This is a genomic window from Citrobacter sp. 506, assembly GCF_050434985.1.
In the GTDB taxonomy this organism is placed as follows: Bacteria; Pseudomonadota; Gammaproteobacteria; order Enterobacterales; family Enterobacteriaceae; genus Citrobacter; species Citrobacter braakii.
Map to the genome: position 1 here is coordinate 1 of NZ_JBNDJN010000007.1, position 56,673 is coordinate 56,673.

Consider the following 56,673-nt stretch of genomic DNA (forward strand, 5'->3'; position numbering starts at 1 on the left):
ATGGTAGTGTGGGGTCTCCCCATGCGAGAGTAGGGAACTGCCAGGCATCAAATAAGTGAAGAAGCCCATCCTGCCGGATGGGCTTTTTTGCGTCTGCAGGGAGTGAAAACTGCCGGAGGTGACCTCCCGCCTTATCCGGCCTACAAAGGCGTATCACGACACAGCAGCTATCTTCTTATCCATTGCGTAACAAAATCGGCAACTTGCTGTATATCGTTGATATCTAACAATGGAACATCCACCGCAAGCGGAATATCACTGGCAACCGCGATAACATAGTTGTCTAACGCCAGGTCCTCTGGACTGTGCCCGCAACCGTCGCGAAAAAGAACGATCTTAGCAACAGGTTCATGCTTAAAGCCCTCAACCAACACCATATCCAGTGTGGAAGCATCCATCCTGCTTACCAGGTACGCTAAATCCAGTTCGGGCTCTTCCGGGGTCTCTACCATTAATGCCCAGCGCTGCTGGCTGGCGACCAGGGTTTGCGCTGCACCGGCTTTGCGTAGCTCATAGCTATCTTTGCCGGGCTTATCAACATCCATATTGTGATGAGTATGCTTAATCAATCCGGGACGAATGCCTCTGGCACGTAGCTCCGGGATCAATTTTTTAAGCAGCGTAGTTTTTCCCGTTCCGCTCCATGCTGCTATAGCGAGTAATGGGATCATGATTTATCCTGCCATTTTGCAAGTTCTTCAGGGGTGTTCACGTTCACGAACGCATCTTTATGATCGCTGAAATCGACAGCATGACCGCCAGCCTGGCGCATAAAGACCATGACGCGTCTTTCACCGGACTGAAGATAATCCTGTAGCAAGGGTTGCATGGTGCGGTGCATTAGCGCAATGGTCGGATGATCTCTTTCGCCATCATGCACCCAGACAACCGGTGCAGCTTTGCGCTGCTCCTTCAAACGTTTGACCAGATCGTGAGGAATATAGGGCATATCGCACGGGCAGAACAGAAACCACTCCCCCGATTGCTGCAGGAATACCGATAGCATCCCGGCCAGTGGGCCAGGGAAATCGGCCAATGAATCAGGGATAACTTTCAGGCCGCTTTGTTGGTAAATATCCCGGTGGCGATTGGCATTAACCACCACGGTTTCGACCTGTAAAGCGAGGGTATCGGCCACATGCCGCCAAAGAGGTTTACCGTCCAGCTCAAGCAGACCTTTATCGGTTCCGCCCATCCGTCTGGCCTTACCGCCTGCCAGCACAACCCCTGTTATTGCACTATCCAGAATCACTGATATCGCCTCTTTTAATGTGGGATTGACCCTGCTAACGTATCTGTATTGAGCCTAAGGAGCACAACCATGAAATGTAAACGTCTGAATGAAGTTATTGAACTCCTCCAGCCGGCCTGGCAGAAGGAACCCGATCTTAACCTGATGCAATTTTTACAGAAACTGGCGCAAGAGTCAGGTTTTGACGGCGAACTGGCGGATTTAACTGATGACATTCTGATCTATCACCTGAAAATGCGTGACTCGGCGAAAGACGCCGTCATCCCAGGTATTCAGAAAGATTATGAAGAAGATTTTAAAACCGCACTACTCCGCGCACGTGGCGTAATTAAAGAGTAAAAGCTTGTAATCGCCACCACCGAAAGCGCTGCGAAATGATATCCTGAATCATTCGTAGTATTTTCCGGATGATGGGATGAACGACAACGCTTTTAATTTCCAGACGCTACACCCGGATACCATCATGGATGCACTGTTTGAGCAGGGGATCCGGGTGGACTCCGGGCTTACCCCGCTTAACAGCTATGAAAACCGTGTCTATCAATTCCAGGACGAAGACCGTCGACGCTTTGTCGTTAAGTTTTATCGCCCTGAACGTTGGTCTGTCGATCAGATCCAGGAAGAGCACCAGTTTGCTCTGGAACTGGTAAGCGATGAAGTCCCGGTAGCTGCACCGCTGGTACTAAGCGGCCAAACGCTGTTAAGCCATCAGGGTTTCCATTATGCGATCTTCCCCAGCGTCGGCGGGCGGCAGTTTGAGGCCGACAATATCGATCAGATGGAGGCGGTGGGGCGCTATCTGGGACGTATGCATCAGACCGGATGCAAGCGTACTTTTGCCTTTCGCCCGACGATTGGCCTTGAAGAATACCTGACTGAGCCGCGTAAGCTTTTTGAACACGCACAGTTGATCCCATCAGGGCAAAAAGCGGCTTTCCTGAAGGCAACGGATGCGCTTATCGCGGTCGTTACCGAACGCTGGCATGCACGTTTTACCACGTTACGTCTGCACGGTGATTGTCATGCCGGTAATATTCTGTGGCGCGATGGTCCGATGTTTGTCGATTTAGATGATGCCCGCAATGGCCCGGCTGTTCAGGATTTATGGATGCTCCTCAATGGCGATAAAGCTGAACAACGCATGCAGCTTGAAACCATTATCGAGGCTTATGAAGAGTTTAGTGAGTTCGACACCTCTGAAATCGGACTGATAGAACCTTTACGCGCTATGCGTTTAGTTTATTATCTTGCCTGGCTAATTCGACGTTGGGCTGACCCTGCGTTTCCAAAAAACTTCCCGTGGTTAACCGGGGAAGATTACTGGCATCGTCAGACCGCGACCTTTATTGAGCAGGCAAAAATTCTGCAAGAGCCCCCCTTACAATTAACGCCAATGTATTAATCGGAGAAATTTGAACATGAAAAAATTATGGCTGGCGCTGGCTGGTATGGTTTTAGCTTTTAGCGCATCTGCAGCGCAGTTCCAGGATGGCAAACAATACATCACTCTGGAAAAGCCTGTTGCGGGTGAACCGCAAGTGTTGGAGTTCTTCTCCTTCTACTGCCCGCACTGCTATCAGTTTGAAGAAGTTCTTCACGTCTCTGATAACGTGAAGAAAAAACTGCCTGAAGGCACCAAGATGACCAAGTACCACGTCGAGTTTCTGGGGCCGTTGGGCAAAGATCTGACGCAAGCTTGGGCCGTTGCTATGGCGCTGGGCGTTGAAGATCAAGTAACCGTTCCGTTGTTTGAAGGTGTTCAGAAAACCCAGACCGTTCATTCTGTAGCTGATATCCGTAAAGTGTTTGTCGACGCGGGTATTAAAGGTGAAGACTATGATGCGGCATGGAACAGCTTCGTGGTGAAATCACTCGTGGCGCAGCAGGAAAAAGCGGCGGCTGATTTACAGCTGCAGGGCGTTCCGGCAATGTTCGTGAATGGCAAATATCAGGTAAATCCGCAGGGCATGGATACCAGCAGCATGGATATCTTTGTACAACAGTATGCGGATACCGTGAAGTATCTGGTTGGTCAGAAGTAAAAGCAAAAGCCGGTCACTTGTGCCGACCGGCTTTTTCATTTGAGGCTTTAATCGCGTCGAGCTGCGCGTCTTTCTCACTCCACAGCGTATTAAGCCATAGCTGAAACCGACGCTTGAATCCCTTATCGTTCACGTAATCACCGTGCAACTCTTCATGAATTGGCTCCAGATTTACCCGCACGACAATACGCGTTAACTTACCGCTCAGCATATCGTAGAACGGTCGGTTGCTGTTTTCCGGATAGCACAACGTGACGTTCAACATTTTATCGAACTGCGACCCCAGTACGTTCAATGCCATCGCAATACCGGCCGCCTTTGGAGGGAGCAAGTTTTGATAAGGAGAGCGGGTTTGCTCACATTTCTCTTTGGTAAAGCGTGAACCTTCGACAAAATTCACAATAGTTGTCGGGTGTACGCTAAACTTCTCGCAGGAACGACGCGTTGTTTCGACATCTTTACCGCGCCGTTCTGGATGACGGAGTAGGTAGCCACGCGAATAGCGTTTCATAAACGGCATATCCAGCGCCCAGCAGGCCAAGCCAATAAAGGGCACCCAGGCCAGTTGTTGCTTGAGAAAATATTTATTCATTGGGATGTGCTTACGGAACAGAACGCAAAGCACAACGATGTCAGCCCAGCTGTAATGGTTACAAATGAGCAGATACCAGTTTTTCTTGCTAAGACCTTCCAGCCCCTCGACATCCCACTTCAGTCGCGGATTGAGGTGTAGCAGTAGCGCCAGACCTTCACACCAGCAGTACATCATGAAATTACAGAAGACAGAAACCTTTCGCCAGACAACGGGAACGGGCAAAAGGAGTTTTACAACCCCGGCAAGGATGATCGGCACAGAACAAAAAATCGTGACCAATATGGTCAATACGATACTCAGCAACAGCGTTATCGCAGCGAGTATTCTCGTCATAATTAAATTATTCAAAAGGTTAGCCATAGATAGTGCGCTAAAGAGGCGCAAGGGGCTGATTTTATCAGAAAACGAACCAAATGATGGATCTTCCCTGAATAGAAAAAAAGGGAATATCTATCCACATCAGGATATAAGCCGTATAAATGGAATAAAATGCTACGAATTTATTTAAGCTTCTGAAATATATGTACAAAATAAATGATGTGTTAATTTTATTGCTATATTTAAAGAGCTGAAAATTATTTATTCACAAAGTTATCCACAGTCTTCTTTGCGAGCAAAGCAGAAGATCTACAAAAGTTTTTCGACAAATGCGGCGAAAAACTCATGTTTTCATCCTGTCTGTGGCATCCTTTACCCATAATCTGATAAACAGGCACGGACATTATGGTTCAGATCCCAGAAAACCCACTTATCCTTGTAGATGGCTCCTCTTACCTGTATCGCGCATACCATGCGTTCCCGCCGCTGACTAACAGTGCAGGAGAACCTACTGGCGCGATGTATGGTGTCCTCAACATGCTGCGTAGCTTGATTCTGCAATATCAGCCGACCCATGCTGCGGTGGTATTCGACGCTAAGGGTAAAACCTTCCGTGATGAGTTATTCGAACACTACAAGTCACACCGCCCACCCATGCCGGACGATCTGCGTGCGCAGATTGAGCCTCTGCATGCGATGGTAAAAGCGATGGGGTTGCCACTGCTGGCCGTTTCGGGCGTGGAAGCAGACGATGTCATCGGTACGCTGGCGCGGGAAGCAGAGAAGGTGGGTCGTCCGGTGCTGATTAGTACCGGTGATAAAGATATGGCTCAGTTGGTGACGCCGAATATCACCCTGATCAACACCATGACCAATACGATCCTCGGCCCGGATGAAGTGGTGAATAAATATGGTGTTCCACCAGAACTGATCATCGATTTCCTGGCGCTGATGGGGGATTCCTCAGATAACATCCCTGGCGTTCCTGGCGTAGGTGAAAAAACCGCGCAGGCTCTGCTGCAGGGGTTGGGGGGGCTGGATACCCTCTATGCTGAATCAGACAAAATCGCGGGACTGACTTTCCGTGGTGCGAAAACTATGGCGGGCAAACTTGAGCAGAATAAAGAGGTAGCGTACCTCTCTTATCAATTGGCTACCATCAAAACGGATGTTGAACTGGAGTTGACCTGCGAGCAGTTGGAAGTACGTCAGCCGGCAGCGGATGAACTACTTGGCCTGTTTAAACAGTACGAATTCAAGCGTTGGGTTACTGACGTTGAAGCGGGTAAATGGCTACAGGCGAAAGGAACGAAGCCGGCGGCAAAACCACAGGAAACTATCGCCGTCGATGAAACGCCTGAGGGGCCGGCCACGGTTCTCTCGTATGATAACTATGTGACAATTCTGGATGAAGCGACGCTGGAAGAGTGGATTGCGAAGCTGAAAAAAGCGCCTGTCTTTGCCTTCGATACAGAAACTGACAGCCTGGACAACATCTCTGCGAATCTGGTTGGCCTGTCTTTTGCCATTGAACCGGGTGTGGCTGCATATGTTCCTGTTGCCCACGATTACCTGGACGCCCCCGATCAGATCGCTCGCGACCGCGCGCTGGCATTGCTGAAGCCGCTGCTGGAAGATGAGAACGCGCATAAAGTCGGGCAAAACCTGAAGTATGATCGCGGTATCCTGGCGAACTATGGCATTGAACTGCGTGGTATCACCTTTGACACCATGCTCGAATCCTACATTCTTAACAGCGTCGCTGGCCGACACGATATGGACAGCCTCTCGGACCGCTGGCTGAAACATAAAACCATCACCTTTGAAGAGATCGCCGGAAAGGGCAAAAATCAGCTGACCTTTAACCAGATAGCGCTGGAAGAAGCCGGACGTTATGCTGCGGAAGACGCCGACGTTACGCTACAGCTCCATCTCAAAATGTGGCCAGAATTGCAGCAGCATAAAGGACCGCTGAACGTCTTTGAAAATATCGATATGCCGCTGGTTCCTGTTTTGTCTCGCGTTGAGCGCAATGGTGTGAAAATCGATCCGGCTGTTCTGCACAAACATTCAGAAGAGTTGACGCTGCGTTTGAACGAGCTGGAGCAAAAAGCGCACGAGATCGCCGGAGAAGCGTTTAACCTCTCTTCCACCAAGCAACTGCAAACTATCCTGTTTGAAAAGCAGGGTATTAAGCCGCTGAAGAAAACCCCTGGCGGCGCGCCATCAACGTCGGAAGAGGTACTGGAAGAGCTCGCGCTCGATTACCCATTGCCGAAAGTGATCCTGGAATATCGCGGCTTAGCAAAACTGAAGTCGACCTATACGGATAAGCTTCCGTTGATGATTAACAAGAAAACCGGGCGCGTGCACACCTCCTATCACCAGGCGGTGACCGCTACCGGGCGCTTATCATCCACGGATCCAAACCTGCAGAACATCCCGGTACGTAATGACGAAGGTCGTCGTATTCGTCAGGCGTTTATTGCGCCAGAAGACTACGTGATTGTCTCCGCCGACTACTCACAGATTGAACTGCGTATAATGGCGCATCTCTCGCGTGATAAAGGTCTGCTTACAGCGTTTGCCGAAGGGAAAGATATTCACCGCGCAACGGCTGCGGAAGTCTTCGGCTTACCGCTGGATTCCGTGACTGGTGAACAACGCCGCAGCGCGAAAGCCATCAACTTCGGTTTGATCTACGGGATGAGTGCCTTTGGTTTGGCGCGCCAGTTGAATATTCCGCGTAAAGAAGCACAGAAGTACATGGACCTCTACTTCGAACGCTACCCTGGCGTGCTGGAATATATGGAACGCACCCGTGCACAGGCAAAAGAGCAAGGTTATGTCGAAACGCTGGAAGGGCGTCGTCTCTATTTACCGGATATTAAATCCAGTAATGGCGCTCGTCGCGCTGGTGCAGAGCGCGCGGCAATTAACGCCCCGATGCAGGGTACTGCCGCAGACATTATCAAACGAGCCATGATTGCGGTGGACGGATGGCTGCAAACCGAGCAACCACGTGTGCGCATGATCATGCAGGTACACGATGAACTGGTGTTTGAAGTGCATAAAGATGACCTCGAAAGCGTCTCTAAAAAGATCCATCAACTGATGGAAAACGAGACCCAGATTGATGTGCCGTTGCTGGTGGAAGTCGGTAGTGGCGAAAACTGGGATCAGGCGCACTAAGGGTTTACTGAATAACGCCCCTTTTTCGTAACTAAGCAACATAAGATAGAACTTTTTGTGATGTCCATTAGAATTCCCTATGTAAGGAATGAAAAAAAATTACAAAAAGTGCTTTCTGAGCTGCTCAAAAAAGAGTAAAGTTATTCACGTAGGGTACAGAGGTAAGATGTTCTATCTTTCAGACCTTTTACTTCACGTAATCGGATTTGGCTGAATATTTTAGCCGCCCCAGTCAGTAATGACTGGGGCGTTTTTTATTGTGCGAAAGAAAAGTTTCGTACAGGCTGTAGGCCGGATAAGACGCGCAACGGCGCTATCCGGCATATCGGTGGGTTACTCCCCGTCCTGCATCTCTTCAATCGGCGCCAGTTCACTAAACCAGCTATCCAGCTTCTGCCGAAGTTTGTCCACGCCCAGTTTTTTCAGTGATGAAAATGCTTCTACCTGTACATCACCGTTAAATGCCAGTACGGCTTCACGTACCATATTCAACTGGGCTTTGCGCGCACCGCTGGCCAGCTTGTCTGCTTTAGTCAGCAGTACCAGAACCTGAACGTTGCTCTCAACCGCCCACAAGATCATCTGCTGGTCGAGGTCTTTTAGCGGGTGACGAATATCCATCAATACCACCAGACCTTGCAGGCTCTGACGTTTTTCCAGATATTCAGCCAGCGCGCGCTGCCATTTGCGCTTCATCTCTTCCGGAACTTCGGCATAACCGTATCCTGGCAAATCGACAAGGCGTTTGCCGTCAACGACTTCAAACAAGTTGATGAGCTGAGTACGACCCGGCGTTTTAGATGTACGCGCCAGACTCTTTTGATTCGTCAGGGTATTTAGCGCACTGGATTTGCCTGCGTTGGAACGGCCAGCAAAAGCCACTTCGATACCGGTATCGGAAGGTAAGTGGCGAATATCAGGCGCACTCATCACAAAGTGCGTCTGTTGATAATTCAAGTTAGTCAAAGCAGTCCTCTCCATCAATCAGGGCTTTGCAGCGATTATACCTGAACCCCAGCAAAAGGCTGGTTTTTCGACGCGTAGGCTATGTAAGTAAAAACCTCGCACTTTGTGAGACATTGCCGATAGTTTCTATACGAGATGACAGAGTAAAAAATGACGTAACCAAAATAAATCATATAGTTAAGATAAGGCACTATTCTTAAAGTCCGAAATTGTTACCCAGGTTACTTGTACGTTTAAACCAAAGCGGTAAAGTAGCGCCCATAGCGAGGAAGCTGACAGGATAGTTGACTCAGGATGAGGGTCAGGAGCGCCAGGAGGCGAAGACACAGGATTGTCAGGGAGACAAACGTCTGGAGACGTTAGTAAAAGGAAATGGAAACAACACGGAATGTTTCAGGCTAAGGGAAAAACAGGGTGTGTTGATAGCCAACAAGGATTGTAGAGCCCGTAAGGGTTGAGAGTCAGGAAAAAAGGCGACAGATTACTCTGTCGCCTTTTTTCTTTATTTCTGCTAGATTCCGGCGCAATTATATACTGAATAAAACAGCCAAAGACGAATCATGATGAAACCAACTTCTACACCACGCGGTAAAGGTCCTGCAAAAGCGCGTCGTAAAACACGCGAAGAAATTAATCAGGAAGCTCGCGACCGTAAGCGCCAGAAAAAACACCGTGGTCATGCGGCGGGTAGCCGTGCGTCCGGTAGCGAAGGTGCATCTGGTGGCGGAAACCAAAATAAGCAAAAAGATCCTCGTATTGGCAGCAAAAACCCCATTCCATTGGGCGTGACCGAAAAAGTCACCAAACAGCACAAACCGAAGAGTGAGAAACCTATGCTTTCACCACAGGCTGAGTTGGATTTACTGGAAACGGATGAGCGCCTGGATGCGCTGCTGGAGCGTCTTGAAGCAGGAGAAACCCTGAGCGCGGAAGATCAGACCTGGGTTGATGCCAAGCTGGACCGCATCGATGAGCTGATGCAAAAGCTGGGTCTTTCTTACGATGACGAGGAAGAAGAGGAAGAGGAAGAAAAGCAGGAAGACATGATGCGTCTGCTGAAAGGCGGCAACTAACGGTTTTACACCGTGGGTCTTCCCGTCCTGCTTATAACCCTTCCGGTTATATGTTATCTGGTGTGGTTATTCGTTAAACTACAGCGGTTGTCGCGGCGACAGAAGTGGCTGCGCAACCGGCTTATCACCCGCACTGGGGTTAAGCCGGTACGCCGTACCCGCCAGAGACGCCATCGGAAGGAGTGAGCATGTCAGAGCAGTTAATAGACTGGGACCTGGCCCTGATCCAGAAATATAACTATTCCGGGCCACGATATACCTCGTACCCGACCGCGCTGGAGTTTTCTGAAGACTACGGCACAGAAGCATTTCTAAAGGCCGTGGCGCGTTATCCTGAGCGTCCGCTCTCGCTGTACGTTCACATCCCGTTCTGCCACAAACTGTGCTACTTCTGTGGCTGCAACAAGATTGTGACTCGCCAGCAGCATAAAGCAGATCAATATCTCGATGCCCTGGAACAAGAAATTATCCATCGCGCACCGCTGTTCGCCGGACGCCATGTCAGCCAGCTGCACTGGGGCGGCGGCACGCCAACGTATCTGAATAAAGCGCAAATCAGCCGTTTGATGTCACTGCTGCGTGGTAATTTCAACTTTAACGACGACGCCGAAATCTCGATCGAAGTGGATCCGCGTGAAATCGAGCTGGATGTCCTTGATCATTTACGCGCTGAAGGTTTTAACCGTTTGAGCATGGGAGTGCAGGACTTCAACAAAGAAGTTCAGCGCCTGGTGAACCGTGAGCAGGATGAAGAGTTTATCTTTGCGTTGCTGAATCATGCGCGGGAGATTGGCTTTACCTCAACGAATATCGATCTGATTTATGGCCTGCCAAAACAGACGCCAGAGAGCTTCGCCTTTACCCTGAAACGCGTGGCTGAGCTGAATCCAGACCGTCTGAGCGTCTTTAACTACGCGCACCTGCCGACGCTGTTTGCTGCCCAGCGCAAGATTAAAGATGCTGACCTGCCCAGCGCGCAGCAGAAGCTGGATATCCTGCAGGAGACCATCTCTTCACTGACCGAAACTGGCTATCAGTTCATTGGCATGGATCACTTTGCCCGCCCGGATGACGAACTGGCCATTGCTCAACGCGAGGGCGTTTTGCATCGCAATTTCCAGGGCTATACCACCCAGGGGGATACCGAGCTGCTGGGGATGGGCGTATCGGCCATCAGTATGATTGGCGACAACTACGCGCAGAATCAGAAAGAGCTGAAGCACTATTACCAGCAGGTAGACGAGCAGGGGAATGCGCTATGGCGCGGAATTGCCCTGACCCGCGACGACTGTATTCGTCGGGATGTTATTAAGCTCCTGATCTGCAATTTCCGCCTCGACTATACCGCCGTGGAACAACAATGGGATCTGAACTTCGCTGACTATTTTGCCGAAGACCTGAAACTGCTGGCGCCGCTGGCGAAAGATGGGCTGGTGGATGTGGATGAGAAGGGGATTCAGGTTACGTCGAAGGGGCGTCTGCTGATTCGTAATATTTGCATGTGCTTCGATGCATATCTGCGCCAGAAAGCGCGTTTGCAGCAGTTCTCGCGCGTTATTTAGCCGGGTTGCCCGGTGGCGCTTCGCTTACCGGGCCTACGAAATCTCAATACGTAGGTCGGGTAAGCGAAGCGTCACCCGACAAACCCGCTAGCTGAACAGCCCAACCAGCGCCGCACACAGCACGGCGGCAACCGCAGTTTGTGGCGTATGGCTTTCGACCGCACCGCTCGACAGCAGATTTATCATTGATTCCAGCATGATGACTTCCCCCCGTTTGCCGGGCACGATCATACTTAACTCATCGGAACAGTAAAGCGCAAAATAGCAGCAATTTGCGCTCAATTATCAATCTTTACACAGTGACCGATCGTCACTCCATTCCGAGTTCTTTTAACTTTCGCGTCAAGGTATTACGGCCCCAACCGAGCAGCCGTGCCGCTTCCTGTTTATGCCCCTGGGTATGACGTAGCGCGGTGGTCAGCAGCGTGCGCTCCATCTCCGGTTGAGCCTCTGAAAGCAGGTTTTGATGACCGGAACGTAATGCCCGATCCGCCCACTGTGCCAACAGGGTTGCCCAACTGTCTGGCTGCATATGGGACGGTGCGTCAGGCACGGTGGTTTCAAACAGTTCGGTCGGTAAGTCCTGAATGAGTACTTCCTGTCCGGCGGCCATTACGGTTAACCAGCGACAGGTATTCTCAAGCTGACGCACGTTTCCCGGCCATGACAGACGGGTGAGCGCCGCCTCGGTTTCAGTGTGTAATTGTTTGGCTTCTACTCCCAGTTCGCGGGCGGCCTCCTGCAGGAAATGACGCGCCAGGCGTGGGATATCTTCCCGACGTTCGCGCAGTGGCGGCAGATGCACCCGGATGACGTTCAGGCGATGGAATAAGTCCTCACGGAATTTGCCTTCCTGCACCCGCAGTTCCAGGTTCTGGTGCGTGGCGGCGATAATACGTACGTCCACCTTCACAGGCGCATAACCGCCAACGCGGTAAAACTGTCCATCGGCTAATACGCGCAATAAACGTGTCTGCACGTCCAGCGGCATATCGCCAATTTCATCGAGGAACAGCGTGCCGCCGTCTGCCTGTTCAAAGCGCCCCTGACGAATCGTATTCGCCCCGGTAAACGCCCCTTTTTCATGGCCAAACAGCTCAGACTCGATCAAATCTTTCGGAATAGCAGCCATGTTCAGCGCGATAAACGGTGCTTTGACGCGCGGGCTATGACGGTGCAACGCATGGGCGACCAGCTCTTTACCGGTCCCGGACTCTCCGTTAATCAATACGCTGATTGAAGAACGGGACAGGCGACCAATAATGCGAAAGACGTCTTGCATTGCCGGTGCTTCGCCGATGATGTCGGTTGTTGGGCCGTTGATCTGAACATTACGCGGTTGCTGCTGTTCCTGATAATGGCTGATGGCGCGTTCGACCAGCGCCACGGCTTCATCAATATCAAAAGGTTTGGGCAGATAATCAAACGCCCCTTGCTGGTAGGCGCTGACGGCAGCATCCAGATCGGAGTGTGCGGTCATTATGATGACCGGAAGCATCGGATGCCGCTGTTTGATCTGTTTTAACAGCGTCAGGCCGTCCATGCCCGGCATGCGGATATCCGACAGCAGTACGTCCGGCGTTTTGCTGGCCAGCGCGTCCAGTACCTCTTTACCACTCTCAAATGTAGTGCAGCTTAGTCCTGCCCCTGCGAGCGCACGTTCAAGCACCCAACGGATGGAACTATCGTCATCAACTACCCAGACTATTCCTCGTTGCATAAACGTCACCTTTATTTCCTGATAGGCAGGTAAACCGAGAACTCGGTATGACCCGGCCAACTGGTAAATTCAATTTTGCCGGAATGTTGATCAATCAAATTACGGGCGATGGATAATCCAAGGCCGGTACCGCCTTCGCGACCGCTGACCATTGGGTAGAACAGCGTGTCCTGCAAATGCGAGGGAATTCCCGGGCCGTTATCCTCAACATCAATCCGCGCCGCCAGACGATAACGCATACCGTGCAGCGTGAGCTGAAACGCGGTGCGGGTACGCAGAATAATCTCGCCGCCTTCCGGTCCCAGCGCCTGCAAAGCATTGCGCACGATGTTCAGCAAAACCTGCTCGATCTGGTCCGGGTCGTGCAGTAATTCAGGCAGACTCGGGTCGTAATCACGAATCAGCGTGACGTTTTCCGGCAGCTCCATCGAGACCAGCGCTACCACGCGCTCCGCCACTTTGTGAATACTTTCCGTGACGTGCATTCCCGGCTGTTGTGGTCCCAGCAGACGGTCGACCAGATTACGCAGACGGTCGGCCTGCTCAATAATGACTTTGGTATATTCGGTCAGCGCCGGGTCCGGAAGCGCTTTACTGAGCAGTTGCGCCGCGCCGCGTAATCCACCCAGCGGGTTTTTAATTTCGTGCGCCAGGCCGCGCACCAGATCGCGGGCAGCGATCTGCTGGGCGTGCTGGAGCTGTTCCTGGCTCAGACGGCGCTGGTTATCCATTGGCGCCATCTCCAGCAGGATGAGGCCATCAGGCAGCCTCTGAGCGGTCACAGAGAGGATGTGTGAGTGGCTATCTATCACCAGCGTCACTTCGTTATCCGTAAAGCCCTGGCCTGCTTCCAGGCTCTCTCGCATCAGCCCGATGTTTAAGGAGAAATAACTCAACAGATCGGGAAGTGGGGTACCAAACAGTTTGCGGGAGCTTTGGGCGAGCAGCTGTTGTGCCGCCGGGTTGGCGTAATGTACCGCCAGCTCATCGTCGACGAGTAAGATGCTGTTGATTAAAGAATTGAGGATCTGCCCAGCATCGGGCAGCGTGCCGGTTGCCATTCAGCAGTCTCCTGAAAAGTGTTGCACCAATTTAGTGCATTATAGCTTTTTACATCAAAAAAGCGCGAGGAAGCAGGTTGTTAGTGGAGAAAAAAGCCCATCCTGGGATGGGCTAAAAGTTCCACGGCAACTTAAAGACTCTATATTTTTCTTGCTACAGCCGCGTGGGTCGCAACAAGAAATCTACGGAGTATTGGTACTAATTAAACGCTGTAGTACAGCTCAAACTCTACCGGGTGCGGAGTCATACGCACGCGGTCATCTTCTTCGCGACGCAGCGTAATGTACGCATCGATCGCTTCATTGGTGAACACGCCGCCTGCAGTCAGGAACTCACGGTCCAGATCCAGTTCTTTCAGTGCTTCTTCCAGAGAACCTGCAACCTGTGGGATCTCTTTCGCTTCTTCCGGCGGCAGGTCGTACAGGTTTTTATCCATGGCTTCGCCTGGGTGGATCTTGTTCTTAATACCGTCAAGACCCGCCATCAGCAGTGCTGCGAAGCACAGGTACGGGTTAGCAGCCGGGTCCGGGAAACGCACTTCGATACGACGCGCTTTCGGAGAAGCCACTACCGGAATACGGATAGAAGCAGAACGGTTACGGGCAGAGTAAGCCAGCATTACCGGCGCTTCGTAGCCTGGGACCAGACGCTTGTAAGAGTTGGTGGTTGGGTTAGCCAGGGCGTTGATCGCTTTAGCGTGTTTGATTACGCCGCCGATGTAGAACAGCGCCTGCTCAGACAGACCCGCATATTTGTCGCCAGAGAACAGGTTTACGCCGTTCTTGGACAGAGACATGTGGCAGTGCATACCGGAACCGTTATCGCCAAACATAGGTTTTGGCATAAAGGTCGCGGTTTTACCGAAACGGTGAGCGACGTTGTGAACCACATATTTGTAGATCTGAATTTCGTCCGCTTTTTTGGTCATGGTGTTAAAGCGGGTCGCGATTTCGTTCTGACCTGCGGTCGCCACTTCGTGGTGATGCGCTTCAACAACCAGGCCCATTTCTTCCATGATCAGACACATGGTAGAACGGATGTCCTGAGAAGAATCTACCGGAGGAACCGGGAAGTAACCGCCTTTCACGCCAGGACGGTGACCTTTGTTACCACCTTCGTATTTGGTGGAGGAGTTCCATGCGCCTTCGATGTCATCGATAGCCACGTGGGAACCGGAAATGGACGCGCCGAAACGGATGTCGTCAAACAGGAAGAACTCTGGCTCAGGCCCGAACAGAACGGTGTCTGCGATGCCGGTAGAACGCAGATACTCTTCAGCGCGTTTAGCGATGGATCGCGGGTCGCGGTCGTAGCCCTGCAGCGTACCTGGTTCCAGGATATCGCAACGGATGATTAGGGTGGACTCTTCATAGAACGGGTCGATGAGTGCAGTAGACGCATCTGGCATCAGAACCATGTCTGATTCGTTAATGCCTTTCCAGCCACCGATTGAGGAGCCGTCAAACATTTTGCCTTCTTCAAAGAATTCGGCATTTACCTGATGAGCAGGAATAGTGACGTGCTGTTCTTTACCTTTGGTATCAGTGAAGCGTAAATCAACAAACTTCACTTCGTGTTCGTTCAGCATCGTCAAAACGTGTTCAGCGGACATACTTACTCTCCCGGATTGGTCATGGTCGTCGTGGTAACGAAGTCTTCAATTCTGCAAAAAATTGGCCGTGTCGCCGTAAAAAATATAAAGCGAAATCTGTGCCAACTTTTAAATTGCCCCTAAAAGGCGTTATCATGCGCACTATCGTGCAAAGGGGCTGCACCATGAAGGTTGTATTGCACCATTATAGTGCTTTAATGTGAACATTAAGCACCATATTGGTGCAAAGCATGTCAGATTACCCCTTTTAACGCTCCGTGAATGTGATCACAAAGAAACTCTGCAATACTTGTTTGCGGAGGATGTTTGTGATCCTGTTTTGTACTGCGATTAATCCGTGTACAATAACGCGCTATTTCTAAAATGCCTGAGGCAAAGTTGTGATCGAAAATTTGCGTAACATCGCCATCATCGCGCACGTAGACCATGGTAAAACGACCCTGGTAGACAAGCTGCTCCAACAATCCGGTACGTTCGATGCACGTGCTGAAACCCAAGAGCGCGTGATGGACTCCAACGATTTGGAGAAAGAGCGTGGGATTACCATCCTCGCTAAAAACACCGCTATCAAATGGAATGACTACCGTATCAACATCGTTGATACCCCAGGGCACGCCGACTTCGGTGGTGAAGTTGAACGTGTAATGTCCATGGTCGACTCCGTGCTGCTGGTGGTGGATGCAATGGATGGTCCGATGCCGCAGACGCGCTTCGTGACCAAAAAAGCCTTTGCCCATGGCCTGAAGCCAATTGTTGTTATCAACAAAGTTGACCGCCCTGGCGCGCGTCCTGACTGGGTTGTTGATCAGGTATTTGACCTGTTCGTTAACCTCGACGCTACCGACGAGCAGCTGGACTTCCCGATCGTTTACGCTTCCGCGCTGAACGGTATCGCAGGTCTGGATCACGAAGATATGGCTGAAGACATGACTCCGCTGTATCAGACCATCGTTGATCGTGTTCCGGCTCCAAGCGTAGACCTTGATGGCCCGCTGCAGATGCAAATCTCTCAGCTGGACTACAACAACTACGTTGGCGTAATCGGCATCGGCCGTATCAAACGCGGTAAAGTTAAACCGAACCAGCAGATCACTATCATTGATAGCGAAGGCAAAACCCGTAACGGTAAAGTCGGTAAAGTTCTGACCCATCTGGGTCTGGAACGTATCGAGAGTGATATTGCCGAAGCGGGCGATATCATCGCGATCACCGGTCTGGGCGAACTGAACATCTCCGACACCATCTGCGACCCGCAGAACGTCGAAGCGCTGCCGGCTCTGTCCGTTGATGAACCGACCGTAACCATGTTCTTCTGCGTAAACACCTCCCCGTTCTGTGGTAAAGAAGGTAAATATGTTACCTCTCGTCAGATCCTTGACCGCCTGAACAAAGAGCTGGTGCACAACGTTGCGCTGCGCGTCGAAGAAACCGAAGATGCGGATGCGTTCCGTGTATCCGGTCGTGGTGAGCTTCACCTGTCTGTTCTGATCGAGAACATGCGTCGTGAAGGTTTCGAAATGGCGGTTTCCCGTCCGAAAGTAATCTTCCGCGAAATCGACGGCCGTAAACAAGAGCCGTTCGAAAACGTAACGCTGGACGTAGAAGAGCAGCATCAGGGTTCTGTCATGCAGGCTCTGGGTGAGCGTAAAGGCGACCTGAAAAACATGAATCCAGATGGCAAAGGCCGCGTACGTCTTGACTACGTGATCCCAAGCCGTGGTCTGATCGGCTTCCGTTCAGAATTCATGACCATGACTTCCGGTACCGGTCTGCTGTACTCCACCTTCAGCCACTACGACGATGTTCGTGCGGGTGATGTGGGTCAGCGTCAGAACGGCGTACTGATCTCCAACGGCCAGGGTAAAGCAGTTGCGTTCGCACTGTTCAGCCTGCAGGACCGCGGTAAGCTGTTCCTGGGTCACGGTGCTGAAGTTTACGAAGGCCAGATCATCGGTATTCACAGCCGCTCTAACGACCTGACTGTAAACTGCCTGACCGGTAAGAAACTGACCAACATGCGTGCGTCCGGTACTGACGAAGCAACGGTTCTGGTTCCGCCGGTTAAGATGACTCTGGAGCAGGCTCTGGAATTCATCGATGACGACGAACTGGTAGAAGTTACCCCAACCTCTATCCGTATCCGTAAGCGTCACCTGACTGAAAACGATCGTCGCCGTGCAATGCGTGGCGCGAAAGAAGAGTAATTAACGCTCTTTCTCAGTTAAGCATAAAAAAGCCGCTGATTTCAGCGGCTTTTTTTATCTAAAAGATCAGGTTGTTTCCTGCTCTGCAATGACTAGCTCAATATTTTCTAAATCAAGCAATTGCTTGAATGAATTTGGTGGTTGGGAATCGGTAAAAAATGCCCGAATTTTACGCATATTACCGATGGATACAGCGGCTGAGGCGGTAAACTTAGTATGATCAGCAACTAACAGCGTATTACGTGCATGCTTAATCATCGTTTTGGCGACAAGCGCTTCGTTAACGTCAAATTCCAATAGTGTGCCGTCTTCCTCAATGGCACCAATACTGGTAATCAAATAGTCGGCTCTAAATCCTTCAATAAAGTTCACTGCTCCTGGACCAACAATACCACCATTATGAGCACGTAACGTTCCACCGGGTACCATGACCTCAAGATCTTGATTCTTATATAAGATCTGCGCAACGCGAAGACTGTTAGTAATTATGCGTAGGTCCCGGCGGTTCAGCAAAGCTCGTGCGACGGCTTCTACCGTAGTACCAATGGTAATAAAAACCGTGCAGCGTTCAGGAAGATAATCAGCAACAGCCTCCGCTATCGCTTCTTTTTCCTGAATGAGGGACAACTCTCGCTGTTCGAAGGCGGTATTCATGATGCTGGATACACGTCCGGCTCCACCATGGTGTCGGGTGATCAGACCCTGTTCACTCAACTTACGAATATCTCGGCGCACGGTTTGTGTGGAAACATCCAGCAATTGTGCGAGCTCTTCAATATTCATATAGCCGCGTTCTGAAATGTAATGAACAAGTTGATCGTGACGCGGATTACCGGTGACTTCAATGATGCTCATGAATACTCCTGGACCTCTTCCCCGTAATTGTCGGCTATTTTACGCATAAAGTGACAAAAATGATTCGGTTTGCGCACGATTAGGAATTCCGGCTCGTCCGCCTGCCTGAGTGCATTTCATCGCCGCCACAGCACTTGCGAAACGGATAGCTTGATCAGTAGACATTTTCTCTGCGAGAGCTGCCGCCATAGCACCGTGGAAAACATCGCCTGCCCCAGTTGTATCCACAACATTGACAGAAAATGCAGTTTGTTGGCACGTTTGCCCATTTTCAATCCATAGTGATCCTTCACTACCAAGCGTAACGTACACTTTACCATTGGTATGCTTAGAGGCCAGTTTAAGTGCCAGTTGTGCATCATTCTGCCCTGTCATTCTCTTCAGACCTGGGGTTGAAAAAACTGCATGGTCGGCAAGTGCTACCAATGGGGTTATGTCTTGTGGAGTCATATCGGCATCCAGCAGTGTTGGGACACCTGCGGCACGTGCCAGCTCGAAGGATTTCAACGTCCCTTCATGCCAACGTACATCGGCCAGAACGATGTCATATCGAGAAAAATCAATCGACTCCAACCACTGAGCATCTGTACCAAGATCTGGGCTTGGATAGTTCACGATGATGCGTTCTCCGTGCTGATCGACCAATATTGCGGACTGAGATGAACGGGAATTCGGGTATTGCCGACAAAACTCGGTATTAACCCCCCAGACCTGAAGTTCGTTAAGCAAAGTATTCCCGCAACTGTCATCGCCTACGCGACCTATAAAATCAACGTCAATACCGAGCCGGGCAATGGCGACAGCCGCTGTTGCGGCTGGGCCGCCACCTGTTTCAAGGTATTGATTAGATTGATATTTACCCCCGCCATTGGGCAGGTCGTTTAAAGAATAAATACGGTCCTGAACGGTGATTCCAATACAAGCAATTCTGGTCATATTTGTTTATTCCTGTGTGATCTTGTCTTCTTTTGTTCATTTTAATGACATAAATGATCAAATTAGTGACATGTGTCTTGTTTTTAGTCATAAATTACAAATATGCTCAAAAACAGACGAAAACGAATTTTTAATTGTAATTATTTTGTCAACCTGAGACAGGAGAGCATTCATGACAACCGTTGCATTTTTGGGCTTGGGCCAGATGGGCAGCCCAATGGCTAATAATCTATTGCAAAAGGGACATGCTTTGCGTGTGTTCGACGTAAACCAACAGGCAGTCAATGAATTAGTACAAAAAGGTGCGACTGCTGCTCAAACCCCTGCTGAAGCCGCTAAAGATGCTGAATTCATTATCACTATGCTGCCAAATGGCGACATCGTTCGGCAAGTTCTGCTGGGTAAAGATGGCGTCAGCGAAGGCCTGTCCCCCAATGCATTGGTTATTGACATGTCCACGATTCATCCATTGCAGACCGATGCATTGATTCATGAGATGAGAGAGAAAGGCATCAGCATGATGGATGCCCCCGTGGGCAGAACGTCAGTTAACGCGATTGACGGCACGCTGCTGATTCTTGCTGGTGGAACGCCTGAACAGGTTGAACGCGCTCGCCCTGTGCTGATGTGTATGGGAAATGAACTGGTGGAAGCTGGCGGTCCCGGTATGGGGATCCGTGTAAAGCTCATCAATAACTATATGAGTATTGCGCTGAACGCCTTGTCAGCGGAAGCCGCTGTACTTTGCGAATCATTGGGTTTGAGCCTTGATGTGGCCATTAAGGTCATGAGCGGTACTGCCGCAGGTAAGGGGCACTTTACGACAACCTGGCCTGGCAAGGTACTTAAAGGAGATCTTTCTCCGGCATTCATGGTGGACCTCGCGTTGAAAGACCTGCGTATTGCCGTCGATGTCGCTAGTCAGATCGGTGCGCCGCTCAATATGGGCATTGCAGCAGAAACCTATTACACCCGTGCCAGCGAGAACGGTCGAGGCCGTCAGGACTGGAGTGCGTTGTTATCTCAGGTTCGTCAGCAGGCTGGCCGACCAGATTCACTATAAATTTTAAATAGTTACAGGAGTTATTATGTCTTCCCACAATACCCCATACACGCTGAAAGATATTTCTCGCCCTGGCGGTGGATTTGCCATGCTGGCCGTTGATCAGCGTGAAGCAATGCGCCTGATGTTTGCAGCGTCTGGATATCCTAAACCGGTTGCCGACAGCGTATTGACTGATTTTAAAGTTGCAGCAACACAAATTCTGTCTCCCTACGCTTCAGCGGTTCTGGCAGATAAACAATTTTGTCTCGATCAGATTGTCTCTCAAGGTGCAGTCGCTGATTCATGTGGACTGATTGTGGCGGCTGACCATTTTGTTCCGGGTAATGGTATTCCAGTTGATAGTGTCGAAATTGATAGAGCGATTGATCCGCATAAAGCCCGCGAAATGGGTGCGAAAGCCATGAAGTTGTTGGTGCTGTGGCGTGAAGATGAACCTGCAGAAGAACGTTTGGCTATGGTGGCTGAGTTTGTTCAACGCTGCCGTAGCGCAGGGTTGGTCAGCATCATTGAGCCGGTTGTCCGACCTCCTCGTCGTGGTTGGGAATTTGACCGGGAAAGCGCCATCGTTGCCGCAGCGGCTGAACTCGGCTGCACCGATGCTGACCTCTATAAAGCTGAAATGCCATTAGGCGGCAAAGGTGATGAACAGACCCTACTTGCTGCGTGTCAAAAGTTGCATGAACAAATGAAAATGCCGTGGGTCATTCTCTCTTCTGGTGTTGATGCGGATATTTTTGGCCGCGCGGTCCGTATCGCCATGAAGGGGGGAGCTTCCGGATTCCTGGCAGGGCGTGCCGTTTGGGCATCGGTTGTTGGTGCTCAAGATCCGCAAACAATGTTGCGTGATGTGTCGGTTCCACGCTTACAACGCCTGGCAGAAATCGTCGATGAAGGGATTTCTCAGCGTTAATCACCCATTTTAACGAATCTGGAGAAGAACCATGGATAAGATTACCCAAGTTCTATTTTCTGATATTGGGAAGGTGACCACCCAATATGTTGAGCTGCCGCACCAGGAACTTAAACCGCAAGAAGTCCGCATTGCTCCGGTGTTTTACGGAATATGTGGCTCTGATCTGCATGTACTGAAGGGAGGGCACCCATTTGCAAAACCTCCGGTTGTGCCTGGACATGAAATTGCGGCACGCGTAACTGAAGTGGGCAGTGAAGTGACGAATGTTAAGCTGGGCGATCATGTCGTAGTCGACCCAATAATGGCCTGCATGGAGTGCCGTGCTTGTAAAGCGGGTCGCTTTAATCTGTGTGAGCCGCCACAGGTTGCTGGCTTTCGGGCGCCGGGTTTTGCCCGCTCGCAGCACATTGTACCTGCACGAAACTGCCATGTTGCACCTGCTTCGTTACCACTAAAAGCACTGGCTTTCGCTGAGCCCGCAGCCTGCGCGCGTCATTGCGTGAGCCGTATGCCGAAAGCGTCATTGGAAAGTGTACTAGTGATTGGTGCAGGGACAATTGGCTTATCCATCGTTCAAGCATTGCGCATCATGGGCGCGGGAAAGATCACCGTCATCGAACCTGATGCCGCTAAGCGCGCGTTGTCGTTAAAGCTAGGTGCCACGGAAGTCTGGGCTCCGGGGGAATTGGATGCACAGGTCCGTTTTACGGGGGCAATTGATGTTGTTGCTGCCCAGACCACGCTGAATGATGCATTTACCCACGTTTATGCTGGCGGAACGGTAGTGTGCATGGGGGTACCGAGTGGCCCACGTGAAATTCCTCTTCCGATGATGCAGCGCTTCGAACGCGATTTGTTGAATTCCGGCATGTATATTCCGGAAGACTTCGATGCCGTGATTGAATGGCTTGCGGATGGGCGGTTTGACACCAGCGAACTGGTGACCGATCTCTTCCCTGTCGAAGATGCGGATAAGGCGTTTGAACGTGCGCAGCAAAATGACTCTATAAAAGTCATGCTGCAATTTGCTGAGGTTTGATGCTGTAACCCTCTGTCTGGCGCTGCTTAAGGGTAGCGCCATCCTACAACAATGAAAAAGGATGCTGCGATGAGTCACATCACCAGTCCTACACCTTACTCGATCGGTCGTCCCCAGGACGTGATTGATATTGTTAATAAACATTCAGCAGTAAACACCAGTGTCGGCGTCATTTTTATCGCTCTTGGCGGCATTCTAATTGATGCCTATCAGGCGGCGATGGTGGGGTTTGGTAATAAATATATTGCATTGCAATTTGGTATTTCGCCGGGGCTGGCGGCGACGGTTAACGCCTCTGTTTTAGTTGCCGCTCTAATTGGTGGATTGCTGGCGAACCGTGTGATTAACCGCTTTGGTCAAAAGCGTGCATTTATCATCGGAATGGGCCTGTGCACAATAGGTGCCGCAGCTGTCGCGATAGCCCCGAACATCTGGTGGGTGCTGGTGTGTCGCGTAATCATGGGATTTGGCTTGGGTATTGATTTCCCGCTGGCAACAAATGCGGTGGCAGAACTACGCGGCTCAACATCTAAGAAAACCGGTTCATCGGTTAATCTCTGGCAAATGGCCTGGTATGTATCAACTACGGTCGTCTATCTTGTGCTGCTTCCACTGCTGTTGTCGGGTATCGCAGAAGAGCAATTATGGCGCTATGGTATTTTCATTGGTGCTATTTTTGCCATCATTATCATGATCCTACGCTATTTCTTCATTGGCGAATCCGCAATGTGGGCCGCACGAGTCGGACGTTATGATAAAGCCTGCGATATTCTGGCTAAACGCTATGGTGTTCATGCTCGTGTTGCTGCCAAGTCAAAAAGCGATGATATTTCTGCTGAAAAAACAGAAAGTAAGTTTCATGGCGGGTATGGGATTTTATTTAACTCACGTTATCGCAAACGTACCATTCTCGGCTGCGTTGTGGCGACGATGCAAGCCTGGCAATATAACGCCGTGGGCGTTTATTTACCGCTGACTTTGGCGGGAATACTGAGCGGTGGATTAACCGGGGCACTTAGCGGTTCTGCGGTAGTGAATGCCCTGTGTGGCATTACAGGTGGATTGATTGGTTCACTTATCCTCCAGCGTTTGGGAACTCGCCTTCAGTCGATGTATGGTTTCGCCGTCGTAACGGTTGCATTACTGGCTTTAGGTGCATTAGCAACCACCAACCCATGGCTTTCTTTAGGTTTGTTGGGCGCGATCATTTTCTTCCATTCAGCGGGCCCGGGCGGCCTGGGAATGACCATTGCCACACTTTCTTATCCGCCATCTATTCGCCCGACAGGCGTAGGATTTGCTCGTGCAATTATGCGTACTGGGGCGATTGCCGGACTTATTTTCTGGCCAATGTTGTGGGGTGCATTAAAGACAGAAGCGTTCTATTGGCTGGCAATTGTTCCTTTTCTCGGCTTCTTGACATGCGTGTTGATTAAGTGGGAACCACTTGGTGCAAACGTTGACGCTGAAGACGCTGAGGTACTGGCTGAGCTGGATAAATAACAAGCAAGCGCGTCGCAACATGTCGACGCGCTTTTTCGTATATCCGCCGATTTTTTAGTGATTTTATTGCGCAGATTTCTCGCCGACCCGGAGAGGAAAATTATGGCTGAAATAGAACATGTACCAGGGAAAGAGCTATCCGGCAAAGCCATGAGACGCGTTGTCATGGGCAGTTTCGCTGGCGCGTTGATGGAATGGTACGATTTTTTTATTTTCGGAACGGCAGCAGGGCTAGTCTTTGCTCCCCTGTTTTTCCCTGATAGCGATCCTTTTATTGGTTTAATCGCCGCATTCGCGACCTTTGGTGTGGGTTTTCTATCACGTCCGCTAGGGGGCATTGTTTTTGGCCATTTTGGCGATAAAGTCGGTCGCAAAATAACGTTGATTTGGACGTTAGCGATAGTTGGTTCCTCAACGTTTTTAATCGGCTTCATACCAACATACAAGGACATTGGTATCTGGGCCCCGATTATATTGATGGTTCTTCGTCTGGTGCAGGGGTTCGGTCTGGGTGGGGAATATGGCGGGGCTGCATTGATGACTATTGAATCTGCGCCTGAGGCGAAGCGCGGGTTTTTAGGTTCGCTCCCACAAACTGCAGCCTCGGTTGGGATTATGCTGGCGACAGGGGTGTTTGCATTATGCAATCACTTCCTGACCCAGGAAGAGTTTCTGGCCTGGGGATGGCGTATCCCTTTTTGGCTCTCTGCCATCATGTTAATTGTTGGGATGTTCATACGGTTACATACTGAAGAAACACTGGATTTTAAAAAACAAAAAACGGCTGTCTCACAGGAACAATCAGCACCACCGTTGATTGAACTTTTCCGTAAGCATCCGCGTAACATTCTGTTGGCGCTAGGGGCCAGGCTGGCAGAGAGCGTTTCGTCAAACATCATTAATGCCTTTGGTATTGTCTATATTTCCAGCCAGTTGGCATTATCAAGGGATATTCCACTCAACGGCATGCTAATCGCCTCAGCAATTGGCATTGTATGTTGTCCATTAATTGGTTGGATCTCTGACCGCGTTGGGCAACGGAAGATGTATTTATTTGGCGCTGGTTTTTGCATCCTTTTTGCATTCCCATTCTTCCTGCTGCTGGATACGAAAAGCACACTTATCATCTGGTGCTGCATGATTCTTGGCTATAACCTGGGGCCAACGATGATGTTTGCAGTACAGCCCACCTTATTTACTCGTATGTTCGGAACACGAGTGCGTTATACGGGTCTTTCATTTGCCTATCAGTTCTCCGCAATTCTGGGTGGGTTAAGCCCGCTAATTGCCTCCAGCTTGTTGGCGCTGGGAGGCGGGAAACCGTGGTATGTAGCACTGTTTCTGTTTGTTATCTCAATACTTTCATTCATTTGCGTCTGGCTTATTGAGCCACATTCAGACAATAAAAATGACGCTAATAACATTTAACTTCTTACCGAAATATCAGAGAGCAATAACATGAACAATGAATTGAATACTGAGCATTATCAAGCATTACAGCGTGCTTTTGATGCCGCCTGGCCGGGACCGATCGGTCAACCTATTTTGCTGGAAAAAGGACATTTACGTCTGCAAGTTTTTCCGCGTGATGGTGCCAGAATCACCTCGCTACAGGCATTTGGTTTTGAAGTGTTACGTCAATGGGAGCCACAGCGTAAAGCATTTCAGTATGGCTGCTTTCCTATGGTTCCTTGGGCAGGCCGCCTTGGCGATGCAACGTTGACAGTGGGGGAGAAACAGTACGTATTACCTGCTAACAAACCGCCTCATGCTCTACATGGTATGGCCTGTTATTCATCATGGGAAATTGTCGAACATAAAGCGGATACCTTGAAACTGCGCATGACACTGGGCGCTCCATGGCCATGGCAAGGAGAGGTCCTGCAAACGCTGACCATTGAAGACGATGCGCTAATTCTACGCTTAGAAATTCATACTTTGTCTGGAACATTCCCTGCATCAGCTGGATGGCACCCTTGGTTTGCAAAACGACTCGACCAGCAGAATGAACAAGAACAATTACAGGTACTTTTTGATGCTGATTGGCAGGAAGAGGCTGGAAACAATGAGCTACCAACCGGTAAAAAAATCCCTCCACAATCAGGTCCGTGGGATGACTGCTTTGGTTTTAATAACGGTCTCAATGTCAGATTACAGTGGCCTGGTAAGCTGAGTATGACAATGACATCGAGTGCGCAAAGTCTGGTTGTCTTTGATAAACAGCCCGATGCAACTTGTGTTAATCCCCTTACTCAAGCACCGAATGAAATTAATCGTGCACCGCAGTTTGTCTGTCCGGGTGCACCTTTGGTCATTGAGACGATCTGGCGATTTAAAAGAGATAACTGACGTTTTGATAGATATCAATAACAGAAAAGCCGCTGAAATCAGCGGCTTTTCTGTTATTGACTTAATTTATTATTGGGGTTTTGCTGCTTCGTCCATTGCGCGGATTGCCGCAACTTTTTTACCGAAAATAAGCTGTAGAATAATTAGTAATGAAAATACGGGTAACAACGCGCTCAATGCGGATATTCCCGTAGCGCCTTTAATCAACATAGCACCGGAAGCGATTAACAGCAGAAACACCATGATGCGGAATATTTTTACTGAAATACGCTTGTGCACATACTGCCCCACAATGGAACCAAGAATCATCGTGGGTATACAAAATAACACCAGCTTAAAGGTTGAAATAGTCAGAATTCCGCTGGTGGCCAACCCGCCAATAATGGCAATGTTATTGGCAGTAAAAAAAGCGTTGAGTGTACCACGAAATGCCGCCGGTCCCAGATTACGCAGCATTCCATACATGACCACCGGCGGTCCGTTTGTTGAGAATGCGGCACCTAACGCACCAGCAATTGCCCCCATCGGCGCGGCGATCCAACGTTTGTCATAAATTGGCAGACGCGGGATAAACAGACTATAGAACGAGTAAATAATAATAAAACCGCCCAGGCCGATCTTCATAATATGGTCGGGTAAATATGAGAGAGCATATAGCCCAACCGGAATACCAGCAAACGAAAAAAGAATGAGAACGGCGGCAGATTTCCAGTCTGTCTCTTTTCGGGATAACCATGTTGCATAAAGCGCGGTTGCCGTACCAACCATCACGGACATTGGCGCTGCCATTTTTAATGGTAGTACCATGGTAATTAACGGCATTGAGGTTAAACCGCCGCCAAATCCTGCACATATTCCCACAAAGGTATATAAAAACATTACCGCGATGACGATCAGCATGGCGCTGGTATCGAGCGCGGCGCCATCTGGAGTAAATAATGTGAAGAAATCCATAACGATTCTCTTAGTTAAGTGATAATCCCGCATCAACAATAAAATCCTGACCGGTACAACCGCATGATTCCTCTGACGCAAGGAACAGCGCTAACCGTGCGCAGTGACTTCCATCCAGACGGAACTTTAGTGCCTGCAATTCAACGAATTGATTCACGGCAGAAGGATCCAACTTAGCCCACATGGCGTCCTGTTTTGCAGTTCGAATCGCGCCCGGAACAAGGCTATTAACCCGGATGCCGCGAGGACCTAACTCCTGAGCTAGCGTACGAGTAAATCCATGAATGGCTGCTTTAGACAGGGAATAACAGACGCGGCCCGGACGTCCTCGCATCCAGTTGATCGAACCCATATTAATAATGCAGCCTGTTCCTTTTTGGGTCATTGCCGGAATCACCGACTGAATTGCAAAGAGATGGTGACGTAAATTCACGTTAATGCGGTTGTTAAAATACTCTTCAGTTAAATCATCAATCGTATGGTGATCGTCACTGCCGGCATTATTGATGAGAATTTCGACGTTACCCAATTCTTCAGCGATGGTGGTGAAACAGTTTTGTAATTGAGGAATATTGGTGACATCACAGAATAAAAATAAGCACCCAAGTTCAATGGCAAGTTTTTCACCGGCCTGTTTGTCATAATCAAGAAAGGCAACTTTAGCGCCTTGCTCTACAAAAGCACGAACATAAGCTTCGCCAATGCCACTGGCGCCACCGGTAATAGCAACAACTTTATTTTTAAGGGAATAGTAGTTTACATTGAGATTATTTTTCATTTTTATTTTCCTGATTAGTTTTTAGCATTGTTACGCACGACTTTATATGTCGCACAAAAATCTTCATTGCCGATTCCGGTTTCTAATCCACGATCGTAAATATTTTTCACGACGTTAACACCCGGAAGGTGTAAACCAGACTCAATAAGCATCGTTTTCATAATGTTGACGTCTTTAGACATATTTTTTAGAGAGAAAGCGGTGCTGTAATCTTCAGAAATCAAACTGTTAATTTTGCTGTCGAGATAGAAATTAGTGGCGCCACCATAGGATATTGCTTGATGGAAATTCGCTTTGTTAATACCGTAATGATCTGCTGCGGTGAGCATCTCATTGACACTATTTTGAATGCCTGCGACCAGAACATTATGGAGCATTTTCATCACCAGACCGCGTCCGTTATCACCCATATAGATTTGATTGCAGCCCATCATGGCGAGGATAGGCTTCACTTTTTCCCATGCGGCTTTATCTCCGCCAATATAAATTCCCAGCTCCGCCTTAACGGCAGCGGGGACAGATTTCACAACGGGAGCATCCAGCATTACCGCGCCAGTCTTATTCACCTGTTGCGAAATATCGACAGAAACGGAGGGGTCAATTGTCGACATATCTATCGTGATTTGTCCTGCATGCAGATAAGGCATCATTTGCTGATAGACTTCGCGCACATGTTCAGAGCGTGGAACCATACTGATGACCACGTCAGCATTACGCGCAATATCTTCTATTGATGCTGCGGCTTTGGCTCCGGCAACAACTAACCGATTAATCGCATCCTGGTTAATGTCATAAACTAAAACCGTACCATCGCATTTCGCGACAATATTTTTAGACATAGCTTCGCCCATTAGGCCAAGCCCGATAAAGCCGATCGTTTTCATTGTGTAATTTCCTTAAATTTGGGTTTATGCATGCCAGCGACGGCAACGTTCAGGGTAAAAATTGCGCCAGAGAGGGGGTACGCTGCGCACTCTTGCGTGGTCATGTTTTCCCGGGTGGTGGTGATAAACAGCGTTTTCATTTCCGGACCACCGAAGCAGACCATAGTCGGGCAACGAACGGGCAGAGCGTATTCTTCCAGTATTTCCCCCTGAGGAGAGAAACGGGCAATGCGCCATCCGTCGAAAAGCGCGCTCCAGTAACATCCTTCGCTATCCATCGCAGCACCATCAGGACGACCATTTCCGCATGGAAAGGTTTTCCAGACCTGACGTAGCCCTGGCTCTCCCTGCGCGTTCAGCGGTGTTCGGTAAATCACATGGTTTGGTGTATCGCTGGTATACATCCAGCGAGAGTCTGGTGAGAATGCCAGGCCGTTGGCGCCCAGAATGTCGCACTGCATCACTTGCATATGCAGGTCGTTATCTACGCGACACAGCAGCGCGCCGTTGTAATCGCGGGGGCCCCAATAGGTCCCTGCCCAGAAGCGCCCTACCGGATCCACACCGCCGTCATTGAAGCGTGCCAACGCTGGATTATTGGGGTTATCGCCGATTTTCGTTTCCAGTTGACCTTGCGCGTCGGTAAGCCAGATACCGCTCCGGAGCGCCACAATAAATCCGCCGTTCTCACGTAACGCAAAGCATCCCGGCTCTTCTTTAAAGGAGAACACTTTGTGTTCTCCTGAATGAAGCTGGAAGCGGTGGATCTCACATTCCAGAATGTCAGTCCAGTACAGTGCCTGTTCGTCATGATCCCAGGTTGGGCACTCTGGTAAATGGCCCACATAATCGAAAAGCAATTCAGGTTTATTCATCGCTGACCATCCGTAATTCCATCCAGTGAGTTAATGACGCTCCTGGATTAAGGGTTTTCATCGCGTGTTCGCTGTCGTTAGCAGGAAGTAAGTTGATAGCGTTATTGATGTGCGTGACAGGTTCAATTGCCACGACATTGCGTTCACGTGGGGGAATAAAAAGAATGGCATTGGTTGCCGCAGAATCTATTTCCACGCGAATGTGTTTTTGCGGCCATCTGACCTCTGCCGGGGATTGCCAGCCGGTAAAACAGTTATCAACCGATCCCGGTATTGGGGGCCTGAAAGTGTGATAACACCATGGTTCGGGGACGTCAGTTTCTTTGCTAGGCAGGCTATTCTCATCGTTTAGCCATACGCGTGAGGAGACAAAACGTATTTCGCTGTGTTCGGCATCGGCAAAGAAGGGGTGAAACCCGAGGCCGACCGGAACGTTTTCCTCGGCGTTATTGAATAGAGTTAATTCAATACGCAACCGGTCAGGGAACAGCCTGAACCGTTGCTCAGCGCGATAAGGCCACGGCCAGCTTTCGCTGGCAGGGCTGTGCAGTTCTAGTACTATTTCCAGTTCCGTGGCGTGCAATACCTGCCATGCGGTTTGCCAACCATTGCCATGCAGGGAGTGAGGATGGTCGCCAAAATTGCGTTTTACCCGATGCTTCACCTTATTAAAGGTGAAGCATCCGTTCGCAATACGGTTTGACCATGGGATGAGCGGATAGCTGCCACAGAGATTGGCTCGCTGTTCTCCTGCCGGGTCCAGAGGGCGCAGAATGTCATGTCCTCTCCAGCGTAGCCAGGCGAGTGCGCCACCCAGTTCGGGTGCGACGGCAATGCGGGTTTCACCCAAGGCGCATTCGAGCAGGCGGGTCATCTCAATACACCTCGCCGCCGCGAATCTGTAGTTCTTCACCACGAATAGCGGCCAGTTGTTCTTTGGCCCGCGCCAACATAAAACTCATGTCGGAGGCCAGAGCAACAAAGGTAAAGCCCATTTGCTGATATTTATTTACCAGTTCCGGATTACCGCCTACGATGCCGCAAGGGAAGCCAAGTCGCTGACAAGCTTCCAGCCCACGCTTGATCATCGCCTGAACCTCTGGGTGCGATGGATTTCCTGGATAACCCATCGCAGAGGACATGTCGCCGGGACCGATAAAGAAACCGGTAATGCCGTCTACTTTTGCGATTTCATCGATGTTGGCGATAGCTTCTGGCGTTTCGAGTTGAAGGATCAGGCACAGCTCATTTCGTGAATCCTCCACAAACTGTGCGTTACCACCCCAACCCGAGGCGCGATGCATTGCGGCAAAACCGCGTTTCCCATAGGGCGGATAATAAGCCGACTCTACTGCTCTACGCGCTTCTTGAGGAGTATTGATAAAGGGGATCATCAGCGACATGGCACCGCCATCAAGCGCGCGTTTAATTAATACAACATCGTTGCCCGCCAGGCGGTAGAGTGGTGTGGTATTGGCATTTACGCTGCGAATAGCGCGATCGATGCGGATAGCATCAAGCGTGTCGACCGCCACATGTTCCTGATCAAGAACCAGGAAATCAAAACCTACGGTAGCCATGGCTTCGGCAACAGTATCGCTGCCGGTCATCATCCAGGTGCCTAACTTACGCTGGCCGGAAAGAATAGCCTGTTTGAAATTGTTCATTGTTTTTCCTTAAAAAATAGGAGGTTCCGGGACATCACTGCCGCTTTGCAGGAAATCGAAATCACACCCTTCATCAGCCTGAGTGACGTGCTGCTGGTAAAGTGCGGACCAGGAACGGGAAAATGTTTGATGAGTGGGTTTTAACGCTGCGCGACGTTGCGCCAGTTCGGTATCGTCAACCAGCATGTTTAACGAGCCCGCTTCTATATTCAGTTCGATCAAATCACCGGTCTGAACTAGAGCCAATGGACCGCCGACAGCGGCTTCCGGAGCAACATGGAGAATGCAGGTGCCGTAATGTGTGCCGGACATGCGGGCATCGGAAATACGTACCATGTCGGTAACGCCCTGCTGCAATAGCTTTTTCGGAATCGGCAGATTTCCCCACTCTGGCATACCGGGTCCGCCGACAGGCCCGGCATTGCGCAGAATAATGACGGTATCTTTGGTGACGTTGAGTTCCGGGGAGTCAATCTGCTCCGAGAGTTGCTGGTGGGTATCGAAAACCAGAGCCGGGCCAACATGATGGCGCAGGTAGGAACTGGCAGCAGAGGATTTCATTACCGCTCCATTGGGGCATAGATTTCCATGCAACACCGTTAGAGCACAACCTTGTGAAAGAGGAATCACCGGATTGCTTAAATCGCGGATAGTGTCGTCATCGTAACAGTCGGCATTTTCGATCCAGGCGCTGACCTGCGTATTGGTTACACCTTTTGCATCCAAATGCAGGAATGGGCTGATTTTCTTCAACTGGGCCATCAAGCCGCCCGCGAAGAAGAAATCATCCATCAGCCCTTTGCCTGAAGGAAATAAGTTTGCCAGGACGGGGATTTTACGGGCGATCTCCTCCATGTCGGCAAGACTTAACGTAATCGATGCCCGGTTAGCCATTGCGATCAGGTGGATTGCGGCATTGGTGGAACCGCCCAACGCCATGTAAGCGGCAATACCATTAAGGAAATTCTTTTTCGTTAGCCAGCGGGAAGGTTTGTGGTCATACCAGACCATATCCACAATGGTTTTTCCGCACTGGGCGGCCATCTGTGGATGGCGACAATCCGCGGCCGGGATAGAGCTTGCGCCGGGAAGGGTAAAGCCCATGGCATCGGCAATTGAGGTCATGGTAGAGGCCGTGCCCATCGTGTTACAGGTACCGATGGACCGCGTCATCGCCCCTTCCAGCTCAATCCAGTCATGCTGGGTGATCGCGCCAAGACGAAGCTGATCCCAAAACTTTTTCGTGTGCGTACCCGCTCCGGTAACCTGACCGTGCCATTTGCCCGTGGTCATTGGGCCTGCCGGGCAAAAAATGGTTGGGATATCCATAGATAACGCACCCATTAGCAGAGCCGGTGTGGATTTATCACATCCACCCAGTAGCACCACGCCGTCAATCGGGTGCTGACGTAACAACTCTTCTGCTTCCATGGCCAGAAAGTTGCGATACAACATGGTGGTGGGTTTCACCATCACTTCGCCCATTGAAAGTGCCGGGAGTTCTACTGGAAAGCCGCCCGCCGCCCAGACGCCACGTTTTACCGCCTCCGCGCGTTCACGCAGATGGGAGTGACAGGCGCTCATATCACTCCAGGTGTTAATGATGCCGATAACCGGCTTACCCAAAAACTCTTCCCGGGCAAAGCCCATTTGCTGGGTACGTTGTCGGTGCGCGAAAGCTCTAATTGTCTTTGGGGCATACCATCTCTGGCTACGCAACTCAGAAACATCCCGTCGTACTAAACAATCCTGGTTGAACATCGTCATACTGTCCTGTGTGTGGTTTCTTTCTACGGTAGTATCGCAGCGCTACGATAATCAAGATGCATTTTGCATAAAATGTGATCTTCAGCCCATTTCATCCGCGCGTAAGCTTTTTTTTGTTTTGTGGCTTCCAGTTTCGCTGTAAAGACGTTTTATCTGCATGTGGCGCCGTGTGATAGTAGTGTTAATCACTTCGTCGACGAGGTTATGCTATGGAAATGCTATTTTCTGTCGCGACTTTTTTTCTCTTTTTAATTTTCGTAGCGCTATATTCATATCGAAAAACAAAAGGGGTTTCAGAGTCAGGCGTGGAAGGATTCTTTCTTGCGGGAAGAGGGCTAAGCGGTTATTTCATCGCTGGCTCACTGCTATTGTCTAATCTCTCAGCTGAACAATTAGTCGGCTTAAATGGCAACGCATATCGTTTTGATATCAGTGGTATGGCCTGGGAAAGCACCGCCGCAGTTGCCACTATCATGATGGCTGTTTTTTTCTTGCCGCGTTTTTTACGCCGCGGCATTACCACAATGCCGCAGTTTCTGGAGGAGCGTTTCGATAGCGCCACACGGCGAACGGTCAGCGTGATGTTACTCGTGGGATATGCGGTGATGGCCAATCCGTGCAGTCTTTACCTTGGCGCGATCACGATGAACGAGATGTTTGATGTACAAAAAATTTTCCACTTGCCTGACTGGAGCGCTATCGGATTACTGGCCCTTGTGATGGGCGCCGTTGGTGGACTCTATGCGACGTTGGGAGGCCTGAAAGCTGTCGCCATTTCAGACACTATCAGCGGTCTGATTTTACTCGTCGCGGCAATGCTCATTCCCGTTCTAGGACTCATTGCCCTTGGCGAAGGCTCTTTTCTTGCGGGTGGGAAAGCGTTGTTAAGCCATCCGGAACAGCTCAATGCTATCGGCAGCGCCAGTTCATCAGTGCCTTTTAGCACCGTTTTCACCGGTATGCTGTGTGCCAATATGTTTTACTGGTGTACTAACCAGATGATCATTCAGCGGGCGTTAGGGGCGAAGTCGCTTGCTGAAAGCCAAAAAGGCGTGCTGCTTGCAGGTAGCATCAAGCTACTGGTGCCACTGGCGATGGTGTTGCCAGGGCTGATTGCTTTTAATCTTTTTGGCCCTGTATTTACCCATGTTGATTATGCTTATCCAGCACTGGTTAAAGCGGTCATACCCTGGTGGTTGATTGGTATGTTCGCCGCAGCGATTTTTGGGACGGTGATTAGCCATTTCAACTCGGTGGTGAATTCAAGCGCCACGCTATTTGTGATCGATCTTTATGCTCCGCTGACTGGATGTCAGGATGAGAAAAAACTGGTATATGTCGGCAAGATTACCTCTGTTGTTGTCTCGCTTATTTCGATAGTGATAGCTCCTCTGCTGCTGTGGAGCCCTAACGGTATTTTTGATCTGATGCGCCGCTTTACCGGGTTCTATAGCATTCCTATTATCACGATTGTACTGGTCGGTTTTTTAACCCGAAGAGTGCCAGCACTGGCAGCAAAATGGGTACTTGGTTTTCATGTCATCGCTTACGGGTTATACACGTTTGCCGGTGGGGAAAAATGGATTTCACTACATTTTATTCACGTTATGGGCATATTGTTTCTGATTGAAACAGCAATGATGTTATCTATTGGGAAAATGGCCCCCGGAAAGCGTTATGTACCGGACGCACAACCTGCAAGTATCCCTATGGAAAAATGGCGATATGCTCATTGTGTAAGTGTTATTATGATGGCGGCTTTAATCAGTATTTTCATCGCATTGTCGCCGCTTGGTCTGGCAAACACTGAGGGGCTCCCTGCTTCATTTTACCCTCTGCTGGGATTGGTTTGGGCGGTCGCGCTGATACTGATTGTGGGATTGGCTCGTCATCGTCGTCGTCAAGAGAGGGTGTTGCTTAATGAGAATTCGGGAGAGGAATGCGTCAGAGATCGCGTCAAATCGTAAAACTTGATGATGTTGCGCACCAGGCCGGCGTGTCGCCGTCAACGGTTTCCCTGTATATTCGCCAGCCCGACCGTGTCTCGGAGAAGACCGGGAAAAAAATCCAGGCGGCTATCGATAATCTTGGCTATGTGCACAACAAGATCGCCAGCCAGTTTACCGGGGGGCGTAGTTGCAATATGGCGGTTGTGTTGCCCTCTCTGGCGAACGTGACGTTTAGTTATGTTATCCAGAAGATAGAGTCGACGGTTAGCGAACAGGGATTTCAGTTATCTATTGCTTCTCACGACCACAGTCTGGATAAGGAAGAAGAGCAGATCCGGGCAATCTTGCAATGGTCGCCAGCGGTCATTGCTATTGCAGGTGCCGACCACAAAGCTTCAACTCTTAAAATGTTGAAAAACAGCGGTGTACCTGTGGTGCAAATGTGGCAGGTTGATGGCAGCGCATTTTCCGCTCAGGTTGGTAATAACCAGGAGCAGATAGGTTATTCTGCTGCACGCTATTTGCTCGATACCGGCTGTTCCCTACTGGCCTATTTCACGACGCGTTTTGATGACGACATTCGTGCGCGTACACGTTACAACGGATTTTGTCGTGCGCTTGAGGAAAAGGGCGAGAAGCCCCTGCTGGTTGATATCCCGCAAACCCCGAATATCTGGCAGGCCAGCCGTGAAATTCTGATGCAAACGTTAGTCAAGGAGCGGGGAGTTGATGGAATTTTTTGTACCAGCGATGCAATAGCAACGGCTCTTCTGATGGAGACTCAAGCCCGGGGTATCAAGGTGCCTGAACAGTTGAGCATTCTTGGGTTCGGTGATTTTCCCTCCAGCGCCTGGCTTGCTCCTGTAACGTTATCCAGCATTAAGTGGAATGCTGATGAGATAGCGGACAGGACGGCAGAGATGATGCTAAGAATGGCGCAGGATAAAACCTGGCAGGGCGAAATTGTTGATGTCGGCTTTGAAATCATGCCGCGTGGAAGTACACGCTTACCGTTTTAGTTAACACACCTGGTCAGTGCGTGCGGATGTTAAGCAGATAAAAGTTTCTGAGAACAATATTAGGGTTTCCGCGGTGTTTACTGAAGCTCGCCGTCAGAGTATCGCTGGCCTGGCGGGTAGTGTTGCCTGCGTTTCTCATTGTCCTGGCTCGTTCATTTTGCTTGCCTTTGTTAAGTATCTTTAAACGGATACACATCGCCGATCCCGGTAGTCAAACTTCTCCTTTCCCGCTACAGTTATTCATCCACGGCGATTAAGGAGAAGATCATGCTCTATATCTTTGATTTAGGTAATGTGATTGTCGATATCGACTTCAACCGCGTGTTGGGCACATGGAGCGATCTGAGCCGTGTACCGCTGGCCTCGCTGAAGCAAAGTTTCACCATGGGGGAGGCTTTTCACCAGCACGAGCGAGGTGAAATAACGGATGAAGCCTTTGCCGAGGCGCTATGTCATGACATGGCGCTGCCGCTAAGTTACGAGCAGTTCTCTCACGGCTGGCAGGCCGTTTTTGTGGCATTGCGCCCTGAAGTCATCGACATCATGCATAAGCTGCGTGAGCAGGGGCATCGGGTGGTCGTCTTGTCGAATACTAACCGTCTGCACACAACATTTTGGCCGGATGAATATCCTGAAATTCGTCAGGCTGCTGACCATATTTATCTTTCCCAGGATCTGGGCATGCGAAAACCGGAAGCGCGGATTTACCAGCATGTCCTGCAGTCTGAAGGTTTTTCTGCGGAAGATGCGGTCTTTTTTGACGACAACGCCGATAATATTGAAGGAGCTAACCGGTTAGGGATTACCAGTATCCAGGTCGTCGATAAAACGACCATTCCTGACTATTTCGCGAAGTTGTTATGCTAAAAAATGTTCAGCAACAAGCCAGGCACCATACGCGTCCTGTACGGGCCTGGCTGAAGCTACTATGGCAGCGGATTGATGAGGACAACATGACGACGCTGGCAGGGAATCTTGCCTACGTTTCACTGCTCTCATTAGTGCCGCTTATCGCCGTTGTGTTTGCTCTTTTCGCCGCATTTCCGATGTTTTCCGACGTCAGTGCCCAGCTACGTCATTTTATTTTCGCAAATTTTATCCCGGCGACGGGAGACGTCATCCAGCGTTATATCGAACAGTTTGTCGCCAACTCGAACAAAATGACGGCCGTTGGGGCATGTGGGCTGATTGTCACGGCGTTATTGCTGATGTATGCCATTGATAATGCTCTGAATACTATCTGGCGCAGTAAGCGCACTCGTCCCAAAGTTTACTCTTTCGCCGTTTACTGGATGATTTTAACGCTGGGGCCGCTGCTGGCGGGGGCCAGTCTGGCGATCAGCTCTTATTTGTTGTCATTGCGCTGGGCCAGCGATCTCAACTCGGTGATTGATGACGTCTTGCGTATTTTCCCTCTGGTGCTTTCCTGGCTCTCGTTCTGGCTGCTTTACAGCATTGTACCGACTACGCGTGTACCCAATCGTGATGCGGTTATTGGCGCCTTTGTGGCCGCCGTGTTGTTCGAGGCCGGAAAGAAAGGATTTGCGCTCTACATCACGATGTTCCCGTCGTATCAGCTCATTTACGGTGTCCTGGCGGTGATCCCCATTTTATTTGTCTGGGTATACTGGACGTGGTGTATCGTCTTGCTAGGCGCGGAAATAACTGTCACTCTCGGGGAATACCGCAAACTTAAACAAGCCGCAGAACAAGAAGAAGCAGATCAACCATGATTGCATTAATTCAGCGCGTAACCCGTGCCAGCGTCACCGTGGAGGGCGAGGTGACGGGTGAAATTGGCCCAGGACTTTTGGTCCTGTTAGGTGTCGAAAGGGATGATGACGAACAGAAAGCGAACCGTCTGTGCGAGCGCGTACTCGGCTATCGAATCTTTAGCGATGCCGAAGGAAAAATGAACCTCAACGTGCAGCAATCAGGTGGCAGTGTGCTGGTGGTTTCACAGTTCACGCTGGCGGCAGATACCGAACGCGGCATGCGCCCGGGGTTTTCGAAAGGCGCTGCGCCCGAGCGGGCAGAAGCGCTGTATGAATACTTTGTTGAGCGTTGCCGCCAACAGGAAATGAATACGCAAACCGGTCGATTCGCTGCGGATATGCAGGTTTCACTGGTTAATGATGGCCCCGTGACGTTCTGGTTACAAGTATGAACCAGCTACCGGTGTGGCCGCGGGCAACAAGAGAGAATACGACTATGTATCACCTTCGAGTACCGCAAACAGAAGAAGAGTTGGAGCGTTACTACCAGTTTCGCTGGGAGATGTTGCGTAAACCGTTGCACCAGCCAAAAGGCTCCGAACGGGATGCCTGGGACGCGATGGCGCATCACCAGATGGTGGTGGACGAAGAGGGAAATCTGGTCGCGGTTGGGCGTCTGTATATCAATGCGGATAACGAAGCCTCCATACGCTTTATGGCCGTTGACCCCTCTGTGCAGGAGAAAGGGTTGGGCACGCTGATGGCGATGACCCTGGAGTCTGTGGCGCGTCAGGAAGGGGTAAAGCGCGTAACCTGTAGCGCCCGTGAAGATGCGGTCGAATTTTTCGCCAAACTGGGGTTTGTGAGTCAGGGCGAAATTACCACGCCGCAAACCACGCCGGTGCGCCATTTTTTGATGATTAAGCCCATCGCAACGCTGGACGACATTCTCCATCGCGGGGACTGGTGCGGACAGCTACAGCAAGCCTGGTACGAACATATTCCATTGAGTGAGAAAATGGGCGTGCGCATTCAGCAGTACACCGGGCAGAAATTTATTACTACGATGCCAGAGACTGGCAATCAGAACCCGCACCATACGCTGTTTGCCGGAAGCCTGTTTTCACTGGCGACGTTAACGGGCTGGGGGCTTATCTGGCTGATGCTGCGCGAGCGTCATCTGGGGGGGACGATAATCCTCGCCGACGCGCATATCCGATACAGCAGGCCAATTACCGGGAAACCTACCGCTATTGCCGATCTGGGCTCGCTGAGCGGTGACCTGGACCGTCTGGCAAGAGGCCGCAAGGCGCGCGTTCAGATGCAGGTCGGGGTGTTTGGCGATGACACGCCGGGCGTCGTGTTTGAAGGTACCTACATTGTGCTACCCGCGAAACCGTTTGGCGCATATGAAGAGGGCGGGAATGAGGAAGAGTAGGTCAGAGGGGATCCTCTTTACTCGATGAATGCGTCTGCCGGAAGGTTAAAGCGTTCTGCGAGCATTTTAATATGACTTACAGTCAGTGCTCTGCGACCATTCAAGATGTTGCTGACATTGGATTTTGAACCAAGTTCGTTGGCAAGATCTGCTGCTTTGAGACCATATTGATCCATGAGCGTACGCAGTAACGCAACGCCATGAGGAGTATGTTCCAGTTGTTGGTTGAGGGCACTGAACTCAGGCGCATGTTTTTCGTAGTCGCGGATCCGAGCTGAAAGCAGCTCAAACAACGGGTTTTCCAGGTCGTTACGATCAACCAGAAACTCCACCAAAGCGAGTGCTTTTCGGTACTCTGCCTCATTTTGTTCTTTGCCTAACAGGGGGATTTTTTTCACTGCATCGGTAAAGGTATCAATCATCAATTTTACACTGGCTGTGTCTATCTGATGGCTTTCATGCGTTCTCATTCTTTGTGACCCCGATAGTATGTGGTTAGTCTGTCATACTCGGCATGGTGAACGATATGCTTCACAAATACCTTTTGCAGTTTGAAATCAATATAGGCAATAAGTCTCAAGCAGTTACCTGAAACATTAATCACCCACCATTTATTTCTGTATTTAAAATTATCCAGTGAAGGTATGCACTGCTTCATCTCTTCAGGAGTGTGGAACATTTTTTTCTCTAAAATATTCAGCAAATCAACGAGTGCTGCCATGTGGTTTGGAAAACGGAGTATTGCCTCGTTGAAAGGTTTTCGGCTGATAACATGCATGGTGTAGTTCCATTACAAGGTTTTCAACCTGAAAACAAAATAACGCAAGGCAATTAAGTTTTCAAGATGAAAACAAAAGATTAATCAAGCATGTCTTCCTGCTATAGGATTAACGACGCGCCAGGCCACATCTCGCATAACATTTCGTGCCGCCTGGCTCACTCCTGCCAGCTGGAAAAATCCGTGGATAACGCCAAGATAGCGTTGGCAGGTGCACTCCACGCCCTGCTCCAGGAACCGTTGATACAGGGCCTCACCCTCATCGCGTAGTGGGTCGAATTCGGCTGTAATGATGTGCGTGGGCGGCAGACCGTTGAAGTCTTCACGCCAGACAGGGCTGGCTTCGGGATGCCGCAGGTCGGTTTGCGGCAAATACATCTCGTAGCCCGAAAGCAACGTGTCACGTGTGATAATGTAATCCTGCCCATTTCGGTCGTAGCTCTCAAACCTGGCGGTTGCGTCCAGCATCGGGTAAATCAGCATTAGCTGCGCAGGTTGCCATTGATTGGCAGCTTTCAGGCGCAGTGCGGTGACCAGCGCCAGATGCCCGCCTGCACTGTCGCCAGCAAGCGTAATTCTGCCGCGATCGACACCCAGTTTCTGGGCATACTTCCAGATAATATTGGCTCCCGTTTCAGCGTCGTTATGTGCAGCCGGGAAAGTATGCTCTGGTGCAAGGCGATACTGCACCGCAATGACTCGACAGCCGCTGTACCAGGCGAGCTGCCTTAGCTGGTTATCATGCGTCGCGAATCCGCCACTAACAAAGCAGCCACCGTGATAATAGATAACGCAGGGGAGATTTCCCGTGGCGTCCCGCGGCGAAACAACGCGAAATGTCATTGCATCGAGTTCAATATCTTCAACCTGTACGCGGGTTTCAGTTTCTCCTGCCAGTACCGTGCTGGCAATGTAGCCAGCTCTCCGGTCATCAATATTTTGCTCGCGCGAAGAAGGGCGTCCCGCCGCGATAAATGCCTCAACCAGCTGTGCAATCCCGCTTTCCAGTGCCATTTATTATTTTCCTTATCTGTATGGATATACAGTTTTATAACCTGGATAGCCACGAATGAGAATGGGAAAAGTGACGGGTGTACGATTCTGGAAAGCGGCTCGCAAAAGTAAAAATCGTTCGCGTGAAGGCTATTTTCTCGCTTTTCTCGGGTGTATGTTGTGTGGAAATTAATCGCCAATGATATACTGGAGGTATATGTGAGTATGATGACTGGGATGGATATGGGCAGAATTTTACTCGATTTATCAGACGAAGTGATCAAACGTCTTGATGATCTCAAGGTGCAGCGTAATCTGCCGCGGGCCGAGCTTTTGCGGGAGGCTGTTGAACAGTATCTTGAGAGGCAGGATCAAGCTGAAACGACAATTTCACGTGCTCTTGGGCTATGGCAAGGTTGTGAGGAAGATGGCGTTGATTATCAGCGTAAACTCCGTGAGGAATGGTAATGGTCACAGGATCTGCGCTTTTTGATACCAACATCCTCATCGACCTGTTTAGCGGGCGAAGTGAAGCAAAACTAGCGATAGAAACATGGCCGCCGCAGAACGCAATCAGCCTCATTACATGGATGGAGTTGATGGTGGGAGCAAAAAAATATCATCAGGAATCTCGCACACGCGTTGCGCTAGGCGCTTTTAATGTGATCGGTGTTTCACAGGATATTGCTGAACGAAGCGTGAGTATCAGGCAGGAATATGGGATGAAATTGCCGGATGCCATCATTTTGGCCACTGCGCAGATTCATCGTCTTACACTGGTTACGCGTAATACCAGGGATTTTGCAGGCATATCCGGCGTGGTCACACCGTATACGTTATAACCCGGGCGACCTGCGCCGCCCGGTAGTGCGAAGAACTTACTCCCCTTCACCCGGGAACAGGAACGGGTTGATGGAGCTGCGGGCAAAGCCCTCTTGCTCCATGTGTGCGTCCAGCATCAGTGAAGCGAGATCGTCGGCTACGGCCTCGACTTTTGGGTCTTTTTCCTGATAGAGAATCTTCAGGTAAGTCCCGCAATCGCCGCAGCTTTCAGCTTTAATGGCCGCCTGTTCGTTATCCAACGACCAGTAGTTCAAATCACGGCTCTGCTCGCAGTTGCTGCACTTCACGCGCACCACGTGCCACTCGGTTTCGCACAGGTTGCAGTGCAAATAGCGCAGCCCCTGAGTGGTACCGATTTGCACCATGCTGGAGACCGGCATTGAACCACACACCGGGCAGTACTGACGCTGTTCGCCGTATTCCGCACGGGCTTTGCCGGGGATCAGGCTCGCCATCTGCGCCCAGTAGAGCGACAGGGCAGCCCAAATGAACGGTGCTTTGTCGCTGCTGACGGAGGCGAAATCGGAGGCAAACAGCGCGCTGGCCATCAGTTCCAGCTCCTGCTCCGAGGCTTTTTCCAGATTCTCGATTACGGCCAACGCAGGGCCGCTCATTTCCGGCTTCAGCTCAGCAATTAGCGATTGCAGCAGTTTTTGCCAGTGCTTGTCGCGTGGCAGAACGTGGATATCCAGTGGCGGTTTGCCCTGATCGTTCGCTTCTTTGATGCGAGCGGTCAGATCCATCTGCAGCGGATGGTCGTACAACACCACTTCCTGCGCGTGAGCGATCAGCGCGGCAAAACGCAGGTAATCACCCAGCGGGTTGTTCTCGGCCAGCTCGCGCAGACGTTCAGCGCGGCGGTTATACAAATTTTTGAGTCTGGGGAATAATAACGGCGGAATCATATCCGCCGTGCGTTTCTCGCTCTTCTCCAGCTCATCTTGCGGGATTATGCGAATACTCATTCAGATGACTTTTCCTGTTTCTGGCGGACTTCACGGTACCAGCGCGGGTGATGTTTCTTCGCCCATGAACTGGTAACCCATCCTTCCACCATCGCGGTAATGGTGCCTTTCACCCAAAGGGCGGCGTAAATGTGCACCATGATAACCACAATTAACGCTACTGCGGCAAATGAATGCAGCATTAACGCGAATCGGATCACCGGGATTGAGAAAGCAGGCGCAAAATACGGACGCCAGATGACCACTCCGCTCACCAGCAACAGGACCAGGAAGATAATCGCCGCCCAGAATACGCATTTCTGGCCGAAGTTATAACGTCCCGTGTCACCTACTTCCTCGTTGACGACAATCTTACGAATATTCTTCGCCCAAAAGATATCATCCCGATTGATTAGATTGTGGTGCCAGTAACGGAAAAACATGATGATAAACGAGGCAAACATGATCACGCCGACAAACGGGTGCACAATTCGCGCCAGTTGCGGCGTGCCCATGATGTGCATCAGCCAGTTAAAAGACGGGAAGAGAAAACCCATCCCGCTCACTGCCGCCAGAATGAAGCAGAAGGCGGTGATCCAGTGGTTGATGCGTTCCGGCGCCGTGTAGCGCACGATGGTGTCACGTCGTTTCATTTGCGCACCTCGTCTTTTTCTTCATGCAGATTGTCTTCTTCCTCTTCCGCACGGTTCGGGCCTACGCCGACGTAGTGGAAGATACTGGCCGCAAATGTCGCTGCAAAGCCGACGGCTGCGAGAGGTTTCCAGATGCCTTTCCAGAACTTCACGGTGGCGCTGATTTCCGGGTTCTCCGGCAGGCCGTGGTACAGACTCGGCTTGTCCGCATGGTGCAATACGTACATCACGTGCGTACCGCCAACGCCTGCCGGATCGTACAGACCCGCGTTTTCGTAACCACGCGTTTTCAGCTCCGCCACGCGCTCACCGGCCAGCGTTTTCATCGACTCTTTAGTGCCGAAATGAATAGCGCCGGTTGGACACGTTTTCACGCAGGCTGGTTCTTGTCCGACCACTACACGGTCAACGCACAGCGTACATTTGTAAACGCGGTTGTCTTCCGGGTTGAGGCGCGGCACGTCGAACGGGCAGCCCGCGATACAGTAGCCACAGCCGATGCACTGCTCGGACTGGAAGTCGACGATACCGTTGGCATACTGAATGATTGCTCCTTCGGCCGGACACGCCTTCAGGCAGCCCGGATCGGCGCAGTGCATACAGCCATCCTTGCGGATTAGCCACTCCAGTTTGTCGTTTTGTTCCACTTCCGAGAAGCGCATTACCGTCCAGGATTTAGCGGTCAAATCAGCCGGGTTGTCGTACACCCCAACGTTGTTGCCCACTTCATCACGGATGTCGTTCCATTCTGAACACGCCACCTGACACGCTTTACAGCCGATACAGGTGGTGACGTCGATAAGCTTCGCCACCTCTTCCTGATGGTCCCGCGCCTGAGGCGCGGGGGTGAAACCGTTAGTGGCGGAACGACGAATGATGTCTTGCGATTGATAAGCCATAGGTCGTCTCCGTTACACCTTTTCCACGTTCACGAGGAAGGACTTAAATTCCGGCGTCTGCGTGTTCGCATCACCGACGAATGGCGTTAACGTGTTAGCGATAAAGCCTTTTTTCGCCACACCTTCGTAGCCCCAGTGAATCGGAATACCGATAGTGTCGATATCCTGACCGTTGGCCTTCAACGTGCGAATACGTTTGGTCACCACCGCTTTGGCTTTAATGTAGCCACGGTTAGAGGAGACTTTGACGGTATCGCCATGAGAGATACCGAGCTTATTCGCCAGCTTCTCGCCAATTTCCACAAACTGCTCCGGCTGGGCGATAGCGTTAAGCAGCGCATGCTTAGTCCAGTAGTGGAAGTGCTCGGTCAGACGGTAGGTCGTACCGACGTACGGGAACTTATCCGCTTTACCCAGTGCTTCCGCGTCACCTTTAAAGATACGTGCGGCAGGGTTAGAGATAACGTTCGGGTGCAGCGGGTTAGTCCCCAGCGGCGTTTCAAACGGCTCGTAGTGTTCCGGGAACGGACCTTCTGCCATCTTATCGATAGCAAACAGGCGTCCCATCCCTTCCGGCTGCATGATGAACGGCCCAACGTTGCTGCCCGGCGCGGCGGCACTGTAGTCTGGAATATCCATCCCGCTCCATTTCGCCCCGTCCCATTTCAGGATCTGACGTTTTGGATCCCACGGATTCCCCTGCGGGTCTGCGGAGGCGCGGTTATACAGAATGCGGCGGTTGAGCGGCCACGCCCATGCCCAGCCCAGCGTATTGCCAAGGCCTGACGGATCGGCGTTATCGCGACGTGCCATCTGGTTGCCTTCCGGCGTCCAGCTACCGGCAAAAATCCAGCAGCCGCTGGAGGTGGTACCGTCGTCACGTAGTTGGGCGAACGAGCTAAGTTGTTGGCCTTTCTTGACGATAACGGCACCGGTGGCCGGGTCGATAATGTCGGCCAGGGCTTTACCGTTGCTCTCCATCGCCACTTCTTCCGAAGCCGGTTCGTGTGGGGTGGAGTAGTTCCAGGTCATGCTCAGTACCTGTTCCGGGTTCGCGCCACCCTGTTCGGCATACATCTTGCGCAGACGCAGGAAGATACCGGCGAGGATTTCACCATCGGTAACGGCAATCCCCGGGGCATCCGCACCTTTCCAGTGCCACTGCAGCCAGCGACCGGAGTTGACGATAGAACCGTTCTCTTCGGCGAAGCAGGTGGACGGCAGACGGAAGACTTCGGTCTGGATTTTCGACGGGTCAACATCGTTCGACTCACCGTGGTTCTGCCAGAAGGTGGAGGTCTCTGTGTTGAGCGGGTCGATGGTAACCAGGAACTTCAGTTTGGACAGTGAAGCCACAACCTTGTTTTTATTCGGGAATGATGCGACCGGGTTAAAGCCCTGGCAGATATAGCCATTCACTTTGCCCTGGTTCATCATCTCGAAGTACTGCAGGACGTCGTACCCTTTATCCCACTTCGGCAGCCAGTCGAAGCCCCAGCTGTTTTCCGCTGTCGCTTTATCGCCAAAGAAGGCTTTCATCATCGAAACGAAGAATTTCGGGTAGTTGCCCCAGTAGTTCACCTGGCCTTCCAGCAACGGTTTTGGCGTGTTGGCGGCAAGGTAAGTTTGCAGGTCAGTTTGTTTCTCGCTTGGCAGCGTCATGTAGCCCGGCAGGCTTTGTGACAGCAGACCTAAGTCGGTCAGACCCTGAATGTTAGAGTGTCCGCGCAGGGCGTTAACGCCGCCGCCTGCCATCCCCATATTGCCAAGCAGCAACTGGATCATCGCCATGGTACGGATGTTCTGCGCACCAACGGAGTGTTGCGTCCAGCCCAGTGCGTACAGGAACGACGCGGTTTTATCTGGGCGGCTTGTTTCTGCGATGTACTCACAGACCTTCAGGAAGTCGGCCTTTGGCGTACCGCAGATATTTTCTACGACGTCCGGCGTGTAGCGGGAGACGTGCTGTTTCAGCAGGTTCCATACGCAGCGCGGGTGTTGCAGGGTGACATCGCGTTTGGCGAAGCCTTTTTCATCCAGTTCGTAGTTCCAACTGGTTTTGTCATACTTGCGTTTGTCCGCGTCGTAGCCGGTAAACAGGCCATCTTCGAAACCGTAATCCTCACGCACGATCAGGCTTGCGTTGGTATAGGCTTCAGTGTATTCGCGGTTGAATTTTTCGTTGTTCAGCAGGTACAGCAAAACGCCTGACAGGAAAGCAATGTCAGTACCGGAACGAATCGGAGCATAGAAATCAGCCACCGCCGCGGTTCGCGTAAAGCGCGGATCGATAACAATCAGCTTCGCGCCGTTGTGAATTTTGGCTTCCATCGCCCAGCGGAACCCGACCGGGTGAGCTTCAGCGGCGTTACCGCCCATTACCACAACGAGGTTGGCGTTTTTAATGTCGACCCAGTGGTTGGTCATCGCACCGCGACCAAATGTTGGAGCAAGACTTGCTACCGTTGGTCCGTGTCAGACGCGTGCCTGGTTGTCGACCGCAAGCATACCAAGCGCGCGGGAGAATTTTTGTGTTAAATAGCCGGTTTCGTTACTGGAAGCGGAAGCACACAGCATCCCGGTGGAAAGCCAGCGGTTAACGGTTACGCCTTCGGCGTTTTGTGCAACGTAGTTAGCGTCGCGATCTTCTTTCATCAGCTTAGCGATGCGGTCAAATGCCTCATCCCAGCTAATCTGTTGCCACTTATCAGAGCCAGGTGCGCGGTATTCCGGGAATTTCAGGCGGCTTTCAGAGTGGATGAAGTCCACAAGTCCTGCCCCTTTCGGGCACAGTGCGCCACGGTTCACCGGGTGATCCGGGTCCCCTTCGATATGGAAGATGGATGCTTTGGCGTTTTTTGCTCCGTCACCGAGACTGTACATTAACAGTCCACAGCCAACGGAACAGTAAGTGCAGGTGTTACGGGTTTCGCGGGTGCGCAGCAATTTATATTGCCGTGTTTCCGCTAGCGCTACGCCGGGTGCAAAGCCCAGTGCCGCTGCCGTGGTGCCTGCCATACCGCCAGCGCAGATCTTAAAGAACTGCCTTCTGCTGACCTGCATGGTTCGCTCCTTGTTTCGACATTGTCACGTTCCCTTCGTTTTCCTATAACGCGAACGCGAGGGAAGTGGTTGTTATTTTTCTTTGCGGACGGGACCGCAAAGGTCCAGAATTGGGTGAATTTCCCTCCGTCCAGGAGGGATTTGTAAAGAATACCACAATGTTGGTATGCGTGTTCCAATACGGTTAAAAGAAAGTGAATAAGATTATTCAAGAAAACATCAAGAATGTGACATCTCCGACAGGATCTCGTCAGTTGACCCTCTGGAAGCGCGAGGACTTGCAACATCCTCAGCCAGATGAGGTAGCTGAAGAAGTGCCTGTGGCACTGGTATACAACGGGATTTCACACGTGGTGATGATGGCATCACCGAAAGATCTTGAGCACTTCGCGATGGGTTTTTCACTTTCTGAAGGCATTATTGAGTCCTCGCAAGATATTTACGGGATGGACGTGGTGCCTTCCTGCAACGGATTAGAAGTGCAGGTTGAGCTGTCCAGTCGGCGCTTTATGGGGCTGAAAGAGCGTCGTCGCGCACTGGCCGGTCGGACTGGCTGCGGTGTTTGTGGCGTGGAACAACTTAATGATATTGGCAAACCGGTCCAGCCGCTGCCGTTTACCCAGACATTCAATCTGGCGCATCTCGATAACGCCTTAAGGCATCTCCCTGATTTCCAGCCTGTTGGGCAACTGACAGGCTGCACGCACGCGGCTGCCTGGGTACAGCCGTCAGGTCATCTGGCGGGCGGGCATGAAGATGTTGGACGTCATGTTGCGCTGGATAAACTGCTGGGACGACGTGCGATCGAAGGGGAAACCTGGCAGCAGGGCGCGGTATTAGTCTCCAGCCGCGCCAGCTACGAGATGGTGCAGAAGTCGGCAATGTGCGGCGTGGAAATCCTGTTTGCTGTTTCTGCGGCGACAACGCTCGCTGTGGAAGTTGCCGAACGCTGTAACCTGACGCTGGTGGGTTTTTGCAAACCGGGCCGGGCGACGATTTATACACATCCCGAGCGTCTGATAACTGAGTAACCAGTGTTCAATTAATTTGAATAAGACTGGCAAATCCTTCCGCTTTTAGTTGTGCGATGAGATGGCTATTATTTATCACATCAAGGCACGGTGCCTTAATCAAACAACTAAGTTAAAGGGTTTATATCATGAAAAGCATCAAAACTTTTGTCGCAGTTATCGCTCTGGCTACTTCTTTCGGTTCTTTCGCTGCTCAGACAGTTACCGCAACCGGTTCTACACTGGAAAGCGCTGAAGCAAAAATTGCCGCTCAGGCTGAACGTGCAGGTGCCAGCGATTATAAAATCACTCAGGCATACACCGGCAACCGCGTGCACATGACCGCTGAACTGCTGAAATAAGATACCTCAGTACTGTCGAAAGAGCGCCCTTGAGGCGCTTTTTTCATTTCCGGTATTCACTGCCTGAGCAATTCGATAAACGCGTTATAGTCTTTCAATCCCGCAATAGTTTCTGCCGGATGGCTGCTCAGCACGCTGGATAAATAACTGAAGATTTTTAGCTCATGCCGCGCCTCGGCGGCGGCACAGGCGATCAGGACATGGCTGACCGGTTCGTTATTCACCAGAATAGGGTGTGCGAGGGTAATAAAGAAACCACGAAAGCGGCGCTCCTGTTCGCTCCAGCAATGAGGAATCGCCAGGCGATTCACGATCAGGTTTTCACCTTCATGCTCCCGGGCGCAAATGCGCAGCGCTTCGTCCTCGGTGATATGGCTCTGTGCCACAAGCTGGCCGCAGATCCGGCCGATGATACTCTGCCAGCTTTCGGTCTTCATATTGGCGTAATGGAAGCTGCCCGGCTGTAAAAAGAAACGTTCGGGCTGCTGGCGGATAAAGGCCGTCGCGAGGAAGTGTTTAATCTGCTCGGTACCCGCAGCGGTGATGATGTTCTTGATGGTTAAGGTATTTTTTATATATTCATCAAGTAAATAGTGACTATTGTTGATGATTAACAGTGGGGTGATTTCTTCACTGATGGCGCTGACTTCACTCGTATTTCGCGCAATGATCACCCGACAATTCAGAACATCTCGCTCAATGGCCTGTTGGTTGATGGTGGCGATAGCATTCTGGTCGGATAACAAAATGACCGGCTGGCGCTCGTTTTGATGGCGCTCCAGGGCGCAGGCGAAGTAAAGCCCGATGAGGTCGCTATCGAACAGTGGGATATCCAGTTTTTCACGCAACAGGGCAATAAAACGCAGACTCAAATCGAAGGCGGCAGGCCAGGTCGACTTCAGGTTGTGCATACTGCTCTGGCGATGTTCTGGTACCCAAACTGGGGCAGAGACGCATCTCAGCAGGTGGCCGGTAATATTATCAACCAGTTGGGTATCGATAACGTTCAACGCAGCGATGCCGGGAACGCTTTTTAACAACAAGGTCACCGCATCGGCAGAAATTGTCATTGCCTGCCGTTGTCTGATTTCCAGAAGGCCGATCAGTGTTCTGAAGGCGTTCTCGCCCAGGTAGACTCCTCCTTGTTCCACCGCGTTTTTCAGTGATACATACCGACACTCCGGCCATGACCCGGAGAGCTGGTTACGCAGGGCATAGACGGCCAGCACCAGACTTGCCAGGTACTCTCCCGAGATGAGCGGGAATTCATTAAGTTTTTCACATGCTGCATTGAGCCTGTCGATGTTGTCTCGGGTAATACCCGGCAGTGGAATTAAGAGGGGATCTTTTTTAAGCAGATTCGCCAACAGGATAATGCGCTTTTCTTCTGGTTCATCAATGAAATGACCGACGCCTGGGCGGCTGGCAAGACAAAAGGCCCGCTCATAGCGCTGCTTCAACCGTGGGAGACGATCGGCCACCCAGGTTTCAGGTAAATTGAGCGCCGAAGCCAGCTGTACACGCGGTGTAAAGGTATTGAGCAGAAGAAAGGCCAGCAACCGGTCATCATTATCATGGCGTTGCAGAAGCTGAAAATAACCGCGTCTGTCGACAATTTCCAACTGATAGCCCGCACTGCCACCGGGCTGAATGCGGGCCTTACCGCTGAGGGTAAAATTGAGGTAGTCAATATCGCGCAGGATGGTTCTGCCTGAAACGCCAGTTTGCCGCGCCAGGTCGCCCAGCAAACACGGCTGCTGTTCAAGAAGATCCACCAATTTTAACTGGCGTTCCGAAAGCATTAACTCTCCCGGCGAAAGTCAGTAAACGCGCGGACCTTTTCGGTCGACAGCGAGGTGAGCAGCTCGTGCACCAGCGTAAACAGCGCGTCGTAATCCGATGCGGAAATCATGCCGCTGTTGGCGTGGAGATAGCGAGTCGGCAGGCATAGCGCCGCCACCGGACGACCGCCGCCCATAACGTTATAGCGTCCACCGTCCGTCGCCCCGGTTTTCATGGTGCAAAACTGCAATGACGCACCGCTGCTTTCTGCACACGCTTTTAATGTGGCAATCAACTGCTGATTAGGGAAATAGCGCTTATCGAACAGCATCAGCCCTGGGCCCTCGCCAAGCTTGAGTGGGTATTTAATGCTATCGATTCCGGGCACATCGCCCGCAACCGCAGTATCCAGCACGATAACCACATCGGGCTTGATATGCTCCGCTGAGGTTTGCGCCCCGCGTAGACCCACTTCTTCTTCCACGCTGCCCACGCCGTACAGGGTAATTTCAGGGTTATTCACGGTTTGTAAAAGCTCGGCCATCAGGGCGCAGCCGACGCGATTATCCAGCGCTTTGCCGACGATCTTATCATCGCCCCAGCGAGCGAAATTGGCTTCCGGGCTAACGAAGTCACCGATCGCAATTCCGCGGTTTTCTACTTCTTCGCGGCTGTTGGCACCAATATCGATGAACATTTCGTCAAATGTCAGAGGTTGCTGTTTCTGCTTTTCCGTTAAGGCGTGCGGTGCCACGGAGCCGATTATGCCAGGGATTTTGACGCCCTTGCGGGTGCGGATGGCGACCCGGTGGTTCAGCATCGACTGGCTCCACCAACCGCCAATGGTGGTGAAGCGCAAAAAGCCGCTTTCGTCGATATGCGTGACCATAAAGCCCACTTCATCCATGTGACCGACGATGGCAACCTTCGGCCCACGGTTGCCCTTGCGTGCGACAAAGCTGCCGAGGCCGTCAAAAGTGATTTCATCGACGCTGGAATCCAGCGCATTAATGAGAAGAGTGCGAACTTCCTGCTCATCACCGCTGACGGCGCTGGCTTCGCATAACTGCTGAAGTAACTCAATGTTCATGGGCAAGCTCCTGCTGCGCGGCTTTACGTTTCAGCCACAATCCTTTCAGGATGATAATTAACGAAATGTTCAGCGCCAGACCGATAGCCAGCACCAGGTAAAATGACCCCACCGGAGACATCAGGCCAATCAGCGGATCAAAGATACCTAAACCCGGCGCGAGACGTTTGATTCCAAAGGCGATGACCAGCATGCCGGTAATACCACCGGAGAGCGTATTGGCGGTAATCATCGGCAGCGGCGCGGCCAGCGCATAGGGGATTGCCGGTTCGGTGGCGACGGTGGCACCCACTACAATCGCACTGCTGGCGGCGGCCTTCTCCTGCTGGGTAAACAGTTTCGGCGCTAAATAGGTAGCGATACCTGCCGCGACGGGCGGCATCAGCGCCACCACGCCGACGATGGCGTACCAGTCATAGATATGTTTTTCCAGCAGTGAGAAGCAGAAGAACCAGGCCGTTTTATTGATTGGCCCGCCCATATCAAATGCCAGCATTGCGCCAACGAGGAAGGCTGCGCCCATTTTCATTGAAGGGGGAATGGTATTCAGGAAATGCAACAGGCCGCCCATAAGATCGGACATCACCGGGCCGATGACGTAATAAGTCAGGACGCCAAACACCAGCAAAGTGACAAACGGGATCAGCATGGAGCCGAGCAGCGGCTGCAACGCTTTGCCGAGTCGAACCTTGCGAAACCAAAGCACAAAGTAGCCAATTGCCAGCCCGAGTACGACCGCGCCGAGAAACCCCGCGCCGGACTGGGTGCCGAGTAGGCCTTTATCGTTCGCCAGGTAACACACCAGAAACGCCGGGGCAAAAGCGGGCTTATCGGCAATCGACCACGCGATGTATGCCCCCATAATGGGGATCATAAAGGTGAAGCCCAGATAGCCGATGGATTCAACAACCCAGGTGAACGACGGCGCACCTTTCGACATATCGGCATAGGGCAAACCGAACTGCACCAGCATATTAGCGATGGCAACCAGAATACCGCCGCCAATAACAAACGGCAGCGCGGCGGAAACGCCAGCCATCAGGTGGCTCATCACGCTACCGTGCTGGACCTCCTGTTTTCCCAGCTTCACGCTGCTATCAGTGGCAAAAAGTTGTGAATGAGTCGGTAACTGCGTAAAAATCAGGTCGATATTTTTCAGCGCCTGGGAAATGGCTATTTCATAGACTTTTTTCCCGGCGAAACGCGCCCGGTCTTCACCGCTCAGGCCGCGACCTGTAGCCAGAATAACGTAATCGGCAGCGGCAATTTCTTCACTGGTCAGTCGGTTTTCGACGCCGCTTGAGCCCTGGGTTTCGACTTTAATCGTATGGCCGAGCGAGCGCGCTTTTTGCTCCAGCGCTTCTGCCACCATATAAGTGTGGGCGATACCCGCCGGACAGTTGGTAATCGCCACTAAACGCAAGGATGACTCCATAGCCGCTTCCTTATGAGGTTAAGGTCTGATTGAGCAGGGCGAGCACCTGGTTGGTGTCGCCTTGCTTCAGTTGGTTGATGAAATCTTGATGGATAATTTTGCGGCACAGGGTGCCGATAATTTTGACCTGATCGTCGTCGCCCGTTTGTGGCACGCCGAGGCAGATCCAGCAGTTAACGTCCTCGCCGTCGCTGGCTTTCCAGTCCACTTTTTTTGATTTGCGCGCGAACAAGACGAAGGGGCGTGTGATACAGGCGCTTTTACCGTGTGGGACGGCAATGCCCGAACCAAAGCCGGTGGAATGCAGCTTTTCGCGTATCAGCAGCGTTTGCAGGAAGGCGCTGCGGTCAGAGACGTAGCCATTTTGAAGCGCCATATTCGCCAGTTGCTTGAGGATGGCATAAACGCTATTCCCCTGAATATTCAGGTCAATGCAGTTAGCTGTAAGGGCTGTCATGGTGGGACTCCGTTAAAAACTGTTTGATTTGATTTTAACGGTGAGATGGTGAAGAGATGAGCAGCAATATGTCAGCGGGAAGTGACAATTTGAGGCAGAGTTAGCGCCTGGTTTTGTGGGGTAAAACACATAACGCTACAGGTGATTACCCTGATGAATATTTCGCCAGGGTAATTATATTCTTAGTGTATGCCCACCATTCGTAACAGCGCGGTTACCACTGCGGCGGCAACGATCACCACGATCAGCGGCATCTTACGCCAGGCGAGAAATACCGCAAAAGCCACGCCGAGTACGCGCGCCATCCCGGCAAAGTGTTCGCCTTCGTAAAAGGTGGTCGCCAGCGCAACGGAGAACAGTAATACCGTTGCGGCGTCGGAAAGCAGCGCCTGCGAGCGTTCTGAGAACGCTAAACGGCTTCCAAGCTTAGCTCCCCCTAAACGCATTAAATACGTTCCCACAGATAACATGGCGATACCGACGATAAACAGCGTCATGTTGCCCATTATTTTTTCCTCGTCAGTAAGCCAAAGAGTGAGAGCAAAACCGGTAAACCGACCGGCGCAAAGGGAATGGCGGCAAGCGACAACGTGGCGCCGCTACAGGCACGAATCAGCGTAGTGCGGTTTTTGAATGCCGGGACGACCAGAGCCAGCAGAATGGCAGGGAAGACGGCATCCAGACCGATGGTTTCCGGGGCAGGGAGCAGTTTGCCGACGCCTGCGCCGATCAGGGTGCCAACAGGCCAGAAAATTGCGACGCCCAGACCGCACAGCCAGTAGGCGGCTTTACGTTGCTCAGGCGTTTTTGGCGACAGGCCAAAGACCACGCTTTCGTCGTTCATAATATGACAGCCGAGGAAACTGGCAGCCCGGGTGCCTACCAGATCGCGCACGGTGACGCCGAACGGCACGTGTCGGGCGTTAACCAGTAAACCGGCAGCCGCAGCCGCCAGTGGATTTCCACCGCTGGCGATAATGCCGATAAACATAAACTCGGACGCGCCCGCCAGCACAGTAATAGAGAGTACAAACGGTACCCACAGCGGGAAGCCGTAGGCCATCGCCAGCGAGCCGTATGACATGCCGACTACACCGACGGCCAGACAGACTAAAAATATTGCTTTTATCGTGTCGCCTTTGAGACTGGAAAAATAATGTTTCATACCGTTTTAGCCATATCGAACGAGTTTCCATTATAATGAACGTGACTAATTGGCTTTACAAGTCGAACAATTCGTTCGATATAAAAAACATGGAGTCGTGAATGACCCAGCCCATCAGTATGATCGCGAAAAGTCTGGTGCGTGAACGTCAGCGCACCGGTTTGTCGCTGGCGGAGATTGCCCGTCGCGCGGGGATTGCAAAATCGACACTCTCGCAATTGGAAGCGGGCAATGGAAATCCTAGCCTGGAAACGCTCTGGTCGCTGTGTGTGGCGTTAGATATTCCCTTTGCGCGCTTGCTGGAACCGCAGGAGCAAAAAACGCAGGTGATTCGCCGCGGCGAAGGGACAAAAGTCGTGGCTGAGCAGGCCCACTATCAGGCCATTTTACTGGCCGCCTGCCCACCGGGTGCGCGGCGGGATATCTATCTGCTGCTGACGCAGCCGGGCGCGGATCGTATTTCACAACCGCATCCACCGGGATCGGTTGAACATATTATCGTAACGCAGGGTAAGGCGATGGTGGGATTGACGGAAGCGCCGGAGGAGTTAGGTGAGGGCGATTATATTTGTTACCCCGCCGATCAAGCGCATATCTTTAAAGCACTGGAGCCTGACACTCAGGCGATTCTGGTTTCTGAGCAGAGTTAATTGAACGCTTATTAAATAAAGGTGCGGCGATTATCGTTCGCGCCTTTATTATTTTTAATTATGTTTTATTGTTATTCATATAAAATTGTTTTTATTATTTTTAGTTAATTTCAGCACTATTGTTATATCCCTCACATTCTTACTTATATCTACGTTACACATAATAAAATCAGTATGATAATAAATATTAGCCTGCACTGGTGCCACGTTTTAATGTTCTGAATTTATTTCAGTCATCGGTATCGTATTACCTATAAAAATATTTTTTGGATTTGCATGTTGCGCGTCTTCCGGTCGGAAGACGTTGGACGATCTTTATTTCAAGGAAAGCAAATAATGAAGAAATCGACGTTAGCTTTAGCAATAGGTCTATTATTAGTGGCAAATAATGGCTTTGCTAAAACGCAAAAAATGACTCTGGAACAGCGGCTCGAACAACTGGAGGCTCGGCTGGAAGCTGCGGAAAACCGCGCGGCAAAAGCGGAAAATCAGGTGCAGCAATTGCAGGTACAGCAGGCTGCGGAGATCCAGGAAATTAAAGTTGCTCAGGGGAATACGCCAGTCAACGGCACTACGCCCGCGCAAGAGACCAAAAAGAACGCCACCGCCCCTAACCTGGTGCTCTCCGGCTATGGCGATTTGAAAATCTACGGTGACGTGGAATTCAACATGGATGCGGAAAGTCGCAGAGGAACGCTGACCAAGCTCAACGAGGATAATACGACGGAACAGTGGGATATGGATGGCCGTATCCTGATTGGTTTCGACGGAATGCGTAAGCTGGATGACGGGCGTTTCGCGGGTTTCTCTGTGCAACCGTTGGCGGATATGTATGGCAAAATGAACCTTGATGATGCTTATTTTAACTTCGGTCAGGAAAATGACTGGAAGGTTAAAGTTGGGCGCTTCGAGGCCTACGATATGTTCCCGCTGAATCAGGATACCTTTGTTGAGCATTCCGGTAATACGGCCAACGATTTGTATACCGATGGTCAGGGCTATATTTATATGATGAAAGAGGCTCGGGGCCGTTCCGATGCTGGTGGTAACTTCCTGTTAAGTAAGCAAATTGATAACTGGTACTTTGAACTTAACTCGCTGGTTGAAGACGGTACATCGCTTTATGCCGACGGTGATAATGTTACTGCTCCAGGGCGTACCTATCATGGCCGTGAGATGGTAAAAGAGAAAAACGTTGTCTACCTGCGTCCTGTTGTTTCCTGGTCGCCAATGACCGAACTCTC

The 56,673-nt window shown here is 51.0% G+C and carries 57 protein-coding genes (1 of these 57 only partly in view); 27 read left to right on the top strand and 30 right to left on the bottom strand.

Annotated features, from left to right (window positions below; translation table 11 throughout):
* Positions 1 to 167: 167 nt before the first annotated feature.
* On the bottom strand, positions 168 to 671 hold the full coding sequence (mobB, locus tag ABIE10_RS21170) for a molybdopterin-guanine dinucleotide biosynthesis protein MobB (RefSeq protein WP_016155153.1): 504 nt from the start codon (positions 669 to 671) through the stop codon (positions 168 to 170).
* A complete protein-coding gene (gene mobA, locus ABIE10_RS21175) occupies positions 668 to 1,252 on the bottom strand; it encodes a molybdenum cofactor guanylyltransferase MobA (RefSeq protein WP_429156969.1) in 585 nt (194 codons plus the stop codon). Before mobA ends, mobB begins: the two co-directional genes overlap by 4 nt.
* A 69-nt stretch (positions 1,253 to 1,321) precedes the next feature.
* Between mobA and ABIE10_RS21180 the strand changes: the two genes are divergently transcribed.
* From ABIE10_RS21180 to dsbA, 3 genes are all read left to right on the top strand, one after another.
* A complete protein-coding gene (locus ABIE10_RS21180; protein ID WP_003028616.1) occupies positions 1,322 to 1,591 on the top strand; it encodes a YihD family protein in 270 nt (89 codons plus the stop codon).
* Between the two features lie 76 nt (positions 1,592 to 1,667).
* Positions 1,668 to 2,654 carry a serine/threonine protein kinase gene (locus ABIE10_RS21185; RefSeq protein ID WP_046275259.1) on the top strand — a complete coding sequence of 329 codons (987 nt, stop codon included), beginning with the start codon at positions 1,668 to 1,670 and terminating at the stop codon, positions 2,652 to 2,654.
* Between the two features lie 16 nt (positions 2,655 to 2,670).
* Positions 2,671 to 3,294, top strand: a complete 624-nt coding sequence (gene dsbA, locus ABIE10_RS21190; protein ID WP_429156972.1) for a thiol:disulfide interchange protein DsbA — start codon at positions 2,671 to 2,673, stop codon at positions 3,292 to 3,294.
* Positions 3,295 to 3,307: 13 nt separating this feature from the next.
* Here dsbA and ABIE10_RS21195 read toward each other — a convergent pair whose 3' ends face one another.
* On the bottom strand, positions 3,308 to 4,177 hold the full coding sequence (locus ABIE10_RS21195) for an acyltransferase (RefSeq protein ID WP_429157046.1): 870 nt from the start codon (positions 4,175 to 4,177) through the stop codon (positions 3,308 to 3,310).
* On the opposite strand from ABIE10_RS21195, the gene ABIE10_RS21200 reads away from it, so the two are divergent.
* On the top strand, positions 4,062 to 4,397 hold the full coding sequence (locus ABIE10_RS21200; protein ID WP_233616984.1) for a hypothetical protein: 336 nt from the start codon (positions 4,062 to 4,064) through the stop codon (positions 4,395 to 4,397). The genes ABIE10_RS21195 and ABIE10_RS21200 overlap by 116 nt on opposite strands.
* A 215-nt stretch (positions 4,398 to 4,612) precedes the next feature.
* A complete protein-coding gene (gene polA, locus ABIE10_RS21205; RefSeq protein WP_016155158.1) occupies positions 4,613 to 7,399 on the top strand; it encodes a DNA polymerase I in 2,787 nt (928 codons plus the stop codon).
* Between the two features lie 333 nt (positions 7,400 to 7,732).
* Here polA and yihA read toward each other — a convergent pair whose 3' ends face one another.
* Positions 7,733 to 8,365: a ribosome biogenesis GTP-binding protein YihA/YsxC gene (gene yihA / locus ABIE10_RS21210; RefSeq protein WP_005121851.1), complete on the bottom strand. Its 633-nt coding sequence runs from the start codon at positions 8,363 to 8,365 to the stop codon at positions 7,733 to 7,735.
* Between the two features lie 284 nt (positions 8,366 to 8,649).
* Between yihA and ABIE10_RS21215 the strand changes: the two genes are divergently transcribed.
* The 3 genes from ABIE10_RS21215 to hemN all read left to right on the top strand — a co-directional run bounded on the left by ABIE10_RS21215 (position 8,650) and on the right by hemN (position 11,000).
* On the top strand, positions 8,650 to 8,823 hold the full coding sequence (locus tag ABIE10_RS21215) for a hypothetical protein (protein ID WP_233896666.1): 174 nt from the start codon (positions 8,650 to 8,652) through the stop codon (positions 8,821 to 8,823).
* Between the two features lie 105 nt (positions 8,824 to 8,928).
* A complete protein-coding gene (gene yihI / locus ABIE10_RS21220; protein ID WP_019077947.1) occupies positions 8,929 to 9,438 on the top strand; it encodes a Der GTPase-activating protein YihI in 510 nt (169 codons plus the stop codon).
* A gap of 188 nt (positions 9,439 to 9,626) precedes the next feature.
* The gene (gene hemN / locus ABIE10_RS21225) at positions 9,627 to 11,000 is read left to right on the top strand and encodes an oxygen-independent coproporphyrinogen III oxidase (RefSeq protein ID WP_429156974.1); all 1,374 of its coding nucleotides are present in this window, start codon (positions 9,627 to 9,629) and stop codon (positions 10,998 to 11,000) included.
* An 87-nt stretch (positions 11,001 to 11,087) separates the two neighbouring features.
* Here the strand turns inward: hemN and ABIE10_RS21230 are convergent, their stop codons facing one another.
* From ABIE10_RS21230 to glnA, 4 genes are all read right to left on the bottom strand, one after another.
* Positions 11,088 to 11,198, bottom strand: coding sequence for a YshB family small membrane protein (locus ABIE10_RS21230; RefSeq protein WP_003028631.1), 111 nt, complete (start codon positions 11,196 to 11,198; stop codon positions 11,088 to 11,090).
* Between the two features lie 112 nt (positions 11,199 to 11,310).
* On the bottom strand, positions 11,311 to 12,720 hold the full coding sequence (gene glnG / locus ABIE10_RS21235; protein WP_016155162.1) for a nitrogen regulation protein NR(I): 1,410 nt from the start codon (positions 12,718 to 12,720) through the stop codon (positions 11,311 to 11,313).
* An 11-nt stretch (positions 12,721 to 12,731) separates the two neighbouring features.
* A complete protein-coding gene (gene glnL / locus ABIE10_RS21240; RefSeq protein WP_016155163.1) occupies positions 12,732 to 13,781 on the bottom strand; it encodes a nitrogen regulation protein NR(II) in 1,050 nt (349 codons plus the stop codon).
* A 203-nt stretch (positions 13,782 to 13,984) separates the two neighbouring features.
* On the bottom strand, positions 13,985 to 15,394 hold the full coding sequence (gene glnA / locus ABIE10_RS21245; protein ID WP_003028638.1) for a glutamate--ammonia ligase: 1,410 nt from the start codon (positions 15,392 to 15,394) through the stop codon (positions 13,985 to 13,987).
* A 380-nt stretch (positions 15,395 to 15,774) separates the two neighbouring features.
* On the opposite strand from glnA, the gene typA reads away from it, so the two are divergent.
* A complete protein-coding gene (typA, locus tag ABIE10_RS21250; protein ID WP_008786988.1) occupies positions 15,775 to 17,598 on the top strand; it encodes a ribosome-dependent GTPase TypA in 1,824 nt (607 codons plus the stop codon).
* Positions 17,599 to 17,664: 66 nt separating this feature from the next.
* On the opposite strand, the gene ABIE10_RS21255 is transcribed toward typA, so the two are convergent.
* Both ABIE10_RS21255 and ABIE10_RS21260 read right to left on the bottom strand, forming a co-directional pair.
* Positions 17,665 to 18,453, bottom strand: coding sequence for a DeoR/GlpR family DNA-binding transcription regulator (locus tag ABIE10_RS21255; protein WP_016157865.1), 789 nt, complete (start codon positions 18,451 to 18,453; stop codon positions 17,665 to 17,667).
* A gap of 39 nt (positions 18,454 to 18,492) precedes the next feature.
* The gene (locus ABIE10_RS21260) at positions 18,493 to 19,389 is read right to left on the bottom strand and encodes a sugar kinase (RefSeq protein WP_016157866.1); all 897 of its coding nucleotides are present in this window, start codon (positions 19,387 to 19,389) and stop codon (positions 18,493 to 18,495) included.
* A 172-nt stretch (positions 19,390 to 19,561) separates the two neighbouring features.
* On the opposite strand from ABIE10_RS21260, the gene yihU reads away from it, so the two are divergent.
* From yihU to ABIE10_RS21290, 6 genes are all read left to right on the top strand, one after another.
* Entirely contained in the window at positions 19,562 to 20,452 is an 891-nt protein-coding gene (yihU, locus tag ABIE10_RS21265) for a sulfolactaldehyde 3-reductase (RefSeq protein ID WP_131405483.1), read from the top strand.
* Positions 20,453 to 20,477: 25 nt separating this feature from the next.
* A complete protein-coding gene (locus ABIE10_RS21270) occupies positions 20,478 to 21,365 on the top strand; it encodes an aldolase (RefSeq protein ID WP_016157868.1) in 888 nt (295 codons plus the stop codon).
* 31 nt (positions 21,366 to 21,396) lie between these two features.
* Positions 21,397 to 22,407, top strand: a complete 1,011-nt coding sequence (locus tag ABIE10_RS21275; protein ID WP_016157869.1) for a zinc-dependent alcohol dehydrogenase — start codon at positions 21,397 to 21,399, stop codon at positions 22,405 to 22,407.
* A 69-nt stretch (positions 22,408 to 22,476) separates the two neighbouring features.
* Positions 22,477 to 23,910, top strand: coding sequence for an MFS transporter (locus tag ABIE10_RS21280; protein WP_049041375.1), 1,434 nt, complete (start codon positions 22,477 to 22,479; stop codon positions 23,908 to 23,910).
* A gap of 102 nt (positions 23,911 to 24,012) precedes the next feature.
* Entirely contained in the window at positions 24,013 to 25,338 is a 1,326-nt protein-coding gene (locus ABIE10_RS21285) for an MFS transporter (RefSeq protein ID WP_016157871.1), read from the top strand.
* Positions 25,339 to 25,368: 30 nt separating this feature from the next.
* Entirely contained in the window at positions 25,369 to 26,259 is an 891-nt protein-coding gene (locus ABIE10_RS21290; protein ID WP_075848754.1) for an aldose epimerase, read from the top strand.
* Positions 26,260 to 26,328: 69 nt separating this feature from the next.
* Here the strand turns inward: ABIE10_RS21290 and ABIE10_RS21295 are convergent, their stop codons facing one another.
* The 7 genes from ABIE10_RS21295 to ABIE10_RS21325 are packed head-to-tail and all read right to left on the bottom strand — an operon-like array spanning position 26,329 to position 33,184.
* On the bottom strand, positions 26,329 to 27,213 hold the full coding sequence (locus tag ABIE10_RS21295) for a sulfite exporter TauE/SafE family protein (protein WP_047357790.1): 885 nt from the start codon (positions 27,211 to 27,213) through the stop codon (positions 26,329 to 26,331).
* A gap of 10 nt (positions 27,214 to 27,223) precedes the next feature.
* Positions 27,224 to 27,991 carry an SDR family NAD(P)-dependent oxidoreductase gene (locus ABIE10_RS21300; RefSeq protein WP_047357789.1) on the bottom strand — a complete coding sequence of 256 codons (768 nt, stop codon included), beginning with the start codon at positions 27,989 to 27,991 and terminating at the stop codon, positions 27,224 to 27,226.
* 14 nt (positions 27,992 to 28,005) lie between these two features.
* On the bottom strand, positions 28,006 to 28,875 hold the full coding sequence (locus tag ABIE10_RS21305) for an NAD(P)-dependent oxidoreductase (RefSeq protein WP_429156981.1): 870 nt from the start codon (positions 28,873 to 28,875) through the stop codon (positions 28,006 to 28,008).
* The gene (locus ABIE10_RS21310; protein WP_137380634.1) at positions 28,872 to 29,750 is read right to left on the bottom strand and encodes an SMP-30/gluconolactonase/LRE family protein; all 879 of its coding nucleotides are present in this window, start codon (positions 29,748 to 29,750) and stop codon (positions 28,872 to 28,874) included. Before ABIE10_RS21310 ends, ABIE10_RS21305 begins: the two co-directional genes overlap by 4 nt.
* Entirely contained in the window at positions 29,743 to 30,624 is an 882-nt protein-coding gene (locus ABIE10_RS21315) for an aldose 1-epimerase (RefSeq protein ID WP_075848758.1), read from the bottom strand. The genes ABIE10_RS21310 and ABIE10_RS21315 overlap by 8 nt, the downstream gene beginning before the upstream one ends.
* Before the next feature lies 1 nt (position 30,625).
* The gene (locus ABIE10_RS21320; protein WP_047357785.1) at positions 30,626 to 31,417 is read right to left on the bottom strand and encodes an HpcH/HpaI aldolase family protein; all 792 of its coding nucleotides are present in this window, start codon (positions 31,415 to 31,417) and stop codon (positions 30,626 to 30,628) included.
* A gap of 9 nt (positions 31,418 to 31,426) precedes the next feature.
* On the bottom strand, positions 31,427 to 33,184 hold the full coding sequence (locus ABIE10_RS21325) for an IlvD/Edd family dehydratase (RefSeq protein WP_240489672.1): 1,758 nt from the start codon (positions 33,182 to 33,184) through the stop codon (positions 31,427 to 31,429).
* Positions 33,185 to 33,393: 209 nt separating this feature from the next.
* Between ABIE10_RS21325 and ABIE10_RS21330 the strand changes: the two genes are divergently transcribed.
* From ABIE10_RS21330 to fabY, 6 genes are all read left to right on the top strand, one after another.
* The gene (locus ABIE10_RS21330) at positions 33,394 to 35,151 is read left to right on the top strand and encodes a solute:sodium symporter family transporter (RefSeq protein ID WP_109017837.1); all 1,758 of its coding nucleotides are present in this window, start codon (positions 33,394 to 33,396) and stop codon (positions 35,149 to 35,151) included.
* Complete coding sequence (locus tag ABIE10_RS21335; RefSeq protein ID WP_047357782.1) at positions 35,124 to 36,152, top strand: LacI family DNA-binding transcriptional regulator; 1,029 nt, start codon at positions 35,124 to 35,126, stop codon at positions 36,150 to 36,152. The genes ABIE10_RS21330 and ABIE10_RS21335 overlap by 28 nt, the downstream gene beginning before the upstream one ends.
* A 267-nt stretch (positions 36,153 to 36,419) precedes the next feature.
* Positions 36,420 to 37,019 (top strand): glucose-1-phosphatase, encoded by a 600-nt coding sequence (gene yihX, locus ABIE10_RS21340; RefSeq protein WP_016155174.1) that lies wholly within the window; start codon positions 36,420 to 36,422, stop codon positions 37,017 to 37,019.
* Positions 37,013 to 37,885 (top strand): virulence factor BrkB family protein, encoded by an 873-nt coding sequence (locus ABIE10_RS21345; protein WP_019077938.1) that lies wholly within the window; start codon positions 37,013 to 37,015, stop codon positions 37,883 to 37,885. The genes yihX and ABIE10_RS21345 overlap by 7 nt, the downstream gene beginning before the upstream one ends.
* Positions 37,882 to 38,319, top strand: coding sequence for a D-aminoacyl-tRNA deacylase (gene dtd / locus ABIE10_RS21350; RefSeq protein ID WP_003028671.1), 438 nt, complete (start codon positions 37,882 to 37,884; stop codon positions 38,317 to 38,319). Before ABIE10_RS21345 ends, dtd begins: the two co-directional genes overlap by 4 nt.
* 44 nt (positions 38,320 to 38,363) lie before the next feature.
* Entirely contained in the window at positions 38,364 to 39,305 is a 942-nt protein-coding gene (fabY, locus tag ABIE10_RS21355; RefSeq protein WP_003825286.1) for a fatty acid biosynthesis protein FabY, read from the top strand.
* A gap of 17 nt (positions 39,306 to 39,322) precedes the next feature.
* Here fabY and ABIE10_RS21360 read toward each other — a convergent pair whose 3' ends face one another.
* From ABIE10_RS21360 to ABIE10_RS21370, 3 genes are all read right to left on the bottom strand, one after another.
* Positions 39,323 to 39,775, bottom strand: coding sequence for a helix-turn-helix domain-containing protein (locus ABIE10_RS21360; protein ID WP_080859878.1), 453 nt, complete (start codon positions 39,773 to 39,775; stop codon positions 39,323 to 39,325).
* Complete coding sequence (locus tag ABIE10_RS21365) at positions 39,772 to 40,083, bottom strand: type II toxin-antitoxin system HigB family toxin (protein ID WP_279263645.1); 312 nt, start codon at positions 40,081 to 40,083, stop codon at positions 39,772 to 39,774. The genes ABIE10_RS21360 and ABIE10_RS21365 overlap by 4 nt, the downstream gene beginning before the upstream one ends.
* 84 nt (positions 40,084 to 40,167) lie before the next feature.
* Positions 40,168 to 41,097 carry an alpha/beta hydrolase gene (locus ABIE10_RS21370; RefSeq protein WP_429156986.1) on the bottom strand — a complete coding sequence of 310 codons (930 nt, stop codon included), beginning with the start codon at positions 41,095 to 41,097 and terminating at the stop codon, positions 40,168 to 40,170.
* 204 nt (positions 41,098 to 41,301) lie between these two features.
* Here ABIE10_RS21370 and ABIE10_RS21375 point away from each other — a divergent pair, with 204 nt between their 5' ends.
* Both ABIE10_RS21375 and ABIE10_RS21380 read left to right on the top strand, forming a co-directional pair.
* Positions 41,302 to 41,544, top strand: coding sequence for a CopG family transcriptional regulator (locus ABIE10_RS21375; RefSeq protein ID WP_323643605.1), 243 nt, complete (start codon positions 41,302 to 41,304; stop codon positions 41,542 to 41,544).
* The gene (locus ABIE10_RS21380) at positions 41,544 to 41,918 is read left to right on the top strand and encodes a type II toxin-antitoxin system VapC family toxin (RefSeq protein WP_016155182.1); all 375 of its coding nucleotides are present in this window, start codon (positions 41,544 to 41,546) and stop codon (positions 41,916 to 41,918) included. The genes ABIE10_RS21375 and ABIE10_RS21380 overlap by 1 nt, the downstream gene beginning before the upstream one ends.
* A gap of 36 nt (positions 41,919 to 41,954) precedes the next feature.
* Here ABIE10_RS21380 and fdhE read toward each other — a convergent pair whose 3' ends face one another.
* Genes fdhE through fdnG form a run of 4 tightly spaced genes read right to left on the bottom strand, consistent with a single transcriptional unit; the run spans position 41,955 to position 47,478 of the window.
* On the bottom strand, positions 41,955 to 42,884 hold the full coding sequence (fdhE, locus tag ABIE10_RS21385) for a formate dehydrogenase accessory protein FdhE (RefSeq protein WP_003028685.1): 930 nt from the start codon (positions 42,882 to 42,884) through the stop codon (positions 41,955 to 41,957).
* Positions 42,881 to 43,516, bottom strand: coding sequence for a formate dehydrogenase cytochrome b556 subunit (gene fdoI / locus ABIE10_RS21390; protein ID WP_003028686.1), 636 nt, complete (start codon positions 43,514 to 43,516; stop codon positions 42,881 to 42,883). The genes fdhE and fdoI overlap by 4 nt, the downstream gene beginning before the upstream one ends.
* Positions 43,513 to 44,415, bottom strand: a complete 903-nt coding sequence (gene fdoH / locus ABIE10_RS21395; protein ID WP_016155183.1) for a formate dehydrogenase O subunit beta — start codon at positions 44,413 to 44,415, stop codon at positions 43,513 to 43,515. Before fdoH ends, fdoI begins: the two co-directional genes overlap by 4 nt.
* Before the next feature lie 12 nt (positions 44,416 to 44,427).
* Entirely contained in the window at positions 44,428 to 47,478 is a 3,051-nt protein-coding gene (gene fdnG, locus ABIE10_RS21400; RefSeq protein WP_088583081.1) for a formate dehydrogenase-N subunit alpha, read from the bottom strand.
* 194 nt (positions 47,479 to 47,672) lie between these two features.
* Between fdnG and fdhD the strand changes: the two genes are divergently transcribed.
* Positions 47,673 to 48,509: a formate dehydrogenase accessory sulfurtransferase FdhD gene (gene fdhD / locus ABIE10_RS21405; protein ID WP_049040549.1), complete on the top strand. Its 837-nt coding sequence runs from the start codon at positions 47,673 to 47,675 to the stop codon at positions 48,507 to 48,509.
* Positions 48,510 to 48,637: 128 nt separating this feature from the next.
* A complete protein-coding gene (locus tag ABIE10_RS21410; protein ID WP_003825262.1) occupies positions 48,638 to 48,850 on the top strand; it encodes a DUF1471 domain-containing protein in 213 nt (70 codons plus the stop codon).
* A 56-nt stretch (positions 48,851 to 48,906) separates the two neighbouring features.
* On the opposite strand, the gene ABIE10_RS21415 is transcribed toward ABIE10_RS21410, so the two are convergent.
* The 6 genes from ABIE10_RS21415 to ABIE10_RS21440 all read right to left on the bottom strand — a co-directional run bounded on the left by ABIE10_RS21415 (position 48,907) and on the right by ABIE10_RS21440 (position 54,779).
* Entirely contained in the window at positions 48,907 to 50,652 is a 1,746-nt protein-coding gene (locus tag ABIE10_RS21415) for a putative frv operon regulatory protein (RefSeq protein ID WP_410399990.1), read from the bottom strand.
* The gene (locus tag ABIE10_RS21420) at positions 50,652 to 51,722 is read right to left on the bottom strand and encodes an aminopeptidase (protein WP_429156992.1); all 1,071 of its coding nucleotides are present in this window, start codon (positions 51,720 to 51,722) and stop codon (positions 50,652 to 50,654) included. The genes ABIE10_RS21415 and ABIE10_RS21420 overlap by 1 nt, the downstream gene beginning before the upstream one ends.
* Entirely contained in the window at positions 51,712 to 53,157 is a 1,446-nt protein-coding gene (locus ABIE10_RS21425) for a PTS fructose-like transporter subunit IIBC (protein ID WP_235117425.1), read from the bottom strand. The genes ABIE10_RS21420 and ABIE10_RS21425 overlap by 11 nt, the downstream gene beginning before the upstream one ends.
* A gap of 10 nt (positions 53,158 to 53,167) precedes the next feature.
* Positions 53,168 to 53,614, bottom strand: coding sequence for a PTS fructose transporter subunit IIA (locus tag ABIE10_RS21430; protein WP_429156995.1), 447 nt, complete (start codon positions 53,612 to 53,614; stop codon positions 53,168 to 53,170).
* A gap of 182 nt (positions 53,615 to 53,796) precedes the next feature.
* Positions 53,797 to 54,120 (bottom strand): AzlD domain-containing protein, encoded by a 324-nt coding sequence (locus ABIE10_RS21435; RefSeq protein WP_016157884.1) that lies wholly within the window; start codon positions 54,118 to 54,120, stop codon positions 53,797 to 53,799.
* On the bottom strand, positions 54,120 to 54,779 hold the full coding sequence (locus ABIE10_RS21440; protein WP_429156999.1) for an AzlC family ABC transporter permease: 660 nt from the start codon (positions 54,777 to 54,779) through the stop codon (positions 54,120 to 54,122). The genes ABIE10_RS21435 and ABIE10_RS21440 overlap by 1 nt, the downstream gene beginning before the upstream one ends.
* A 101-nt stretch (positions 54,780 to 54,880) precedes the next feature.
* Here ABIE10_RS21440 and ABIE10_RS21445 point away from each other — a divergent pair, with 101 nt between their 5' ends.
* A complete protein-coding gene (locus tag ABIE10_RS21445; RefSeq protein WP_016155192.1) occupies positions 54,881 to 55,429 on the top strand; it encodes a helix-turn-helix domain-containing protein in 549 nt (182 codons plus the stop codon).
* A 336-nt stretch (positions 55,430 to 55,765) separates the two neighbouring features.
* Positions 55,766 to 56,673 carry the 5' portion of a carbohydrate porin gene (locus ABIE10_RS21450; RefSeq protein ID WP_429157001.1) on the top strand. 490 nt of this gene lie beyond the right edge of the window, so only the first 908 of its 1,398 coding nucleotides appear in the window; its start codon is at positions 55,766 to 55,768; its stop codon lies beyond the right edge, outside the window.

Coding starts and splice junctions, on each gene's coding strand:
- fabY (WP_003825286.1), top strand. CDS start 38,364: ATGTATCACCTTCGAGTACCGCAAACAGAAGAAGAGTTGGAGCGTTAC.
- mobB (WP_016155153.1), bottom strand. CDS start 671: ATGATCCCATTACTCGCTATAGCAGCATGGAGCGGAACGGGAAAAACT.
- ABIE10_RS21320 (WP_047357785.1), bottom strand. CDS start 31,417: ATGAACAATTTCAAACAGGCTATTCTTTCCGGCCAGCGTAAGTTAGGC.
- ABIE10_RS21290 (WP_075848754.1), top strand. CDS start 25,369: ATGAACAATGAATTGAATACTGAGCATTATCAAGCATTACAGCGTGCT.
- ABIE10_RS21200 (WP_233616984.1), top strand. CDS start 4,062: ATGAAATTACAGAAGACAGAAACCTTTCGCCAGACAACGGGAACGGGC.
- ABIE10_RS21185 (WP_046275259.1), top strand. CDS start 1,668: ATGAACGACAACGCTTTTAATTTCCAGACGCTACACCCGGATACCATC.
- ABIE10_RS21425 (WP_235117425.1), bottom strand. CDS start 53,157: ATGGAGTCATCCTTGCGTTTAGTGGCGATTACCAACTGTCCGGCGGGT.
- ABIE10_RS21325 (WP_240489672.1), bottom strand. CDS start 33,184: ATGACGATGTTCAACCAGGATTGTTTAGTACGACGGGATGTTTCTGAG.
- ABIE10_RS21335 (WP_047357782.1), top strand. CDS start 35,124: ATGCGTCAGAGATCGCGTCAAATCGTAAAACTTGATGATGTTGCGCAC.
- ABIE10_RS21440 (WP_429156999.1), bottom strand. CDS start 54,779: ATGAAACATTATTTTTCCAGTCTCAAAGGCGACACGATAAAAGCAATA.
- ABIE10_RS21180 (WP_003028616.1), top strand. CDS start 1,322: ATGAAATGTAAACGTCTGAATGAAGTTATTGAACTCCTCCAGCCGGCC.
- fdoH (WP_016155183.1), bottom strand. CDS start 44,415: ATGGCTTATCAATCGCAAGACATCATTCGTCGTTCCGCCACTAACGGT.
- glnA (WP_003028638.1), bottom strand. CDS start 15,394: ATGTCCGCTGAACACGTTTTGACGATGCTGAACGAACACGAAGTGAAG.
- ABIE10_RS21300 (WP_047357789.1), bottom strand. CDS start 27,991: ATGAAAAATAATCTCAATGTAAACTACTATTCCCTTAAAAATAAAGTT.
- ABIE10_RS21315 (WP_075848758.1), bottom strand. CDS start 30,624: ATGACCCGCCTGCTCGAATGCGCCTTGGGTGAAACCCGCATTGCCGTC.
- ABIE10_RS21380 (WP_016155182.1), top strand. CDS start 41,544: ATGGTCACAGGATCTGCGCTTTTTGATACCAACATCCTCATCGACCTG.
- ABIE10_RS21435 (WP_016157884.1), bottom strand. CDS start 54,120: ATGGGCAACATGACGCTGTTTATCGTCGGTATCGCCATGTTATCTGTG.
- ABIE10_RS21330 (WP_109017837.1), top strand. CDS start 33,394: ATGGAAATGCTATTTTCTGTCGCGACTTTTTTTCTCTTTTTAATTTTC.
- fdoI (WP_003028686.1), bottom strand. CDS start 43,516: ATGAAACGACGTGACACCATCGTGCGCTACACGGCGCCGGAACGCATC.
- ABIE10_RS21310 (WP_137380634.1), bottom strand. CDS start 29,750: ATGAATAAACCTGAATTGCTTTTCGATTATGTGGGCCATTTACCAGAG.
- ABIE10_RS21365 (WP_279263645.1), bottom strand. CDS start 40,083: ATGCATGTTATCAGCCGAAAACCTTTCAACGAGGCAATACTCCGTTTT.
- ABIE10_RS21285 (WP_016157871.1), top strand. CDS start 24,013: ATGGCTGAAATAGAACATGTACCAGGGAAAGAGCTATCCGGCAAAGCC.
- ABIE10_RS21230 (WP_003028631.1), bottom strand. CDS start 11,198: ATGCTGGAATCAATGATAAATCTGCTGTCGAGCGGTGCGGTCGAAAGC.
- ABIE10_RS21445 (WP_016155192.1), top strand. CDS start 54,881: ATGACCCAGCCCATCAGTATGATCGCGAAAAGTCTGGTGCGTGAACGT.
- ABIE10_RS21430 (WP_429156995.1), bottom strand. CDS start 53,614: ATGACAGCCCTTACAGCTAACTGCATTGACCTGAATATTCAGGGGAAT.
- ABIE10_RS21270 (WP_016157868.1), top strand. CDS start 20,478: ATGTCTTCCCACAATACCCCATACACGCTGAAAGATATTTCTCGCCCT.
- yihU (WP_131405483.1), top strand. CDS start 19,562: ATGACAACCGTTGCATTTTTGGGCTTGGGCCAGATGGGCAGCCCAATG.
- ABIE10_RS21275 (WP_016157869.1), top strand. CDS start 21,397: ATGGATAAGATTACCCAAGTTCTATTTTCTGATATTGGGAAGGTGACC.
- ABIE10_RS21370 (WP_429156986.1), bottom strand. CDS start 41,097: ATGGCACTGGAAAGCGGGATTGCACAGCTGGTTGAGGCATTTATCGCG.
- glnG (WP_016155162.1), bottom strand. CDS start 12,720: ATGCAACGAGGAATAGTCTGGGTAGTTGATGACGATAGTTCCATCCGT.
- yihI (WP_019077947.1), top strand. CDS start 8,929: ATGAAACCAACTTCTACACCACGCGGTAAAGGTCCTGCAAAAGCGCGT.
- ABIE10_RS21295 (WP_047357790.1), bottom strand. CDS start 27,213: ATGGATTTCTTCACATTATTTACTCCAGATGGCGCCGCGCTCGATACC.
- ABIE10_RS21280 (WP_049041375.1), top strand. CDS start 22,477: ATGAGTCACATCACCAGTCCTACACCTTACTCGATCGGTCGTCCCCAG.
- ABIE10_RS21415 (WP_410399990.1), bottom strand. CDS start 50,652: ATGCTTTCGGAACGCCAGTTAAAATTGGTGGATCTTCTTGAACAGCAG.
- ABIE10_RS21255 (WP_016157865.1), bottom strand. CDS start 18,453: ATGAGCATCATTGAAGTCACCGGTAATCCGCGTCACGATCAACTTGTT.
- polA (WP_016155158.1), top strand. CDS start 4,613: ATGGTTCAGATCCCAGAAAACCCACTTATCCTTGTAGATGGCTCCTCT.
- dsbA (WP_429156972.1), top strand. CDS start 2,671: ATGAAAAAATTATGGCTGGCGCTGGCTGGTATGGTTTTAGCTTTTAGC.
- ABIE10_RS21375 (WP_323643605.1), top strand. CDS start 41,302: ATGATGACTGGGATGGATATGGGCAGAATTTTACTCGATTTATCAGAC.
- ABIE10_RS21260 (WP_016157866.1), bottom strand. CDS start 19,389: ATGACCAGAATTGCTTGTATTGGAATCACCGTTCAGGACCGTATTTAT.
- glnL (WP_016155163.1), bottom strand. CDS start 13,781: ATGGCAACCGGCACGCTGCCCGATGCTGGGCAGATCCTCAATTCTTTA.
- ABIE10_RS21345 (WP_019077938.1), top strand. CDS start 37,013: ATGCTAAAAAATGTTCAGCAACAAGCCAGGCACCATACGCGTCCTGTA.
- hemN (WP_429156974.1), top strand. CDS start 9,627: ATGTCAGAGCAGTTAATAGACTGGGACCTGGCCCTGATCCAGAAATAT.
- fdhE (WP_003028685.1), bottom strand. CDS start 42,884: ATGAGTATTCGCATAATCCCGCAAGATGAGCTGGAGAAGAGCGAGAAA.
- yihX (WP_016155174.1), top strand. CDS start 36,420: ATGCTCTATATCTTTGATTTAGGTAATGTGATTGTCGATATCGACTTC.
- ABIE10_RS21305 (WP_429156981.1), bottom strand. CDS start 28,875: ATGAAAACGATCGGCTTTATCGGGCTTGGCCTAATGGGCGAAGCTATG.
- ABIE10_RS21420 (WP_429156992.1), bottom strand. CDS start 51,722: ATGAACATTGAGTTACTTCAGCAGTTATGCGAAGCCAGCGCCGTCAGC.
- dtd (WP_003028671.1), top strand. CDS start 37,882: ATGATTGCATTAATTCAGCGCGTAACCCGTGCCAGCGTCACCGTGGAG.
- ABIE10_RS21360 (WP_080859878.1), bottom strand. CDS start 39,775: ATGAGAACGCATGAAAGCCATCAGATAGACACAGCCAGTGTAAAATTG.
- ABIE10_RS21410 (WP_003825262.1), top strand. CDS start 48,638: ATGAAAAGCATCAAAACTTTTGTCGCAGTTATCGCTCTGGCTACTTCT.